Origin of the sequence: Actinomyces sp. B33 (assembly GCF_028437565.1) — a bacterium.
Classification (GTDB): domain Bacteria; phylum Actinomycetota; class Actinomycetes; order Actinomycetales; family Actinomycetaceae; genus Pauljensenia.
Genome location: NZ_JAMRYR010000002.1, coordinates 340,752 through 396,436, shown reverse-complemented (window position 1 = coordinate 396,436; position 55,685 = coordinate 340,752). Strand labels below are relative to the sequence as shown.

The following is a 55,685-nucleotide window of genomic DNA, read 5'->3' as shown; positions in this document are numbered from 1 at the left end:
CATCGTGTGAGAGCCTCCTGCCGGGCGCACAGGCGGACCGCCGGACGAGGGGCGAGCCTCGGGGTCCCGCGGCGCGGCGGCCTCAGGCCCCGGTCGCCAGGTACTGGGCGACCTGGAAGGCCATCTCCAACGACTGCTGGTGGTTGAGGCGCGGATCGACGAGCGTCTCGTACCGCGACCCGAGGGCCGCGTCGTCGAGGTTCTCCGATCCCCCGATGACCTCGGTGACGTCGTCACCGGTGAGTTCGACGTGGATGCCGCCGGGCACGGTCCCCGCGTCCTGATGGGCCTCGAAGAAGCCGCGGACCTCGTCCATGATCGTGTCGAAGCTGCGGGTCTTGTACCCCGTCGAGGAGGTGATCGTGTTGCCGTGCATCGGATCCGTCATCCACGTCACCGGGCGGCCGTCGGCCTTGGAGGCCTCGAGCAGACCCGGGAGCACCCGGCGGATCCTCTCGGCCCCCATCCTCGTGATGAAGGTCAGTCGGCCCGGATCCCCCTCGGGGTTGAGGCGGTCGATGATCCCGCGCATCTCGTCGGCGCTCGTCGTCGGCCCGAGCTTGACGCCGATGGGGTTGTGCACGCGGGCGAGCAGCTCGATGTGGGCGCCGTCGAGATCCCGCGTGCGCTCGCCGACCCACAGGAAGTGCCCCGAGCAGTCGTAGGCCAGGCCCGTGCGGGAGTCGATCCTCGTCATCGCCGACTCGTACTCGAGCAGGAGCGCCTCATGCGAGGAGTACAGGTCGACGTCGCGCAGGGAGTCGAAGTCGACGCCGGCGGCCTCGATGAACTTCACCGCCCGGTGGATCTCCTCGGCGAGGGACTCGTAGCGCGCGTACGCCGGGTTCGCCGTGAACCCGCGGTTCCAGTGGTGGACGAGGCGCAGGTCCGCGTATCCGCCCTTGGTGAAGGCCCGGATGAGGTTGAGCGTGGACGAGGCGTGGTGGTACGTGTCCATCAGCCTGGTCGGATCCGGGATTCGGGCCCGGGGCGTGAACTCGAAGGAGTTGACGGCGTCCCCGCGGTAGCTCGGCAGGGTCACGCCGTCGCGCGTCTCGACGTCGTTCGAGCGCGGCTTAGCGTATTGGCCGGCGATCCTGCCCATCTTGACGATCGGCAGGGACGCGCCGTAGGTGAGGACGACCGCCATCTGGAGGATCGTCTGGATCTTCAACCGCAGATGATCCGCGGTCGACTCGGCGAAGGTCTCCGCACAGTCCCCGCCAGTCAGGACGAAGGCCTCGCCGCGCGAGGCCGCGCCCATGAGGGCGCGCAGATCGTCGACCTCGCCGGCGAAGACGAGGGGCGGGCAGGAGCGCAGACGGGCGGTGACCTCGCGGAGGGCGGCGGGATCGGGGTAATCGGGCTGCTGCGCCGCCGGGCGCGAGCGCCACGTGTCCCACGGGGCCTCGCCCCCCGTCTCGGGGAAGTGCAGGCGCTCGGGGGCGCGGCGCCAGAGCTCGTGGTCGCCCTGCGCGCCGCGCCCCCGATGCGAAGAGGGGCTCACTTTGCGGGCCGCACTTCCTGGCCGATCTCGGCCATCATGTCGAGGAACCACTGCTGGGTGATGTCGAAGGGCTTGCCCCCGGCGATGCGCGGGAAGGCGATGGCCGACAGGCGATCGCCGTTCTCCTCGTCGTGGCCGATGACGCCGGACTCGCCCTTGAGGGCGCACTCGACGGCCAGGTCCGTCATCGACTTGATGAGGCGCAGGTCGTCGGCGTTCGCGCGCGAGGATCGCGAGAAGTATCCGGACTTCTGGACCATGACCTTCTCGGCGTCGATCTTCGAGGCGAACTGCTTGGCGAACCACTGGCCGGGGTTGATCGTGTCGAGCTTGACGTGCCCGAAGGGGTCGCGCTGGACTTCGACGCCCGCGGCCTCCATCTCGGCGATGATCTCGGGGACGCCGGCGCCCTCGGAGAGGAAGATGTTGACGTTGCCCTGCTCGTCCATGATCGTCTTGAGGCGCTCGGCCTCGGCGTCGATGTCGAGGGCCATCTCGGGCAGGAACACGGCGTGGATGTCCCAGCGCTCCTTCGACAGGCCGATCGAGGGGACCCATTCCTGGGTCTTGAGCCACTCGTGGTACTCCTTCGAGCCGGCGGCGGTCAGCCACCCGCAGTGGCGGCCCATGATCTCGTGGATGATGAGCATCCGGGGGTTCGAGCGGTGCTCGCCGATGACGTTCTGGGCGTACTCGGAGACCTCCTCGGCGGCGGTCCAGGCGCCGAGCGACTGGCGGATCGGGACGACGTCGTTGTCGATGGTCTTCGGCAGGCCGACGACCGTCAGGTGGTAGTCGTGCTCCTCGAGGTAGGCGGCCAGGTCGGCGGCCGTCGTGTTCGTGTCGTCGCCCCCGATGGTGTGGAGGACGTCGACGCCGTCCTTGCGCAGCTGCTCGGCGGCCTTCTCCAGGGGGTTCTCCCCCTCGGCGACGAGGCCGCGCTCGACGAGGTTCTTCGCGTTGGTCAGCTTGACGCGCGAGTTCCCGATGGGCGAGCCGCCGAAGCGGTGGAGGATCGCGGCCTTGCGGCGGGCCTCGTCGTCGACGACGACGAAGGTGCCCGTGAGGAGGCCGTGGTAGCCGTTCTGGTAGGCGATGATCTCGATCTCGGGGTCGATCTCGTTGTAGCGCTCGATGAGGCCTCCGACGGCGGAGGACAGACACGGGGCGAAACCGCCCGCGGTGAGCAGGGCGACGCGGCGAACCGACATGGGGAGCACCTTTCAGATGATGTCAACGGTCGAGCGGGCCGGGGCCCGCGCACAGCACTCGTCAGTCTAGCCTGCCGAACGGGGGCCTTCCGGGACCGGCCGTCCCGCGCAGGCCCCTACCGCACCGGGTCGAGCGGCTCCTCGGCGTCCGCCCCGGCGTCGTCCTCCTCGGGCGGGCCGGGTACCTCGACCTCGGGCGCGGTGCGTCCGCCGGGGGCGACGCGTCCGTTGTCGGGGACGGGGCCGTCGAAGCTGCCCTCGGCCGCGAGCCTGGCCTTGACGTCGGCGGCGTACAGGTCGACGTACTCCTGGCCCGACAGGAGCATGAGGTTGTACATGATCTCGTCGGTGATGGCGCGCAGGACGAAACGGTCCTTGTGCATCCCCTTGTAGCGGCTGAAATCGAGGGGCTCGCCGATGACCATGCCGATGTTCGTGCGCGAGGGGATCCTCTGGCCGATGGGCTGGGCGGCATGGGTCCCGATCATCGCCACGGGGATCACCGGCGCCCCCGACAGGAGGGCGAGGCGGGCCACCCCGGTCTTGCCCCGGTAGAGGCGCCCGTCGGGGCTGCGCGTCCCCTCGGGGTAGATGCCGAAGAGCTCCCCGCGCCCGAGCCTGTCGAGGCCGGCCTTGAGGGCCCCCTCCGAGGCGCGCCCCCCCGAGCGGTCGACCGGGATCGTCCCGACGGCCCTCATGAACTCCTTGGTGATCCGCCCCTTGAGCCCCGTTCCGGTGAAGTAGTCGGCCTTGCCCATGAAGACGACCTCCCGGTCGAGCATCATCGGCAGGAACACCGAATCCCATACGGCGTTGTGATTCGACGCGAGGATCGCCGGGCCGGTCGCCGGGATGTTCTCCTTGCCCCTGATCCAGGGCTTGTACGCCGCCTTGAGGACGGGACCGCCGGTCGCCTTGAGGGCCTGGTAGAACGCCACGTTCACTCCTCGGTCGAAGGGCCTGATGCAGCAATTATCATCAACTGTATGCCCCGAGCCGTCCGCCCGCCCTCCCCAAGCGCCGGATCCGGCGCGTCCGCGGACACTCGTGCGGCGATCGCTGCACAGGTGCGCATGCGCCTCGATTCCTCGCAGCCGCGGGGGCTGCAGGTCGGACTCGACGGATTGGGGACCCCCGTCGGCTCCCAGCGGTGGCTCGTCGTCGACGTCGAGACCACGGGATTGTCGTGGCGCGACTCCATCACCGAGATCGCCGCGGTCGTCTGCGACGGCCGTCGGATCGTCGACGAGTTCACGAGCCTCGTCCACCCCGGTCGCCCGATCCCCCGGCGCATCACCGAACTGACGGGCATCGACGACGGGACGGTCGCCGGAGCCGACCCGATCGGCCCCGTCCTCCGCGGGTTCCTCGCGTGGAGCGGATGGGGGGAGGAGCCCGCCGGCCCGGTCCTCGTCGCCCACAACGCCCGTTTCGATCTGGGGTTCCTCACGCGCGCGGCCCGCGCCTCGTCCCTGGCCTGGCCGCGTCCGCGAGTCGTCGACACCCTCGCCCTCTCGCGGCTCGTACTGCCGCGCCCCCTCGTCGCCGATCACCGTCTGGCGACCCTCGCCTCCCACTACGGCACCCCCGAGCCCCCGGATCACCGCGCCCTGTCCGACGCGAAGGCGACCGCCCTCGTCCTCATGGGACTCCTCGACGACCTGGGGGCTCTGGGAGTCGGCGATGCCGAGGACATCATCTCCCTGGCCCCGCCATTGCCCCGCCCATGACGAGCCCCGGGCGCCCACCGGGCGTCCGGGGCGGGGCGTCGCGCGTCAGCGGATCGACGCGAGGACCTCGGCGACCGTCTCCTGGAGCGCCAGGGGGTCGATCGGCGCGAGCACGGTGGCGGCCGCCCCGAACGAGGTCGCGAGCCACTCGTCCTGCTGGCGCGAGATCAGGAGGATGAACGGAGGCAGGTCCTCGATCGTGTTCTCCAGATCGCGGGCCACGGACATGCCGCCCTCCTTCGAGGCGTCCGCGTCGAGGATCATCAGGTCGTGGCGGCGCCCCTCGATGAGCTCGCGCACGCCGAAGGGGGTGGCCGCCTGGGTCCATTCGATCGAGGGGGAGTCCTTCGAGGCGCGGACGCCGACGCCGTCGATGACGGCCTGACGGGTATCGACGTCGTCGCTGAAGACGAGGACGCGCACTGACTGCTCGCTCACGGGTGAACTCCTCAGGGGTCGGGGCCGGATCGGCCCGTTCGTTTCCTCGCCCATTCTACGCACGAATGGGCGGCTCCCCCGAGGGAGACCGCCCATCGCGCGCCGGTCCGAGAGGGGTCAGCCCTCCGCCTTCATCACGCCGACGATGTCGATGACCCAGACGGACACCTGCGGTGCCGAGGCCCCCGACTGCGCCGGGTCGGAGGCAGGCGCCTGCGAGACCCGGGTGATGAGGATCCGGGAGCCGACGTTCTGACCGACGACTCCGCCCTGGTCGGCGGCGATGAAGAGGGGCTCGACGCCCCACGACGATTCCTGGGCGTCCTCGGCCCCGAAGGGAGAGACGACCGCCTTGTAGAGGATGTAGTCGCCCTCCTCGACGACCGGGCCCGTACCGGTGAGGATCGGGGTGACCGCGGGCTCGGCGGGCGCGATCGCACCCTCTGCGTAGGAGATCGAGGGCTCCTGCCCGGGCTCGCCGGTGACGGTGACGCCCTCGGGCAGCGCGGCTCCGGACTCGGTCGCATTCGCCGAGGCCCCCTCGTCGATCTCGACGGCGCTGGAGGTGTTGAGGATGTCGACGACGAAGACGAGCGTCGAGTTCGCGGGGATCGACCCCTGGGCGTTGGCCCCGTATCCCCACTGGGCCGGGACGACGAGCTCGACCCGGTCGCCGACGCGCTGACCGGCCAGGCCGGAGCGCCACCCCTCGATCACCTGGTTGAGGGAGAAGCCGACGGGGTTCCCGGGGGTGTCGAAGGAGGATTCGACGAGGGTGCCGTCCCACAGGGCCAGTTCGTAGTTGACGATGACGGTGTCCCCTTCGAGCACCTGCGCGCCAGAGCCCTCGTGGAGGGTCTTCGCCGCGATCTGGGTGAAGGAGTCCTTCCCTCCCGCGGCGATCTCGGGGTTCTCCCCGAATCCGCCGGTGACCTCGGGGAAGTCGCCCTTCCCGGACCGGTCGACGACGGGGGCGCCCGATTGGGCGCCGGACTGGGCGGAGGCGGTGTCGTCGGAGGAGCAGGAGCCCAATCCGACGACGAGGGACAATGCGGCGCCGATCGCGGCGACGCGGCTCAAAACAATGTTCATAGGCTCAGTGGAAGGATTCTCCGCAGGCGCACGTGTTCTGCGCGTTCGGGTTGTCGATGGTGAAGCCCTGGCGCTCGATGGTGTCGGCGAAGTCGATGCTGGCGCCGGTGAGGTAGGGCACGGACATGCGGTCGACGACGACCTCGACGCCGTCGAAGTCGCGCACCGCGTCGCCGTCGAGGAGACGGTCGTCGAAGTACAGCTGGTAGATCAGTCCGGAGCAGCCCCCCGGCTGGACGGCGATGCGCAACCGCAGGTCGTCGCGGCCCTCCTGCTCGAGCAAGCTCTTGACCTTGGCGGCCGCGGCGTCGGTGAGGAGGACCTCGTGCGCGGGCGCCGGAGCTGTGGTGTCGGACATGGCTACTCCTTAGTCCTGGTGCAGATGTACGCGTTCAGCCTACGACCCGTCAGGCCCGGGTGCCATGCGCGATCGCCCGCGACCCCGGTTGAGTGAGGAGAGCCTCAGTCGTCGGGGCCGCGTCGCGGCGAGGCGATCCAGGTCCGCGCGAGGCGCGCGCCGATGTCGAAGAGCGGCCTGGCGCCCTCGGTGGTCATCACGCCGTGGAGGCCCCATTCGGCTCGCTCGTGCGGGGACAGGGTGGAGGAGACGCCGACGGCGACGACGGGCAGTGCGCGGGCGGCGGCCGCTCCGGTCGCCGAGTCGAGGGCCGCCTCGGCAAGGTCGGGCGAGGTCAGACGGGGCTCGAGGACGATGACGAGGTCGGCCCCGTCGAGCTCGCGGGTCAGGCGCGTCTGGGAGGCGAGGAGGTCGCCTGTGGGGATGATCCGGCCGCCCAGGGCGCGGATCATCGCGGCCGCCCCTCCCCCGGCCCCGCTGCCGGGGATCCTCCCGGGGCCCGGATCTGAGGAGCCGATCACGCCCAGGGGGGCGCGCACCGGGGCGAGGCGGGAGAAGGCGCGGGTGAGGGCGGCGGTGAGCTCGCGGTCCTGGGCCGACCGGGGCCCCAGATCGACGCCGACGGCCATGACGGAGTCGAGTCCCAGGAGAGGGCGCCGGGTCGAGGCGGCGGCCACGAGGTCGCGTCCCGCGAGGACTCGTCGGCCCTCCTCGATGGCCTCGGTGAGGTCGGATTCGAGGCTCCTCCGGCGGATCTGCGCGCCGGAGAATTCCTCGAGGAATCCCAGCCCGGCGTCAACGTCGATCGAATGGCCGCCCTCGACGACCGGGGTCAGGCCGGCGTCGAGGGCGCGGCGCGCCCCCCGGGCGGCCTCGCGCGCATCGGTCGCGTGGATCGGGATGGTCAGGGGCGCCCACGGCCGGTCGGCCGCCGCGAGGGACTCGACGAAGGCGGGGCCGGGGCCGAGGGGGACGACGGCGGTCGTCGTCCCCGGTCGCGCCGCGACCGCCCCCGCGGCGACGCGCCCGAGGGCGGCCAGGGTCGACGGCTCCCGGGGGGATCCGTCGACCCAGTGGCCGGTGACGACGACGCGCGTCACAGGGAGGGCAGGCGCGTCAGGAGGAGCATCTCGGCGAGGATCGCGGCCTTGAGGTCGGGGATCGACTGGGATTCGTCCTCGGAGTGGGCGTTCGTCAGGGGGTCCTCGACGCCGGTCACGACGACTTGGGCGTCGGGGAAGAGCCTCTGGAAGTCGGAGATGAACGGGATGGATCCGCCGACGCCGATATTGACCGAGGGGGCTCCCCAGGCCTCGGTCAGAGCCTCGTGGAGGAGGGCGGTGACGGGGGAGTCGAGGTCCGCCTGATAGCCGGGGCCCGCCTCCTCGGGGGTGACCTCGACGCGGGCGCCGAAGGGGGCGTGCGCCTCGAGGTGCGCGACGAGGGCGTCCATGGCCTCTCGGGGATCCTTGCCGGGGACGGTGCGCATCGAGACCTGGAACCGGGTGTGCGGGGAGATCGTGTTCGAGGCCTCGTCGACGGGGCGGGCGTCGAATCCGATGACGCTGACCGAGGGCATCGTCCACATGCGGGCGGCCAGGTCCCCCGAGCCGACGAGCTCGACGGAGTCGAGCAGTCCCGCGGCGGCGCGAAACTCGTCCTCGGGCCAGTCGACGTCGGCGGTCGGGGTGCCCCCCAGCCCCTCGATGGCGATCCCTCCCCTGTCGTCGTACATCGAGCAGATGAGCATCGCCGCGCAGGTCACCGAGTCGAGCATCGGCCCGCCGAACATACCGGAGTGGACGGCGTGGTCGGCGACGGTGACGTCGACGGTGGCGACGCAGTTGCCGCGCAGGGAGGTGGTGACGGCGGGTTCGCCGACCTTCCAGTTGTCGGAGTCGGCGACGACAATGACGTCCGCCTTGAGCTTCTCCCCGTGCGTGGTGAGGAAGGTCGTGAACGAGGGGGAGCCAATCTCCTCCTCGCCCTCGATGAAGACGACGACGTTGACGGGCAGGTCGGCCCCCAGGGTGCGCAGGGCGCCGAGGTGGACGACGACGCCCGCGCCGTCGTCGGAGGCCCCGCGCCCGTACATGCGGTCGCCGCGGATGTCGGCGACGAAGGGGTCGGAGGACCAGCGGGACACGTCCCCGGTCGGCTGGACGTCGTGATGGGCGTACAGGAGCACGGTCGGCGCCCCTTCGACGCGCGGGGTGCGCGCGACGACGGCCGGCTTGCCCTCGACGCCCTCGGGGGTGGTGACGCGCAGGATCTCGGCCTCCAGCCCGGCCGCGGCGAAGCGGTCGCGCACGTGCTGGGCGCTGGCCTCGAGGTCGGCGGCGCGGGAGGGGTCGGAGGAGATCGACGGGAGGGCGACGAGAGCGGCGAGCTCGTCGAGGAGGGAGTCGAAGGACGCGTCGAGGCGCGCCCTCAGATCGTCGGCTGTCGGCTGGGTGGGGGTCTTTTCGCTCATGGGATCAGGGTAGTGGAAGCCGATGCGGTTATCAGGCGCGGATCGGCTAGCCTGAAGGCGTGTCGAGCACAAACAAGTCCCCCGATCAGACGGCGGCCCGAGGCAAGGGCCGACCGACCCCCACGCGCAAGCAAGCCGAGGCGCGGCGCTCCAAGCCCCTCGTGCCGGCCGATCGCAAGGAGGCCAAGCGGCTGGCGAAGGCCCGTCGCGACGAGCAGTTCCGTCGCGAGCAGGTCGCCCTGGAGACGGGCGACGAGCGTTATCTGCCGGCGCGGGACAAGGGCCGCGTGCGCCGGTTCATCCGCGACTGGGTGGACGCCCGCTGGTCCTTCAGCGAGTTCATCCTGCCGGTGATGGTCCTCTTCCTCGTCGTCATGATGGCGGTGTCCCTCGTCCCGAGCCTTCAGGGCGATGTGGCCGGCAGGGTGATGATCGTCGTGACGGGCGCCATGTACGGGCTCTTCGCGGTGTCGATCGTCGAGGGAGTCGTCGTGTGGCGGCGCCTGCGCCGCCGACTCGCCGAGCGCTACCCGGGCGACGCCATCGTGTCGGGCACCTGGTACTACTGCTTCTCGCGGATGATCATGGCGCGCCGGTGGCGCACGCCGCGCCCGCAGGTCTCCCGCGGGGAGTTCCCCGGGCGCGCCGGCGCCTGACCCTCCCGCTCCCGGCTCCTCGGCGCCCCCGGATCCGCTCCGGGGGCGCTCGTCCATCCCCAGGCGTCCGGGCGCCCCGCTCATCCACAGCCCGGGTTTCCCCGGTGGCCCCGTACCCGCGCGAACGGGATCCTCGTCGTACCCGATCTCGACGACGACGAGGAGGCATCATGACGGGAATCGCGCCCCGCCGGGCGCACGGACTGTACGGGGCCGAGGGCTGGCTGGAATCGACCGGGGTCCTCGGGCTTCTCGCCCCGCTGGTGTGCCCGGGACGCGGGTCGGACGACTACCTGAGATTCGAGGGGCTCGGGCCCCTGGAGGCCGCCGCCCTCCTCGAGGCCCTGCCCGCCGGGGCGCTCGCCGACAGGCAGAACCTCGCGCCCGACCTCGATTTCCTCCTGCGCACGACGATCGACCGGCCCGGGGTCCGCCTGTCCGGTTACCTCATCACGGCCCCGCGGCCCGACGAGAGGCTCAGCGTCGACGGGCTCTTCGCGTGCGACCCGGACGGGGACAGCGAACCGGGGGCGTACTCGGCCCCCGGCTGCGCGCAATGGGCGCAGGCCTGCGCGCTGCTCGGATGGGATCCCGCCGCCTTCTCGCCCGATGAGTTCTGGAGGCTGGGCTCCCCCGGGTCGATGGGCGCCGGCTGGTGGCTCTGGTGGGACTGACCCCCTAGGCTGGGACTCATGATCCGCAGCGCGTACACCTGGCTCTTCAACCGCCTGATCGTCCGCTCCGACCCCGAGCGCGCGCACGACCTCGGTGTGGGCGCCATCGCTGCGGCCGGCTCGTTCGCTCCGGCACGCCGGGCTCTGCGGGCGACCCTGGGCCACCTCGACGGATCCTGCGCGCCGCGCCGCGTCGTCGGCTCTCGCTCCACCCCCCTGATGATCGGTCCGCGCCGGCTGCGCGGCCGGCTCGGCCTGGCCGCCGGAATGGACAAGGACGCGGAGGCGGTCCTCGGCTTGGACGCCCTGGGCTTCGCCTTCGTCGAGGTCGGGACGATCACCCCGCGACCCCAACCGGGCAACGAGCGGCCGCGCCTGTGGCGCCTCGTCGACGAGCGGGGCATCCGCAACCGCATGGGCTTCAACAACGAGGGCGCCGGGGCCGCGGCCGTTCGCCTGCGCGATCTGCGCCGGACCCGGGCCGGTCGGGGCGCCGTCGTCGGAGCGAACATCGGGAAGAACAAGACGACCCCGGCGAACCGGGCTCCCGCCGACTACGAGTACTGCGCCCGCCTCCTGTCCCCCTGGGTGGACTTCGTCGTCGTCAACGTCTCCTCCCCCAACACCCCCGGTCTGCGCGACCTGCAGTCCGCCGACCTCCTGCGCCCGATCCTCCTGGCCGCCCGGCGGGGCTGCCTCGACGGCGCTCCCGACCGGGAGGTCCCCCTCTTCGTCAAGATCGCCCCCGACCTGTCCGACGAGGAGATCATCGAGGTCGTCGCCCTGACCCGCGAGCTCGGACTGGCCGGCGTCGTCGCCACCAACACGACCATCGATCACGATCTGGGCCCCGGCGGCGTATCGGGGGAGCCCCTGTTCGAGCGGGCACTCGAGGTCGTCCGCCTCGTCGCCCTTCACCTGGCCGACGAGCAGCTCCTCATCGGTACCGGGGGGATCTCGACGCCCCGGGATGCCCAGCGGATGCTCGACGCCGGCGCCGATCTCGTCGAGGGGTTCTCCGCCTTCATCTACCAGGGGCCCTCCTGGCCCGGAGAGGTCAATCGGGCGCTGGCCCGCCGCTGACAATGATCATCCACCTCGACTCCCCCGACCTGGCCGCCGACCCGCGCCTGAACGACTACACGCGCCTGAAAGACGTCGCCCTGCGCTCGCGCATCGAGCCCGAGCGCGGCCTCTACATGGCCGAATCGACGAATGTCATCATGCGCGCTCTGCAGGTCGGCCACGCCCCCCGGTCCTTCCTCATGTCCCCCAAGTGGCTCCCGGGCCTCGCCGGCCTCATCGCCGGGGCGACGGGGTCGCCCGACGGCGGCGACGTCCCGATCTTCATGGCCGATGAGCCGCTCCTCGAGCAGATCGCCGGATTCCACCTCCACCGCGGGGCCCTGGCCGCCATGGAGAGGCCCGAACTGCCGCCTGTCGGCGGACTCCTCGCGACCGCGCGCCATGGAGCCCCCGCCCGCAGGGTCGTCGTCCTCGAGGACCTCGTCGACCACACGAACGTCGGCGCCGCCTTCCGTTCGGCGGCGGCCCTGGGCGTCGACGCCGTCCTCGTCACCCCCCGGTGCGCCGATCCCCTGTACCGCCGATCCGTGCGGGTCTCGATGGGCACCGTCTTCCAGGTGCCGTGGACGCGCCTGAGCCGATGGCCCGCCATGGACGAGCTCCACGATGCGGGCTTCACGGTCGCCGCCCTCGCCCTCTCCGACGACTCGATCGGCCTCGACGACTTCGCCGCCTCGCCGGCGTGCACGGATCCGACGGGGCGCCTCGCCCTCGTCATGGGAACCGAGGGGGACGGCCTGGGGCGGCGCACCATCGCCTCCGCCGACGTCGTCGTGCGCATCCCCATGGCCGGCGGCGTCGACTCCCTCAACGTGGCGGCGGCATCGGCGGTCGCTTTCTGGGCGACGCGAGTCACCGAGGATTGAGCGCGGGGGCCCACCGAGGAATCGAGGGGACGAGTCGTCGCAGCCTCCGCCCCCGTCGTCAGGGGACGGGCGGCGCGTCCGGCCCCGTCGTCAGGGGACGGGCGGCGCGTCCGGCCCCGGATCCGCCGCCGGCTCCTCGTCGGAGGGGACGGGGAGCACACGCAGGAGGACCACCGACGCCACCAGTCCTCCCCACACGAGGAGGATCGTCACCGTCATCATCACGATCGCCATGGCGCTCATCGGTCGGCCTCCTCGGGGTCGGCGGCGGGAAGGGGACGGGCGCCGCCGTCCTCCTCGGAGTCGAGAAGATGGGAGAGGGTCTGGGCCGATACCGGCCGGTGTCTCCACGGGATCAGCGTCAGGACGAGCGCGGCCACCAGAGCGAAGGCAACCGCGCCCCACCCGAAGAGGCCGATGAACGTCGTCGGATACCCCCCGTATCCCTCGACGACGTAGCCGACGATCGCGGAGAACGCCATGACGGCGAGGACCAGCGGAATGGCCAGGCCGATGAGCCAGTCCCACACCGGCGGCACCTTCACCGACGACACCGAGTTCACATGGGCGCGCAGGCCCTTGAGCCTCGGTCCGGCGACCGCCGCCAGGATGGCCATCGAGATCGCCGATCCGACGACGCCGATGTTGTTGATGAACGTGTCGATGATGTCGAGGGTGTTGAGCCCCGACCTGGTGCCGAACAGGGCCACCGAGACCGCCGTCGCCGGGACGCCGAAGGCGAGGGCGGCCCGGGCCGGGGACATGCCGAACTTGTCCTGGAGGCCGCCGGAGACGACCTGGAGCAGCGACAGGAGCGACGTGACGCCGGCCAGGACGAGGGAGCCGAAGAAGAGGACGCCGAAGATCGCTCCTCCGGGCATCATCGAGATGATCTGCGGGAAGGTGACGAAGGACAGGATCGGACCGGTCAGGCCCTCGAGCTCGGAGAGCGCGACGTCCTGCTTGGCGGCCATGAACCCCAGGGCGGAGAAGACGCCGATACCGGCGAGGATCTCGAAGGACGAGTTCGCGAAGCCCGCGACGAGGGACGTGCCCGTCAGATTCGACTTCGGCTTGAGATAGGACGCGTAGGTCAGCATGATGCCGAATCCCACCGACAGCGAGAAGAAGATCTGCGCGAACGCCGAGAGCCACACGTGCGGGTCCGCCAACGACTCCCACTTGGGGGTGAAGAACTCGTTGAGGCCGTCGATCGCCCCGGGCAGGAAAAGGGCGCGGACCACCATGATGAGGAAGAGGACGACGAGGAGGGGCAGGAAGATCCGGTTCGCCGCCTCGACCCCCTTGCTCAGGCCCCGCCCGACGATCAGGAGGACGAACACCCACAGGAGGGCCAGGGGGACGGCGACGGCGGCCACGGGCTCCCAGGAGAACGTCTCGGAGTCGACGACCCGGAGGAACTCGCCGGTGAAGAAGCCGAGCGGGTCGTCGCCCCAGGCCTGGGTCACCGAGTAGATCGTGTACTGCGCGCCCCAGGCGACGACGGCGCCGTAGTAGACGAGGATGACGAAGCACACGAGCACCTGGAACCAGCCGATGAACTCCCCCTGGGCCCGCAGGCGGCGCAGGGCCCACGGCGGGGACCCCCGGAACTTGTGCCCCAGCGAGTAGTCGAGCCACAGCATCGGGATGCCGACCGCGACGAGGGCGACGAGATAGGGCACGAGGAAAGCGCCGCCGCCGTTGGCGTAGGCGACGCCGGGGAAGCGCCAGATGTTGCCCAGGCCGATGGCCGAGCCGATGGCCGCGAGGAGGAAGCCGGTCTGGCCGCTCCAGGTGTCTTTGCGCGCGGGCTGGAGCCCGGCGCCGGTCGGTGTCGTCGTCATAGGGGTGTTCTCCTCTGCAAGATTCCCGCTCAGGGTAGGCAAGCCGACGAGGGGTGGGACGACTCGTCTCATTCTTCGTGCATGCGAGGGAGGACCGCGTCGGGAGAACTCCTCAGGCGGCGCCCAGCGCGTGGAAGACGCCCGCGATGAGCACCGTCATCGGCAAGGAGGCCAGAGTCGTCACGAGGACCGTCCCCTGGGCGATCGACTCGCCCGTCCCGGCCCGCTGGGCGGCGATGAACGCGTTCTGAGCGGTCGGCAGCCCGGCCATGACCGTCACCGCCAGGAGGCCGCCGCCGCGCATCCCCAGGGTCCAGCCGATAGCGCACGCGATCATCGGCTGAACGACGAGCTTCGAGGCGCTCGCCCACGCGACCGGCCACGCCGTCAGCCTACGGGCGCGGCTCCGCCCCCGCCGCCCCGTCCGACTCCCGGGATCTCAGCGCCAGGAGGCGACGACCTCGTCGACCCGCGTCAGAGCCGAGGCGATCGCCATATGCATGTCGAGGTACTGGTAGGAGCCCAGGCGCCCCCCGAAGAGGACTCGGTCCTCCCCCGCGGCCAGGTCCCGGTAGCGGGCGAGCCTCGCCCGGTCGTCGGGGCCCGACACCGGGTAGTAGGGCTCGTCGTCCCCGGCGGCGAACCGTGAGTACTCGCGCATGATCACCGTGTTCGTCGCCCCCACGCGGTCGCGCTCGGGGTGAAGGTGCTGGAACTCGTGGATGCGCGTGTACGGCACGGACTCGTCGGAGTAGTTCATCACCGAGCATCCCTGGTAGTCCGGGGTGTCGACGACCTCCGTCTCGAAGTCGAGGGTCCGCCACTGCAGGCGCCCCTCGCAGTAGTCGAAATACCGGTCGACGGGACCGGTGTAGACGACCGGTACCTGCCCGACCGCCGCCCCCTTCGCATAGGGCTGGGAGTCGTCGAAGAAATCGACTCCGGTGAAGACGCTGATCCTGCGGTGGTCGACCATCCTGTCGATCCAGGCGCCGTAGCCGTCGACGGGCAGCCCCTCGTGGGTGTCGCGGAAGTAGCGGTTGTCGTAGGTCAGGCGCACCGGCAGGCGCGAGATGATCGCCGGGTCGAGGAGCGTCGGGTCGGTCTGCCACTGCTTGGCCGTGTAGCCCCGGATGAAGGCCTCGTACAGGGGGCGGCCGATGAGGCTGATCGCCTTCTCCTCGAGGTTCTCCGGTTCCTTGCCCCCCAGCTCCGCGGCCTGCTCGGCGACGAGGGCGCGCGCCTCGTCCGGCCCGTAGGCGGCCCGGAAGAACTGGTTGATCGTCCCCAGATTGATCGGCAGCGGGTAGACCTCCCCGCCTCGATTGGCGTACACGCGGTGCTCGTAGCGGTTGAACGAGGTGAAACGGGTGACGAAGTCCCACACGCGCTCGTTCGACGTGTGAAAGAGATGGGTCCCGTAGCGGTGGACCTCGACCCCGGTATCCGGGTCGATCGACGAGTAGGCGTTGCCGCCGATGTGGTCGCGCCTCTCGATGACGGCGACGTCCATCCCCAGGTCCTCCGCCGCCCTCCGGGCGACGGTGAGGCCGAAGAAACCCGAGCCGACGACGAGCAGATCCACGGGCTGTCCTTCCACGAACGGGATTGTCTCGAACAGCGTAGCCCACGCCCCGACGCCTCAACGGCCCACCGCGTCCGCGCACGACCCGCCTCGGGGCGCGCGAGTCGGCAGGCCGATAGACTCTGGAGGACGTCGATCAGCGGCCGGTCCCAGGAAAGGAGGACGGATGATCCGCATCGCGATCGTTGAGGACGAGCCGGTCAGCCGCAAGCTCCTCACGGACTACCTCGCCCGCTACGAGCGGGAGCACTGCGAGTCATTCGACGTCGCCGTCTTCGACGACGGGGCGACGATCACCCGCACCTACCGACCCCGGTACGACATCATCCTCATGGACATCCAGATGGAGCGCATGGACGGGATGACCGCCGCCAAGCACATCCGCTCGATCGACGACCAGGTTGTCCTCGTGTTCATCACCTCATCGCCCCAGTTCGCCATCAAGGGGTACGAGGTCAACGCGATCTCCTACCTGCTCAAACCCCTGCCGTGGTTCGCCTTCGAGCAGGAGCTCACCCGGTCGATCACGACCGTCCGCAAGCGACAGGGCGCCTCCCTCATGCTCCAGACCGGAGGGGAGGTCGTGCGACTGGGCGTCGAGGACGTCACCTACATCGAATCGATCAAGCACCGTCTCGAAGTCCACACCGTCGACCAGTCGTACTCGATCGTCGGCACCCTCAAAGACATGGAGGCCCAGCTCGAGGGGCGCGACTTCTTCCGGTCCAACTCGTGCTACCTCGTCAACCTCGCCCACGTCCAGGGCGTCCACGACCAGTCGTGCGTCGTCACCGGCGGCGACGAGCTGAGGATCTCTCGGCCCCGCAAGAAGCCGTTCATGGCCGCCCTCACCCAGTACGCCGGCGGCGTCCGCTGATGTTCGAGCCCCTGCCCGACATCCCCCGCCTCTACACGGCCCTGGCCGAGGCCGGGGCGTGCCTGACGTACATGTCCCTCCTGCGCCGCCAGGTGCCCGCGTGGCGCCTGGCCTCGGGGGCGCTCGTCGGCTTCCCGGTCCTCATCGTCTGCCAGCTCGTCGCCGGCGCCCTGCCCGTGTCCCTGTGGCTTGCGGGAATGGTGTCGGCCGTGGCCCTCATGGGGGCGACGATCCGTCTGGGCACCGGCATCTCCCTCGTCGAGGCCGCGCACCTGACCTTCAGGGCCTTCATTCTCGCCGAGCTCGCCGCCTCCCTCGTCTGGCAGCTCCTCGTCTACTTCTCCCCCGCTCCCCCGCGGATCAGCGCCGGCCCCCTCCTGGGCGTGTGCGTCCTCTACGCCGTGTTCTTCTGCCTGGCCCGGGCCCTCGAACGACGCAACATCCCCGCCGACGAGCCCCTCGTCCTCGACCACTCCGACCTGTGGCTGGGGGCGACGATCACCGTCATCACCTTCGCCATGTCGAACCTCAGCTTCGTGTCGACCTCGACCCCGTTCTCCGGGCGCCTCGGCCCGGAGATCTTCTACATCCGCACCCTCGTCGACCTGTGCGGCTACGCCGCCCTCTACGCCCAGCAGGAGCGCATCGTCCAGATCCGCACGGCCGCCGAGCTCGCCTCCATCGAGGCCCGCCTCGAATCCCAACACAGCCAGTACCTCCAATCGAAGACCGACATCGAGGCCATCGGACGCGCCCACCACGACCTCAAGCACCAGATCGCACTCCTGCGCTCCCAGATCGACCCGCAGGCGCGGGAGGCCGGATTCGACGAGATCGACCGGCAGATGGCGGCTTTGGGGCAGCGCTACCACAGCGGCAACCCCGTCCTCGACGTCCTCCTGACCTCGAAGGGGAGGATCTGCGCGGCCGAGGGGATCGACTTCACCGTCATCGCCGACGGCTCGCTCCTGTCGGGGATGACGTCGATGGACATCGCCACGCTCTTCGGCAACGCCCTCGATAACGCGATCGAGGCGAGCCGCCGCGTCGCCGACACCTCCCACCGGATCATCAAGGTCATGCTGACCGGCCGCGGCCAGATGGCCGTGATCCGCATCGAGAACTGGTTCGTCGGCGACCTCGACGCCTCCCCCGACGGAACGCTCCGGACGATGAAGTCCGACCGCGATCACCACGGGTACGGCGTCAAATCGATCCGCTGGACGGCCCGCAAGTACGGGGGCGAGGCGACGACCTCCGCCGAGGGCAACTGGTTCGCCCTGACGGTGCTCCTGCCGCGAGCCCCGCAGGAGGCCGTCCCCGACGCGATCAGTTGAAGCCCAGCACGGCCCGGGCGACCGCGTACCCCGAGCGGATCACCCCCGGCCTCGCGCGACGCGTGATCCGCGCCAGGACGCCGGACTCGACATCCGCCGCGACCCTGGGCGCCGTCGCCTCGGCGTCGCGCCAAATGCGGTTCTTCAGGGCCAGGTGCTCGTCCGTGCCCGACAACTGGGCCATGACCGCGGTGACGACGAAGTTGATCCGCAGGTAGTGGACCATGTAGCGGTACAGGTTCGCGGGGACCTCCCCCCGGTTCGGCATGGCCGCGACCATCCCCTTGTTGACGCGCTCGAGCTGGTCGAGCCGGGTGATCATCACCTTCTCGTTGACGGACTGGTCGTCGCGCCCGATGAAATAGCGGTACAGATCGACGTCGAGATAGCGGATCGTGCGCACCAGGGGGATCGGCGCGAACGAGTAGAGGTAGTCGACGTAGAACGTGTGCTCGGGCAGGACCAGTCCCGAGGCCCGCACGAGCTCGGTGCGCATCGTCAGCGCGTGCATCATCAGGTACTGGTCGACTCGGCACCGGCGCATCTCGTCCCACCCGACGGTCCGGCCCTGCGGGAGGACGTTGCGGTAGCGGATGACGGCCTTGTGGGCCTTGCCCTGCTTCTCGTAGACGTAGTTCGTCACGAGCAGGTCGAGGTCCCGGCCGGCGTCCCGCTCGGAGCGCAAGAGGTCGAGGACCCGGGTCATAGCGGCCCGGTCGACCCAGTCGTCGGAGTCGACGACCCGGATGTGGGTGCCGGAGGCCGCCGCGATCCCGGCGTTGACCGCGCCCCCGTGCCCCTTGTTCTCCTGGTGGATCGCGCGCACGCACGTCGGGTGGCGATCCGCCCAGTCGTCGGCGACGGCGGCGGTGGCGTCCGTCGACCCGTCGTCGACGATGACGACCTCGACCTCGTCGCCGTATCCGACGAGGGTCGCCATCGCCCGGTCGAGATAGGCCTCGGAGTTGTAGGAGGGGACGACGACGGTCAGGAGCGGCGATTGCTCGGGCATGGGTTCCTCGTTCGTGGAGCGCAATGAATCACCCCTATGGTGCCCCATCGGGGTCCGCGGGGGTGGGAGGCGCGCAAAGGCGCCGGTTGCGTCGGCCCTCGGCGAGGGTCCAGCCGGGGACTCACGCCGCCGGCGCCGCCTCGGGGACCTGCTTGAAGATCACCTTGAAGATCGGGAAGAACACCCAGAAGGAGATCGCGGCGTTGATGATCATCGTGACGACATCGGCGACGGCCTCGCCGGTCCCGGCCCCCAGCGCCCCCTTGCACCACGCGTAGATCGGCTCCTTGTAGAGGACCTGCAGGGCCGCGGCGACGACGGTGATGACGACGTAGGCGAGCGCGTACCAGAAGGCGGCCCGCCCGATCGACGAGTTCGACTTGAAGGTGATGGTGCGCTGGGCGAAGAAGTTGATGACCTGGGCGATGAGGAGGGTGATCTGGACGGCGAGGAAGTAGGCCAGGCCCCCGCCCGACCCGTCGGGCGAGATCGCGCCGGCCGCGTAGTCGAAGAGGTAGACGGTCTCCCCGTTGGACGAGCCGATCGGGAGGAACTGGAACGCGGCGTCCTGGAGCGACGTGAAGGAGAAGACCCACCGGAACACGGGCATGAGGACGAGCTGCAGGAGCGTCACGCCGTTCGACAGGACGAAGAAGACGATGAATTGCGAGGTCGTCTCGTGCTTACGGGAGAACGTCCCCCACCAGTTCCTCATCGCGTCCATCGTCGTCCCTCTCTTGTTCGTGATGTCGTGTCCGTGCGGGTGGCCGCGCGACTCATCGGCTCTCGCCGTCGAGCGCGCGCCGGGTCGCCCTGTCGGCGGCCCGATTGCGGAAGAACCCGCCGATCGTGGTCCTCAGGCCCCGCAGGTGGTGCCCGTTGACGATGTCGACGACCCCGTCGACCATGTCGGTCGACACCATGCCCCGCGTCATCTTCGCCATCGCCCGGAACGGCATGTTCGTGACGAAGAGGATGTTGAGGTCCGGCCGGCCCGTGGCGTCGGCCCTCTCCCGCCGTTTGGCGAGGTTCGCCGCGACCATACGGGCCAGGCGGCTGCGGGCCCTGCTCATCGACGATAAGGGGTCGGTCGCGCCCAGGGCGCCGGTCGAGGGGGGGACCGGGATCGGCCGCCCCAGGAGGGCCTCGAACTCGGCGTCGGTGGCCTCGGCGACGTCACCGGTCAGGTAGTGGCCGAGGCGCTCGTCGACGGGGGCCGGAGTGGTCCCCTCGACGAGGAGCGCCCCCTCGAGGACGATGTCGCGGGCGTTGCGGCCGATGAGGATCGTCCACTCCCCCGCCTCGGTGGCCCACCGGGATTCGGCGGACTCCCAGTGGCGGAACGTGTAGGCGTCGAAGGGGATCTCGACGTCGAGGCTCGAGCGCGCGGGGACGCGGGCCTTGACGAATCCCTTGAGCTCGCGGTCCGGGCCGAAGACGCCGCCGGGAGCGCGCACGTAGAGCTGGACGACCTCGGCCCCGTCGACGTCGGAGGCGTTCGTCAGCGTCACTCGGGCGCCGTCGGCTCCGACGCGCAGGTCGGAGTACTCGATGTCGCAGTAGGACAGGCCGAATCCGAAGGGGTAGGCGACGTCGATGCCCGTCGACGCGTAGTACCGGTAGCCGACGTAGGGGCCTTCGCGGTAGAGCGACAGGGGGCCCTCGGCCGGGTACCAGCCGGCGGTCGGCGTGTCCTCGTAGCGCAGGGGGTAGGTCTCGGCCAGGCGCCCGGAGGGGTTGACGTCCCCGGTGAGGACCCGCAGGGCGGCGGAGGCCCCGGCCTGGCCGGACAGGCCGGTGTGGATCACCGCGCGCGCGTGCTCGACCCAGTAGGTCTCGACGGCCGATCCGGTCGACAAGACGACGACGACATTGCGGTTGATCTCGGCGAGCCGCTCGACGAGGGAGGTCTGGACGCGGGGCAGGCGCATGTGGGAGCGGTCGAGCCCCTCGGACTCGGAGAGTTCGTCGAGTCCGATGCAGGCCAAGACGACGTCGCAGCGGCCGGCCAGATCGAGGGCCTCGGCGGCGAGGGCCTCGTTCTCGGCGCCTTGGCGGTCGTAACCCTGGGCGTAGCCGACGAGGTCGAGGTCGGTGGCGCCGATCGCGTCGAGGATCGTCTCCAGTCGGGTCGGGTTGACCTGGGAGGAGCCGGACCCCTGGTAGCGCGGGGTCTTCGCCATGTCCCCGACGACGCCCACGCGGGTGCCGGGGGCGAGTGGGAGGATCGAGTCCTCGTTGCGCATGAGGACGATGGACTCCGCGGCGATCCTCCGGGCGAGGGCGTGGTGGGCGTCGGCGTCGAGGACGGGGCGGGGATCGCGAGAGGCGGCGGCCGCTCGGGCCATCGTCAGGACCTCCGCGGCGCGTTCGCGCACGTGGGACTCCGCGAGGTCGCCGCGTTCGACGGCCGCGACGATCTCGCGGGCGCTGTGCAGGCCGGGGGCGGGCATCTCCAGCGAGCCGCCGGCGCGGGCGGCGGCGACCGCCGAGTTCGATCCCCCCCAGTCGGATACGACCATGCCGTCGAAGCCCCATTCCTCCCTGAGGATGTCCGTCAGCAGGTGGGGGTTCTCGTGGGCGTAGGTGCCGTTGACGAGGTTGTAGGAGCTCATCAGGGCGCGCGGCCCGGACTCGCGGACGACGATCTCGAAGGCCGTCAGGTAGATCTCGCGCATCGTGCGCTCGTCGACGACCGAGTCGGAGGCCATGCGGCGCAGTTCCTGGGAGTTGACCGCGAAGTGCTTGGGGCAGGCCGACACCCCGGTCGATTGAATGCCGCGGACGAGTCCGGCCGCCATCCGCCCGGCGAGGAGGGGGTCCTCCGAGTAGTACTCGAAGTTGCGACCGCACAGCGGGGACCGCTTGATGTTGAGGCCTGGGCCGAGGACGACGTCGACCCCCAGGGCGAGCGCCTCGTCGCCGAGGGCCCGTCCCATGTCCTCGGCGAGGCCGGGGTCCCAGGAGGTGGCGACGGCGGCGGCCGTCGGGAAGCACGTGGCGGGCTCGGACTGGGCGATCCCCAGGTGGTCGCCGGAGCCGAGCTGACGGCGGATCCCGTGGGGGCCATCGGACATGACGAAGGAGGGGACGCCTTTGGCCGGCAGGGGCCGGGAGTCCCATTCGGACGAACCTGATAGGAGGGACGCGGCTTCCAGCAGCGTCAGTTCGGGCTCAATCGTCGAGGCCACGTCGTCGTTCCCTTCTCGTGCTCGCCGCGCGCCGTCATCGTCGGGGGTTGGCCCCAGTGAATCGGGGCTCCGGCGGTGCCGGCGGGCCGGGGTGCATGATCTGTCGTTGTGAATCGGTATTCTGTCGGGCCCGATGGGCGGAGGCGATGGGCCCGGGCCCATCGCCTCCGCCTCCGGCGGATCACTCGCGTCGGGCGTCCTTCACCCGGATCTGCGAGTCGCCGGCGTGCTTGGCGACGCGCCGGTAGACGGCGACGGCTCCGGCGAGGATCCCCAGGGACAGCACCGCCGTGCCGATCCACTGACCGTACTTCCACATCGGGGGCTCGTAGGAGACGGTCGCTCCGGGGGCGAGACCGTTCATCGCGTTCGAGTTGGCGACCGCGTACAGGATGTTCTTCGTCGCCTTGCGGATGTTGGCCACCCCCAGTGCCGACGAGTCGTCCTTGTAGGACTTGGACGGGGCGAAGGACAAGGTGAGGTCGGTTCCCGCGTCGATCGCCTGGTCGGGGCTCATGTAGTTGTAGAGGTTGAAGTCCGTGATGGCGAACCCGGTGAATCCCCACTCGTCGCGCAGGACGTTCGTCATCAGCGCTTTCGAGCCGCCCGCCCAGGTGGCGCCGATGCGGTTGAAGGAGCTCATCACCGCGAGGGAGCCGATCTGGGCGGTGGCGGTGGTCCCCTGCTCGTCGGCGATGTAGTCGACCTGGGAGGTCACGCCCTTGACTGCGATCTCGAAGGGCTTGAGGTAGAGCTCGCGGATCGTCTGCTCATTGGCCCACGAGGCGATCCCGTTGTTCACACGGTTGGTCTCCTGGTCGTTGAGCGCGAAGTGCTTGAGCGTCGTGTACAGGCCCTTGTCGAGGGCCCCCTGCGAGACGGCGGCGGCCATCTCGCCCGACAGGATCGGGTCCTCCGAGTAGTACTCGAAGTTGCGCCCCGCGAAGGGGCTGCGGTGGAGGTTCATCGCCGGGGCGTACCAGCCGGAGACCTTCTTCAGGAGGGACTCGTTGCCGACCATGGCCCCCATGGCCTCGCCCAGGTCGACGTTCCACGTCTGGGCGATGGTGAACTCGGACGGGTAGGCGGGGCCGTTGACCGAGGCGTTGATGAACGAGGAGAACCCGGCGGGACCGTCGAGGTCCGTGACCGCGGGCTTGGCGATCGACGGCAGGGCCGCGGAGTTGTAGGCGCCGTTGAGGAGCATGTTCGTCATGTCCGAGACCTCGAGGGAGTCGAGGAGTTCATCCCATCGGGGGTCGTCGTAGGCGGCTCCTCGCAGGTCGACGAGGGTGAGGTCGGTGTCCGCTCCCGTTGTCGGCGTCTCCCCCTCGAACGCCTCGGCGGCGGCCCGGGCGTCGTACTCGGCGAACCCGGCGCGCGCGGCCTCGGAGGCCTTCATGAGCTCGGTGCCGAGGGGGGAGCGGGGGAAGGTCCCGGCGAAGTCGGCGCGCGACATGTTGAGGATCTTCCCGGTCTGGGAGGGGTCGTCCGTGAAGTCCCCGGAGACGTCGTCGAACTGGTTGACGGCGGCCGTCTCGTCGGTCGAGCGGGGATTCGACTCGCCGTAGACGACGGTCTCGTCGACGGTGTAGGTCATCGGGGACGCCCCGTCGACCGGGGTGTGGGAATCGGATCGGAGGGTGATCTCGTAGTCCCCGGCCTCGAGGACGTAGGCGCGAGCCTGCTCGTAGTCGTAGGACGCCATGTCCTCGACGGCGAAGGAGACGGTGAGGGTCTGCGAGGCGCCGGGGGCGAGTTCGTCGGTCTTGGCGAAGCCGCCGAGGACGACGGCGGGCTTCTCGATGCCCCCGCGCGTGTAGGGAGCCGAGTAGTAGACCTGGACGACGTCCTTGCCGGGGGCCGAACCGGTGTTCGTCACCTCGACGTCGACGCTGATCTGGCCGTCGACGCCGCCGAAGTCCTGGCCGACGACCGTCTGCGAGAAGTCGGTGTAGCTCAGGCCGTATCCGAAGGGGTAGACGACGGCCCGGTCGTAGTCGATGAATCCCTCGACGGCGGCCGTCTCGTAGTAGCGGTAGCCGATGTAGATGCCCTCCTGGTAGTTGACGAAGGGGGCGTCCTCGGTGACGGTCGCGTTTGACGCGGCGCTCGACAGGGCCGACGACGAGTAGGAGGCGGCGAGGTCCTCGTAGGTGAAGTCCCCGAAGTTGACGAAGGTCGGGTCCTGTGTGAAGTCGGAGGCCCACGTGTCGGTCGTGCGGCCCGAAGGGGGGATCTGCCCGGCGATGACCTTGCCGACGGCGTTGAAGCCGGACAGGCCGGGCGAGCCGATGAGGAGGACGGAGTCGATGCCGGGGTCCGCTTGGATGTCCCCCATTTCGAGGGTGGTGGAGGCGTTGACGACGACGACAACCGTGTCGAAGTTCGACTTGGCGAACTCCAAGAGGTCCTTCTCGTCCTTGTTGAGTTCGAGCTGGTGCTGGCCGTCGACGTAGTTGTCGTCCCATCCCTGCATCGACTGGGCGAGGTCCCCGCCCTCGCCGCCGCCCCGTCCGATGTAGACGATCGCCGCGTCCTGGTAGTCGGCGATCGAGTCGGCGTGCGCCTCGTATTCGGACACGGGCATTTCGCCGATGACGTAGGTGGAGATCTCGGGCTTGTCCATCTCGATGACGGCGCGGTCGTTGGCCTGCGCGTAGGCGTCGATCGCCTGGTACATGGCGTCGTTGACGCTCATCCCGGCGTTCTCGAGGCCCTGGCGGGCGTTGACGGCGGTGGTGACGTCGACCGAGCCGGATCCTGAGCCCCCGTAGACGGGGTCGGCGGCGGTGCGCCCGAGCATCGTCACGGCGGAGCCGGCGGGCAGGGGGAGGGCCCGGGCGTCGTTCTTCGCCAGGACGATGCCCTCGCCCTCGATCTCCTCGATGAGGGTCGCGGCGGCGGCGTTCATCTCCTCGACGGTGTCGTAGTCGGCGTCGTAGTAGTCGGTGTCCCAGCCCTGAGCGGATTCGGGATTCGTCACCGTGTACTCGCCGGCGCCCAGCGCGCCGCCGATCCAGCTGTTGAAAATGCCGATCGCGACATTCGCGACGATGACGAGGACGGCGAGGACCGCGAGGATGGGGATCCAGATCGCCAGGAATCTCTTGTTCGTCATCGGAGCCTTGTTTGCCTTGGTAGCCACTGCCCAAGCCCCTTCGTTGATGGTGTCGGCCCGGCCGCCGCTGGCGCCGGGTGCGTCGCCGGTCATCGGGCGACGGTCGGGGGCGGTCCCCCGGTGGGGCGGGGCCCGAGGCGTCCCCCCGGGTCCCGCTCGGGTCAGCCCCTGCTGGGGCCGCGGGTCATTTGGCCTCGACCTCGGAGATCGTGCCGTCCTGGTCGATCTGGTAGGTCTTCTGCGACTGGGCCGCGAGCGCGCCGATGACGAAGTTTGTGCCGCCCTCGATCTTGACGATGGAGGTCGTCAGCTTCTCGGTGTCGTCCGACCAGTCGTAGGGGACGACGAGCATGCCGTACTTCTCGGTGGGCTTGTCGACGTCGTTGGCCAGGTAGATCTGGGTCAAGGACGGGTTGGACTCGAGGGTGTCGAGGATCGTCTGGCGCGCGCGGACGAGGTCGTCCTTGGTCGCCGCGTCCTCGCCCTCGACGGCGGCGGATTGGCCGGCCGCGGCCGGCGCGTCGGAGGAGCCGGAGCAGGCGGCGAGGCCCGCGGTGCCGGTCATGGCGATGGCGGCGGCCAGGCCGATGCGCAGGAGCGAGTTCTTCATGGTCAGTGGTCCCTTCCACTTCGACTGTCTTCGGGTCGTGCGTCAGCGCATGATCCGCGGTCGTCTCCGGGGCGGGGCGACTGCGTCGGGCGGCCGCTCCGGGGTTCGTCGGGCTGGTCGATCATCGTTGACGTGCGTGTGCCGCCGTCTCCGTCTCCTCGCCGTCATGCGGGCGTCGGAGGGGATCGGGCCTGGGGCGATCCTATGGATCGTCGGGAACGCGGATGAAGCGGGGGCGCACAATCTGTCGGCCGGGCCGCACAATCTGCGTTTCCGTTATCCGTTCGTTATTGGTGGCCGCTGGGGCGGGCCCTCCCCCGCTGGGAGGGCCCGCCCGGAGGCGTCCGCGTCGATCGGGTCAGTCGGTGATGACCGATCCGTCGATATGCAGGCCGAAGCCGTAGTCGTAGACGTTGCCCGCCGAATCGGTGTAGGGCGTGACGTCCTTGGCGACGTCCTCCTTGTTGGCCTCGACCGTGTCCATGTCCTGGGGGAACTGGATCGGCAGGCGGCCGTTGGCCTCGTGCTTGCCCAGGGCGATCTCGATGAGGGCCTCCTGAGCGGTGCCGAATCCGACGACGATGGCGTCCGACTGGGCTTCGAACTCGGCGGGGATCACCGGGTTGTTCGCCTTGAGCACGGCGATGACGGGGATGTCCTTGCCGGAGGCGTCGACGGCTTCGCGGGCGCGCAGGAGGGCGTCGAGATCGGCTTCGTTCGTCAGTCGCGAGGTCTGACCGTAGTAGGAGCGGTTCTCCTTGGTCCCGTCGGGCAGGATGTCGCCCGAGATCGAGGTCTGGCGGACGTTGGGCCCGTCAGCGGTGTAGGGGCGGTACTGGAGGGAGAGCGGGTAGTACGTTCCGGTCTCGGCGTCCAGTCCCGAGTTGGCGAACACCGCTCCCGAGTTCGGCGACTTCATGCCGACCAGGACGACGTCCACGTCGGTCAGGTCGGGGGCCGTGTAGGAGAAGGTCCCGTCCCCGTTGTCGACGACCGTGTCGGTGACGACCGTCCCGAAGTACTTCGAGAGGAGCTCCTCGTCGAGGGAGATCCCCTCGGTCACCTCGGGTTCGGGGGAGAACAGCGAGGCGCGGCCCGTGTCGTAGGTGTGCGGCACGTACACGGTCTTGTCGGAGTAGTCCGCGTTCTCATCGAGGGTGATGGCCCCGTCGTTCTTCAGCAGGACGATGGAGTTGAGCTGGGCCTGACGGCCCGCCTCGACCTTGTCGTCGGAGCCGACGGCGGCCGAGGAGGCGTCGAGGTCGAGGAAGGGGTTGTCGAAGGCGTCGGCGTTGAAGATCATCGTCAGGACGCGCTGAGCGGACTGGGCCCAGCGGGTCTGGGCGTCGATGTCGTTCGTGCCGGCCTCGTAGTCTGCCTGCCACATGTCGTACGCGGCGAGGACCGGCGCGGCGTCGTTGTTGCCGCCGAACATGTCGGTGCCGTTCTTGATGATCGCGTAGTGGCGCTCCTCCTTCGTCAGGGAGTCGGAGCCCCATCCGGTCGCGATGAACGCGTCGGGGTCGGACAGCGCGTTGGTGACGCCCCAGTCGGTGCACACGACGCCGTCGAAGCCGTTGTCGTCGCGCAGCGCCGAGAGCTTACCCGCGTCGTAGGAGGACCCCATGCGGTCGGTGTACTCGGGGTCACCGTTCGCGTCGAGGGTGATCGAGTAGGAGGTCATCACCGAGGCGGCGTCGAGGGCCTGCTGGAAGACGGAGATGTGCTCGGCGGAGTTGCCGCCGACCATGACCTCGTACTGGCCGGCCGACGTGTGGGACTCGCGCCCTCCCTCGCCCGCGCCGTCGCCGGGCCAGTGCTTGATCATCGCGTTGACGGACTGATCGCCCCAGCCGGTGTTCTCGCCGCCCTCGGAGAAGGTCCCCTGGAAGCCGTCGACGTAGGACTTCGCCATGGCTCCGGCCATCTGGGCGTCCTCGCCGAAGGTCCCGGACACGCGCAGCCAGCGGGGCTCGGTCGCCAGGTCGATCTGCGGGGACAGCGCGGTCGCGATGCCCAGGGCCTTGTACTCCTGGGAGGCCATCTTGCCGAATTCGAGAACCGTGTCGGGGTCGAAGGTCGCGGCCAGCCCCAGGGAGCTCGGCCACTTCGAGATCTCGCCGGCCTCGGAGAAGGAGGCCGCCTGCGAGGCGTCGGAGCGCGGATCCGACGAGTAGTTCACGGGGATGTACGGGAGCTCGGCGCTGCCGAGGGTCTCGACGTAGGCCTGCATCTCGTTGACCCACTGGACGTTCATCTTGACGTCGGAGGGGCCGGCGTTGAGGACGTTGCGCAGGTAGGACTGCGACAGGTACGTCTTCTGGTCCTCGGTGAGGCCGTCGCCGGGGGCGCGCTCGTGGGAGGAGAAGAGCATGAGGCCGCTCATCTGCTCCTTCGTCAGGCCCTTGACGTAGGCGGCCGCGCGCTCCTTGGCGTCGAGGCGCCAGTCCTCGGCCGGGTCGAGCTCCCCGTTGCCGTTGATGTCCTTGAAGGCGTAGGTGTAGTCGCCGTCCTTCGCCTCGACGACCTTCATGGCACCGCCGGTGGCGAACGAGAGGACCTGCCCGCCGTTCGGGTTCTTCACCTGCGTGAACTCTGTTTTGCCGTCGGTCATCTCGGTGGTGACGTAGGTGGTGCCGGTGTTCTCAGCGGTCCCCGATTGGGACTGCGGTGCGCCGGTCGAGCAACCCGCCAAAGCGAAAGCTGCAGCGCCGACCACCGCGACCGCGCTCGTCGAACGAGAGATCCTCATTGAATTCCCCTCACAACGTGGTAGTTCTTCATCGAGCTGGAAATGGTGATGCTTCTCCGCCGAGTCGCGCGTCGACGGGGACGTCCGCTCGGCATCAGTGCACGGCCAGGCTAGGGACGGGGATGAGACTCGCACCCCCGGCGATGCACAATCTGTCATTGCAGAGGCACAATCTGCCCCGCCGTGACATTCCCGTGACTCGACCGGGCGAGTCACCGTGGTCGAGGCGCCGCGCGAGCCCTCCTCGGACTGCCCCGGTCCGCCGGCCGCCGACCCGATAGGCTCGCACTGTGATTGCGCACCGGACCCGCCTCGTCTTCGTCGACCTCGACGGCACCCTCTTCGACCGCACCCAGCGACCCCCGGAATCGGCCGTCCGCGCCTGCCGGGACGCCGTCGGCGCCGGCCATACGCTGATGCTGTGCACGGGGCGCTCCGTCCCCGAGATCTACCCGTGGGTGTGGGACCTGGGATTCGCCGGCATCATCGGGGCGGCGGGCGCCTACGTGCGCGTCGGCGAGGACGTCCTCCTCGACAGGAGGATCGGGGCGCAGGACATTCGCCGCATCACCACGGTCTGGGACGATGTCGACGGGATGTGGATCTGGCAGGGTCCCGACGCCATGCACCCCAAGCCCGGGTACATGTCGGCCTTCCTGGCGACGGCGGGGGAATCGGACGGGGATTGGGCGGACTACGCGGACTCCGTCGGGCCGTTCGTGCGCACGGGCCTGCCGGAGTCGTCGAGCAAGTGCACCGTCTACATCCCGTCCGATCGAGCCGACCTGGAGGCGCTCAGACCCCGGATGCCCGAGGGCTTCCAGGTCATCGGCGGCTCGGTGGGGGCCGGCGACGCGCTGGCCGTCGAGTTGATGCCCGATGACATCTCCAAGGGCACCGGCATCCGGCTCGTATGCGAGCGCCTGGAGGTCGACGTCGCCGAGACGATCGCCATCGGGGACTCGACGAACGACATCGACGCCCTGCGCACCGCGGGCACGGGGGTCGCGATGGGGGGATCGGCCGACGAGGTCCTCTCCGTCGCCGATCTCGTCGCCCCGCGGATCGACGAGGACGGCTTCGCCTGGGCATTCGCCGAGCTCGACCTGATCTGAGGCGGAGGCCATGGGATCCCTCCCAGACGGTTCGACTTCCTCCGGGCGCGAATCGACGCCCGAGCCCGAGCCCCTGAACTCCAATTCCGCCTTCCTCCACCTGTGGGCGGGCGAGACCGCCAGCCAGATCGGGTTCCAGGTGGCCGCGCTGGCCACGAGCGCCATGGCGATCACGATCCTGCACGCCTCGACCGACGAGGTCGGGCTCCTCAACGCCCTGCAGACGATCGCCTTCCTCCTCATCGGCCTGCCGGCCGGCGCGTGGGTCGATCGGTGGAGGAAGCGCCGAACGATGATCGCGGCCGACCTCGTGCGCGTCGCGGCCCTGGCCTCCGTGCCGATCGCCGACATGCTCGGCGGGCTGACCCTCGCGCACCTCATGGTCGTCGCGGCCGTCATGGGCCTGGCCACCGTCTTCTTCGACGTCGCCTACCAGTCGTACGTCCCCGTCATCGTCGGCCCCACTCAGGTCGGCGACGCGAACGGCCGCCTCGAGGCCTCCTTCCAGATCGCGAGGATCGGCGGGCCCGGCCTGGGCGGGTGGCTGAGCGCCGTGGCCTCGGCCCCCCTGGCCTATGCGGCGACGGCCGGGGCCTACGGGTTCTCGGCGCTGGCGGTGTGGAGGATCTCCGAGCCGGAGGCGCGCCCCGTTCCCCTCGCCGGCACCGGTCTGTGGCGCCAGATCCGCGAGGGCCTGGACTACGTCCGGTCCGAGCCGCTCCTCGCTCCCCTGTTCGCCTGCATCTCGATGGCCTCGTTCTTCATGCAGGCCCAGGTGGTCCTCGTTCCGGTCCTCGTCCTGCGCACCCTGGGGATGTCGGCGTCGACCCTCGGCGGCCTGCTGTCCCTGGGGGCCGTCGGGGGATTGATCGGGGCGATCGCCCGGCCCCGGATCGTCCGTCGTCTCGGCGAGGGCCGGTCGATCTACCTGTGCAATGTCATCGGGGTCGTCGCGTCGCTGGGGCTGCCGCTGTCGGCGAGGGCCGGCTCCCTGGCGGCCGCGGTGATCGTCGCCGCGAGCGTCGTCGGCTCTTTCTTCCTGACGATCTACAACGTCACCCAGATGAGTCTGCGCCAGCGACTGTGCCCTCCGGAGCTCCTCGGCAGGTTGAACGCGACCTTCCGTTTCGCCGTGTGGGGGATGATGCCACTGGGGTCGTTGGCCTGCGGCGCCCTCGCCGAGCGGATGGGAGTGGAGGCGGCGATGTACGTCTTCACGGCGGGGGCTCTCGTCGCCGGGGGGCTCATGGCCCTGACCCCCGCCGCCCGGCTCGGCGGAGACGGGGACGGGGCGCGCGCCCGTGCGCTACCCTGAATGTGATTCGCACCTCATCGGGTGCCTGTGAGTGAGAAGGGGGCTTTCCATGAGCCAGGCGCAGCAGATCCTCGACGCCCTCGGGGGCTGGACGAACATTTCGAGCCTCGAGGCCTGCATCACCCGGATCCGGCTCGACGTCGTCGACGACTCGGCGGTCGACTCCGAGGCTCTGCGCGCGGCGGGCGCATTCGACGTCATCACCGTCGGCGACTCCGTCCAAGTCGTCATGGGCCCGCAGACCGAGGATCTCGTCCTTCAGATCGAAGCCCTGCGGTGAGCCTCCAGGTCGCCTCCCCCGTCGCCGGGGAGGCGGTCGCGCTCGCCAATGTCCCCGACCCCGTCTTCGCCCAGGAGATCGTCGGCACCGGGCTGGCCGTCCAGCCCGCGGTGTCGGCCCGGATCCGCGTCGTCTCCCCGTTCTCCGGCACGGTGGTCGCGCTCCACCCGCACGCTTTCGTCGTGCGCGCTGATTCCGGCCAGGCGGTGCTCGTCCACGTCGGGATCGACACCGTCGAGCTCGGCGGGCGCGGCTTCGAGGTCCTCGTCGGCAAGGGGGATCGCGTGGAATCCGGCGAGCCCGTGATCTTCTGGGACCCGTCGGCCGCGGCGGAAACGGGGCTGTCCACCGTCGTCCCCGTGATCGTCCTCGAACCGGCCGGGGCGTCGGTGTCGCCGTCGGTGGGCCCCGGGACGCCGGTGGTCGCCGGAGCGCCCCTGCTGAGGATCGACTGACCGCGATCGCAGCGGATCGTCAGCCCAGCGCGGACTGGAGCAGGGCGAACAGGGATGTCAGTCGCTCATTCGACGCCAGGTCCTCGACCGGCACCTCGACTCCTGCCGCGTCGCACAGGGGGATCCGCCAATTCGGGTATTCGAGATGGGTCCCGGGCATGTTCTGGGGACGGTGGTCCCCCACCGCGTCGACGAGCGAGGCGACGACGAGACGGGCCGGCGTCGCCGCCACATAGGCGTAGAGGGCCTCGACGAGGTCCTTCTCGGAGGGTTCGGCCGCGCGGATCAGGTCGTATTCGCGCAGGCGGGCGACGACCTTCTCCAATTCCAGGCGGTCCCGGTCTCGCACGTCCTCGACGTCCTCGACGAGGAGGCCCAATTCGTCGCGCAGCGTCGTCTGCACGCCCGCGAGGTAGCCGCCGGTGGGCGGCAGGTCGTGGATGTTGACGGCGGCGAGGCACTCGCGACGATAGTCGCCCGGGTGCAGGGGCCATCCCGCCGAGTCCTTCTCGAACCAGACGACGGCGGTGCCGAGGACCCCCCGATCGCGCAGGTAGTCGCGGACCCAGGGTTCGACGACCCCCAGGTCCTCGCCGATGACGAGGGCGCCGGCCCGCGTCGCCTCGAGGAGGACGACCCCGACCATCGCCTCGTGATCGTAGTAGACGTAGGTCCCCCGGTCGGCCGGCCCGCCCTCGGGGATCCACCACAGGCGGAAGAGGCCGAGGATGTGGTCGATCCTCACGGCCCCGGCGTTGGCCAGGGCGGCGCGCACCATGTCCCGCAGCGGCGCGTACCCGGCGTCGGCCAGGGCGCGCGGCGACCACGGGTGCTGCGACCAGTTCTGCCCCTGCTGGGAGTACATGTCGGGCGGCGCCCCCACCGACATCCCCGAGGCGAAGAACTCCGGGCTCGCCCAGGGCTCCGAGCCCGACGGGTGGACGCCGACGGCGAGGTCGGCCATGAGCCCGACTCGCATCCCCAGGTCGAGGCCGACCCGGTGGGCGTCGGCCAGCTGCTCGGCGACGACCCATTGGCACCACTGCCAGAACTCGACGCGATCGGCCATGTCGAATCTCATCCGGTCGACGGTCGTCGACGAGACCTTCGCCAGGTCGCCGGGCAGGTGCATGGACCCGGAATCCTCGACCATCGCGCACCACAGGGCGAAGTTCGCCAAGTCGGGCCCGCCGTCGGCGATGAATCTGCGGAACAGGGAGTCCCTGTGTCCGGCGCGCCCGGCGGAGAAGATCACGTCGAGGGCCTTGCGCTTGGCCTCCCATGAGCGGTCCCGGTCGATGAGGTCGGATCCCGTGTTCCATTGCGACGTCTCCAGGCGCAGTTCCTCGACCGCGCGCCGGGAGGCGTCGGGCAGGAGCGCGTACTCGGGGATCGCCTCGGGCCGGATGTACAGGGGGTTGATCCACCGGCGCGAGACCGGCAGGTACGGGGAGTCCTCGACGGGGAGGATCGGCTGGGAGGCGTGGACGGGGTTGATGAGGAGGAAGTCGGCGCCCCGGTCCGCGCACACGGCGACGAGGTCGCTGAGGTCGGCGGCGTCCCCCACCCCCCAGGAGGAGGCGGATCTGGTCGAGTACATCTGCGCGCTGACCCCCCACGCGCGCTGGTCCTGCGACAGGAGGGGGTGCTCGAGGGCGTCGGGGACGACGATCAGCGTGGAGGAGTCGACGAGGCCCCCCTCGACGGTCGCGACGAGCCGGTGGTATCCGAGCGGCAGGTCGTCGGGCAGGAGGAATGTGGCCCGTCCGATCAGCTGACCGTCGACCTCGTGGGGCTCGACCCATCGATCGACCTGGGCGCATTCCCCGCTGGCGCCGTCCTCGCACACCCACGTCAGGGTGACCCATGATCCGTGGGGGACGTTGACGGGGATCTCCGGGCCATTGCCGCGACGGACGACGACGGTCGGTGCGAGCACCCGGGTCCACGGGGCGTCCTCGGCGGCGCGCAGCGCCGATCGGATGTCCTCGTCGTCGCTGGTCCCGTCGACAGGGGCGCCAAGCGCGCCGAGAACCGCCAGGAGGGACTGCGCCTCGACGTCGACGCGGCGCCCGTGGAAGTCCCAGTAGCCGGTGGCGACCCCGTGCAGGTCGGCCAGTCGCCGCAGGGCGTCGATGTCGATGGCGGCGGGGTCAGTGGTCATGTGTGCTCGCGTTCGTCGTCATCGGCCAGGATTCACGGCTCATCGTAGGCGTCGGCGCTGTCGACGAGGGAGGCCCCGGCTGTGCGTTCCGCCACGAGGAGGTCGCGCATGGAATCGGCGAGGGGCTCGGAGTCGAGCCCGGCGATGATCTGGACGAAGGATCCGGATCGGACGACGCCGAGGACTCCGGGGATCCGCAGGCCGGGCTCCCGGACGTCGGCTTGGCTGTCGACTTCGACGCGGATCCGCATGGCGCAGGGCTCGACGTCGAGGATGTTGGCGGAGCCCCCCAGTGCCGCGATGAGCTCACGCGCAGCGTCCATTCCGGTCTCAGACTCCTCGATCGATCATCCGCACCCGTTCCCACGCCCGTGCGATGCGCATCACATGGTAGTGCCCATCGCGGCTGAGCGGCAACCGGGATGCGCCCGGCCTGATCGGGGGGACAATGGGGGCATGACCCTCCCTTGTGAGATCCCCCTGACGTCCGACGAGCCCGTGGCCTCGGTCCTGCGGATCCTGCGCCTCGACGGGGGCGAGGGGGACGCGTTCACGGCCCGTTCGCTCCCGCAGGTCCGCCGGGTGTACGGCGGCCAGGTCATCGCCCAGGCGCTCCTGGCCTGCGCGGCCACGGTCGACGACGAGCAGCGGCTCCCCCATTCGTTCCACGCGTACTTCCTGCGCGGGGGCGACCCCTCCTCCCCCTTCTCATTGGAGGTCGAGCGGCTGCGCGATGGGCGGTCGTTCTCGAGCCGACGGGCCTCGTGCCTCCAGGACGGCGCGGAGATCCTCTCGTTCCTCGCGTCCTTCGAGGGCCCGGAGGAGGGGCTGATCCACGCCTGGCGCAAACCGGACGTCGCCGAGCCGGAGTCGTTGACGAGCGCGTTGGAGATCTTCCGGGCGATGGAGCACCCGGTAGGGCGCTTCCTCGGGAAGACGAGCGCCTTCGATGTGCGCCACGTGGGTCGTTCTCTGTACACGGCGGCCGACGAGTCCCGGTCGCCGCGCCAGTGCCTGTGGATGCGGCCGCGCTCGACGGTGCCGGAGTCGGCGTCCCAGGTGGTCCACCGCGCCCTCCTGGCGTACGTCATCGATCAGGTGATGTTCGAGCCGGCGATGAGGGTCCTCGGATTGTCGTGGATGACGCCGGGGATGTCGGCGGCCTCCCTCGATCATGCGATGTGGTTCCATCGGGACGTGGACGTCAACGAGTGGCTGCTCTTCGAGGGGGAGTGCTCGAATGTCAATAACGGCCGGACCCTGTGCCGGACCCGGGTCTTCACGCGCGCGGGCGCGCTCGTGGCCGAGGCCGAGCAGCAGGGGATGTTGCGCGTGCCCGACGGGGCGTCGCGGGGGTCGGGGCGCTGGGGCTTCGGCGTCGACCCGGCGACGGGGGCGGTGCGCGTCGGCGCCGCTTAGCCGCATCCGTTCGGGGCGCCGGCAGCGGAGGGGCTGCCGGAACGGGGCCGACGGCGATGCGGGGCGGCGATGGTGCTCGCAGGGGCCGCCGCCCGCCGCCCCGTCGCAGGAGACGACGAGCCGTGCGGCGGGCGCGGATGCGTCGAAGCCGGCGCGGGCCTGACTGAAGCCGTCCTCGTCTCGATGAGGCGCGGTCAGTCGCGCGTGAGCTTGCGGTGGGTGACCCGGTGCGGCGTGGCGGCCTCCAGCCCCAGGCGCTGGATCTTGTTCTTCTCGTAGGACTCGAAGTTGCCCTCGTACCAGTACCACTGAGCGGGGTTCTCCTCGGTCCCCTCCCATGCGAGGATGTGCGTGGCGACGCGGTCGAGGAACCACCGGTCGTGGGTGACGACGACGGCGCATCCGGGGAACTGCAGGAGGGCGTTCTCCAGCGATCCGAGGGTCTCGACGTCGAGGTCGTTCGTCGGCTCGTCGAGGAGGAGCAGGTTGCCGCCCTGCTTGAGGGTCAGGGCGAGATTGAGCCGGTTGCGCTCGCCGCCGGACAGGACGCCGGCGGGTTTCTGCTGATCGGGGCCCTTGAAGCCGAAGGCCGACACGTAGGCGCGCGACGGCATCTCGACATTGCCGACTTGGATGTAGTCGAGGCCGTCGGAGACGACCTCCCACAGGGTCTTGTCGGGGTCGATGCCGGCGCGGGTCTGGTCGACGTAGCTGATTGCGACGGTCTCGCCGATGGTGAGCTCGCCCCCGTCGAGGGGCTCGAGGCCGACGATCGTCTTGAAGAGCGTCGTCTTGCCGACGCCGTTGGGGCCGATGACGCCGACGATGCCGTTGCGCGGCAGGGAGAACGACAGGCCGTCGATGAGCGTGCGATCGCCGAAGCCCTTCTTCAGGTCCTTCGCCTCGATGACGACGGAGCCCAGTCGGGGGCCCGGCGGGATCTGGATCTCCTCGAAGTCGAGCTTGCGGGTGCGCTCGGCCTCGGCCGCCATCTCCTCGTAGCGCTCCAGACGGGCCTTCGACTTGGCCTGACGGCCCTTGGGGTTGGAGCGGACCCACTCCAGCTCCTCCTTGAGGCGCTTGGCGAGCTTGGCGTCCTTCTGCCCCTGGACCTGAAGGCGCTTCTCCTTCGTCTCGAGATAGGTCGAGTAGTTGCCCTCGTAGGGGTAGAGGTGGCCGCGGTCGACTTCGGCGATCCATCCGGCGACGTGGTCGAGGAAGTAGCGGTCGTGGGTGACGGCGATGACGGCTCCCGGGTAGGAGGCCAGATGCTTCTCCAGCCATTCAACGGACTCGGCGTCGAGGTGGTTCGTCGGCTCGTCGAGGAGGAGCAGGTCGGGGGCCTCGATGAGGAGGCGGCACAGGGCGACACGACGGCGCTCGCCCCCCGACAGGACCGACACCTCCTGGTCGGCGGGCGGGCAGCGCAGGGCGTCCATGGCCTGTTCCAGTTGGGAGTCGATGTCCCAGGCCCCCAGCGCGTCGATCTCGGTCTGGAGCTTGCCCATCTCGTCCATGAGGGCGTCGAAGTCCGCATCGGGATCGGCCATCTGCTCGGAGATCTCGTTGAATCGGGCGAGCTTGGCGAAGGTGTCGGCCGCCCCCAGGCGCACGTTCTCGATGACGGTCTTCGTGTCGTCGAGCTGGGGCTCTTGCATGAGGATCCCGACGCTGTACCCGGGCGAGAGCCGCGCCTCCCCGTTGCTCGGCTCGTCGAGGCCCGCCATGATCTTGAGGATCGAGGACTTGCCGGCGCCGTTGGGGCCGACCATGCCGATCTTCGCGCCGGGGTAGAAGGCCATGGTGACATCGTCGAGGATCACCTTGTCGCCGATGGCCTTGCGGGCCTTGATCATTTGGTAGATGAACTCCGCCACTGTTCTCCGTCCAGGGTACGTAGGGGGCGCACGGGCGCCGGATCGCCTCCCATGGTAGGACACGGCGCCCGGGCGGGGCCCCTTCGGGGGGCGGGGCGGGTGAGGCGCCAATCACCCGCTCCCCGCTCCCGCGACCGACTCCCCCGTCCCGGCCCCCGATCACGCGCAGGCCTCGAGAACGCGAGTGCCTCCGAGGCCGGCGCCCTCTTCCTCCCCGTCGTTCGGCTCCCCGCATCCGCCTCCCCCCTGGTCGGCCGGGATGGTCGCCGCAGTCGCGCAGAATCGATCCGGATCCTGCGCGATCGGATGGTCGTTGCTCGGGGCCGGCCTCCCGACGGGCGCCGCCTCGGGCTCGTCGCCCTCGTGGGATTCGGCGTTGAGGAGCCGATCGTCGTCGGGGGTCCGCGCCGACCCGGGAACCTGGGGCTTCGAGAACGATCCGACGCCGCGTGCCAGGTCGTGGCCCACGGACTGGGCGGTGATGATGAGCTCGCCGCGCGCCTCGCCGTTCTTGTCGATGTAGGCGTTCGTCCCGGGGCGCCCGACGACGATGACGGGCTCTCCCTTGCGGACCGAGCGCAGGACGTTCTCGGCGAGGCTGTCCCATACGCGGATCGTGTACCAGGTCGTCCGCTCGTCGGCGAGGGCCCCGGCGTCGTTGACCCGCCATCGGCTGACCGCCAGGCGGAATCGGGCGTGGATGTGCCCGCCTGATGTCGTGAAGGTGCGCAGGTCGGTGCCGACCCGGCCGCGCAGGGTCATCGTCGTCTCGTTCATCATGGTCTCCTTGAGCGTCCCGGCGTGTTCCGGTGCCCTCAGAATCCTGCGGAAGGCGCCATCTGGACCAGTGGCGTCGACGCGCCTGGGGATGAGCGCGGGTCCCCGTCGCCTGTGGATAGACGAAGGCCGGCGCCGAGGCGCCGGCCTTCGTGCGGGATCCGATCGGTCAGGAGGAGGCCCCGGTGATGCCCAGGGCGACGACCTCGGCGGCGACGGCCCGGGCGTCGTCCGCTCGCACCGGCTCCTTGGGGAAGAGGACTCGTCGGTAGTACTCGAGTTCCTGGATGGACTCGAGGATGTCGGCGAGGGCCCGGTGCCCGCCGTGCTTGTCCGGGGATTCGGTGAACGCCGCCCGATACCAGCGCTTAGCGAGCTCTTTGATCGAGGAGACGTCGACGAGGCGGTAGTGGAGGTGGTCGATGACCTCGGGCATGTTGGCCTCGAGGAATGCCTTGTCGGTTCCGACGGAGTTGCCGGCGAGCAGGGCCTTGCCCGGCGCGGGCACGAACCTCTTGATGTAGTCGAGAACCTGGGCCGTGGCCTCCTCCATGGTCAGGCCGTCCTTGAGGTCGTCGAGGAGGCCGGAGGAGGTGTGCATCTGGCGGACGAAGTCGTTCATCGAGTCGAGGGCCGCCTGCGGAGGGGCGATGAGCACATCGATGCCGGGGTCGACGATGGTCAGGTCCGCATCGGTGATGACGACGGCCACTTCGATGAGGGCGTCGGAGTCCACGTCGAGGCCGGTCATTTCGCAATCGATCCACACGAGGGGATCCTTGATCTGTGTACTCACGGGCCCATCTTAGGCGCGCCCCGGCGACCGGCCTGTGCCCTCGGTCCCAGCGCCGACGACGGCGCCGCCCCGCCCAGCCGTGGGCCGTGCGGGACGGCGGCTCGTCAACAGCAGCGGGCCTGGACCCCGGTCTCGGCCTCGCGCCGGCGCTGCTCCCAGAACTCCTTCTCCCCCATCGGCTCGTGGCCGTCGTGGTCGATCCGGTGGCGCTCGACGTAGCGCTCGTAGGCGGATTCCCCGGTGAAGTCGCGCCACAGGGATCGGGCCAGGGCCAGCCGGCCCCTCAATCCCGGCGCCCCGCCGGCCGATGCTCCGCCCACGTCAGTGACCTCCGTGGGAGGAGCGCACGAGCGCCGGGTCGCCGACTGCGGCGAACTCCGCGGCCGCTTTCTTGGCCAGCGCCGAGGCGATCATCGTGTCGGGGGCGAAGAGCCGGGACTCCTGGTACGGGTCCTCCGAGGTCCACGTGTCCTTCGCGCGGATCGTGCGGACGATGCGCACGGCGGCGCACACCATGACGAAGGCGACGGCGACGAGGAAGACGACCGACAGGGTGCCCTGGATCATCGTGTTGCGCACGATGGCCTGCTGGACGCCGATCTGCTCGGGATCGGTCAGGGTCGGCAGGAGCGCTCGGGCGTCCCGCCACTGCTGGAAGTAGCCGACGCGCGGATCCGTGGAGAAGATCTTCTCCCAGGAGGCGGCGAAGGTGACGATCGTGTCCCAGGCGAGGGGGACCGCGGGGATCCACACGTACTTGACGTAGCCCTTGCGCACGGTCATCACGGTGACGAGGAGGAGGGCGACGGCCGCGATCAGCTGGTTGGCGATGCCGAACAGCGGGTAGAGCGTTTGGATGCCCCCGCGCGGGTCGGTCACCCCCATGAGCAGCAGCGAGCCCCAGGCGGCGACGACGACGCCGGTGGTCGCCCAGGCGCCGACGTGCCACGAGGGGTCGCGGAACTTGGGCCAGATGTTGCCCAGGGCCTCGCCCAGCTGGAAGCGGGCGACTCGGGTGACGGCGTCGACCGCCGAGAGGATGAACAGGGCCTCGAACATGATGGCGAAGTGGTACCAGAAGCCCATCATCGCCCGGCCCCCGCCGATCTGGTGGAGGATGTGCGCCATGCCGACCGACAGGGTCGGCGCGCCGCCGGTGCGCGAGACGATCGAGGGCTCGCCGACGTCGGCGGCGACCTGGCGCAGCGCGTCGGCGCCGGTGTAGGTCGTCGGGGCGCCGTTCTCGTCCCAGGATTCCCAGACCGGTTCGAGGCGCTCGCCGTGGATGTCGGTGACGACGAGGTTCTCGACGGCGACGTCGGCGACGGCCTCGCGGTCGGGGGCGGCGGCGACGGCCTCGGGTCCGGCGAGGCGGTCCATCGTCGCGGCGGAGGTGTTCATCGAGAAGTAGACGCCCGGGCTGAGCGACACGGCGGCGGCCAGGGCCATGATCGCGACGAAGGACTCCATGAGCATGCCGGCGTAGCCGATCATCCTCACGTGGGATTCCTTCTGGATCATCTTCGGGCTCGTCCCGGCTGAGACCGTCGCGTGCATGCCGGACAGGGCGCCGCAGGCGATGGTGATGAACAGGAAGGGGAAGATCGATCCGGCGAAGACGGGGCCGTCGGTATTAAGGGCGAAATCGGAGACGGCGGCCATCTCGACGAGGGGGCGCACGAGGACGATGCCGACGGCGAGGATGACGATCGTCCCGACCTTCATGAAGGTCGACAGGTAGTCGCGGGGCGTCAGGAGGACCCACACGGGCAGGACGGCGGCGAAGAACCCGTAGACGACCATCGCCCAGACGAGGGTCGTCGGGGACAGGTGGAGGAAGCGGCCGAAATCGGATTCGGCGACCCAGCGCCCGCCGATGATGACGGCGATGAGGATCGCGAAGCCGGCGACCGAGACCTGGGTGATCCTGCCGGGCTGGACGTAGCGCAGCCACAGTCCCATGCCGATGGCGATGGGGATCGTCATGCCGACGGAGAAGACGCCCCAGGGCGATTCGGCCAGGGCGTTGACGCAGACCATGGCCAGGACCGCCAGGACGATCATCAGCATGACGAAGATGATGACGGTGGCGACGACGCCGCCGATCCGGCCGATCTCGTCGGTGGCCATCTGCCCGAGAGAGCGCCCTCCTCGGCGCATTGAGAAGTGGAGGACGAGCATGTCCTGGACGGCTCCGGCGACGACGACGCCGAGGATGATCCACAGGGTGCCGGGCAGGTAGCCCATCTGGGCCGCCAGGACGGGGCCGACGAGGGGGCCTGCCCCGGCGATGGCGGCGAAGTGGTGGCCGAAGAGGACGACGCGGTGCGTGGGGTCGTAGTCGCGGCCGTTGTTGATGCGCTCGGCGGGTGTGGCGTTGGAGTCGTCGGGGCGCATGATCTTGCGCTGGATGTAGAGCGCGTAGAACCGGTAGGCGATGACGTAGGTGCTGATCGCGGTGATGACGAACCAGATCGTGTTGACCTGCTCGCCTCGGGAGACGGCGAGCATCCACCATCCGGCGACGCCCAGGGCGGTGATGAGAGCCCACACCGCGATCCTGGTGGGGGTCATCCTCGTCTCGGGGCGGATGCCGACGGGGATTCCGTCCTTGTTGCGGATGATCCGCTCGTCCTCCTCGGGGGTGTAGGTCGGAAGCGGTGTTTCCTCCATTGTCCTCATGGGGCTGTTCCTCACGTATAGGGATGGATGGCGAGCGGGGCCCTGTGGGGCCGAGGCTCGTCAAAATCTTCAAGCACACCGGAGCCATTAGGCAAGGTTGGCCTTATCGGCGCGTCCTCGCGATCGCCCTCCCACTCGCCTGGTGAGCACCGCGCAAGAGACGCAGGTCCCCGTCGTTACACTGCACATCGATCCTCCGCTCGGACGGGGCGCCCGTCATCCCGTTCCGTCGGCCCGAGGACGCCCACACAGCGCGAAGGAGAGTCCCATGAGCGAAGGCGCGCGCCCCGCGGCCACCCCCTCTGACATCGAGGCCGCGGCCGACGCCCTGCGAGGGGTCGTCCACCGCACTCCCCTATCCCCCTCGGAGCGTCTGAGCTCCGCCCTGGGGATCCCCGTCCTGCTCAAGCGGGAGGACCAGCAGCGCTGCCGGTCCTTCAAGGTCCGCGGCGCCTACGCGCTGATGTCGCGGATGTCCGGGCCCGAGCGCGAGCGCGGCGTCGTCTGCGCGTCGGCCGGCAATCACGCCCAGGGAGTGGCCTACGCCTGCGCCCACCTGCGGGTGCGCGGCACGATCTACCTGCCGTCGAACACCCCGCGTCAGAAGCGCTCGCGGATCGCCTCCTTCGGCGGCGAGTGGGTCGAGCAGGTGATCGTCGACGGCCCCTTCGACAAGGCGAACGCCTTGGCCCGGGAGGCGGCGCGCGTCTCCGGCCGCCTCCTCGTCCACCCCTACGACGACCCCAGGACGATCGCCGGGCAGGGGACGATCGGCGTCGAGCTCGTCGATCAGATGCCCGATGACACGGCGGCGGTCCTCGTCCCCGTCGGGGGCGGCGGACTCCTGGCGGGGATCGCGACGTGGCTGCACGAGGCGGCCCCGGGCGTGCGGATCATCGGCGTGGAGCCGGCCGGCGCGGCCTCGATGCGGGCGGCCATGGACGCCGGCCGCCCCGTCCCCCTCGACGGAGTCGACCCCTTCGTCGACGGCACGGCGGTCGGCCTGGCGGGGGCCGTCCCCTTCGAGGCGGTCATGCGCCACGTCGACGACGTGCTCGTGGTCCCCGAGGGGGCGGTGTGCACGGAGATGATCGACCTGTACCAGTCCGACGGGGTCATCGCCGAGCCCGCCGGCGCCCTGGCATCGGCGGCGGCCCGCATGCACCTGGGGACCGCCGAGGACCGCGCGCGCCTCCTGGGCCGGGCGGACGGCGCCGTCGTCTGCCTGGTGTCCGGGGGGAACAACGACTTGACGCGCTACGCCGAGATCATGGAGCGGTCGCTGCGCCATGAGGGGCTGCGCCACTACTTCCTCGTCACCTTCCCGCAGCAGCCGGGGGCCCTGCGGATGTTCCTGGAGGACGTGCTATCGCCGACCGACGACATCGTCCACTTCGAGTACACGAAGAAGAACAACCGCGAGTCGGGTCCGGCGCTGGTCGGCATCGACATCGCCTCGCGGGAGGACATCGAGGGGCTGCGCCGCAGGATGGAGTCCTCGCCCCTGCACGTCGAGGAGCTGGAGCCCGATTCGGAGATCTTCCGGATGCTCGTGTGAGGGCCGCGTCCCTCCGCTCATCCGTCGGTCCGCGGCGCGCGGTCGGCAGGAGCGGGAGCCGGCGCAGGCGATCCGGTCCGGACCGTCAGGCGGCGAGCGCGTGGGCGCGGGAGAGGCGGACGAGGACGCCGGGCGCCGAGTTGAACCGGTAGCCTCGTCCCCGCACGGTCGAGATCGCGTCGGGGAGGGTCGAGAGCTTGGCGCGCAGGCGCCGGATGTGCGCGTCGACGGTGCGCGAATCCGCGCCCAGGCCGGAGCCGGCCCACACGGTGGCGAAGAGCTCCTCGCGGGAGACGATCCGATCGGCGTTGGCCGCGAGGTGGGCGAGGAGCTGGTACTCCTTGCCGCGCAGCTGCGCGTCCCTCCCGGCGATGGTGACGGTTTGACGGTCGATGTCGATCTCGAGGCGGTTGGCGGTGAGCGTCAGGCCCGCGAGGACGTCGAGGAAGTCGTCGTAGGAGGTGGGGGCGTCGGCATCGGTCGCGGCGGCGGGGGTGTAGACGAGGGCCATGGTGGTATCCGATTCTTCGGTGCCGCACGCCCACGCGTCATGGTGGGCCGTTGGATCACTGCGGCAGTGATTGACAGGGGTCGAGGCGTCAATCACATACACATTCGCGCACGCATGTCGCAGCCCCGGGGGCTGCGCATCAGGTCCGCGAAAGCACTCATGGCTGAGAGTTTGGCCGATTCGCGGCGCCGCGTCAATTCGGCTCTCCCCGCGTCCGCATGATGGGCGAATGTGACACGCGGGCCCGTCCCACCTGATGAAGCCCTCGGCACCGAACCGGGACTCTCACACGGCCCGACGACCGCCCAGGAAATAAACGAAGTCCCGGGACACCCGTTAACGATGTCCCGGGACTTCACAGGGCGCCCCCGACAGGACTCGAACCTGCAACCATCGGATTAGAAGGCCGGTGCTCTATCCATTGAGCTACGGAGGCATGGCGCGCGCCCGGCTCCAGGGTAGCGGCTCGCTCCCCCGCCATCCAAAGCCTCCGCCCGCCTCTTCTCCCCGTCCTTTCTCCGTCGACCCCTCCGCCGTCTGTCCGAGGCGCGCGGAAGTCAGGGTTCATCGGCTGTTCCCGGGACCCCGCAGTGGGTGAACGAAAAGGCCCGGCGCTCTCGCACCGGGCCCCCGCCAGGATCGAGGTCAGGCCTCGATATCCAGCAGGCCGTTCTTGTACGCCTTCGCCAGGCGGCGGGGCACGCGGATCTCACGGCCGGCAACCTTGACGGTGTTCAGCTCGGTGAGATCGGCCTTCCATGCAGACCGGCGAGTGCGGGTATTGGCTCGCGACATCTTGCGCTTGGGAACCGCCATGTCCTCGCTCCTCTTCTCAATCGGATGATTGTCTTCACCGGGAGAAACCCCTCGGGGCGCCTCGCATTCCGGCAACCCGGACAGACTAGCACGGCGCTCGCGCGTCGACGAAGCCGGCCCGGCCCGGCCCGGTGCGATCCTCGTCTCAGCCCTGACGGGCCTTGAGACGGGGGTTCTTCTTGTTGATGACGTACAGGTGGCCCCTGCGCCGGACGACGACGGAGCCGGGCTGCTTGGCCAGGGACCTCAGGGATGCGCGGACCTTCACTTGCCCTCCCCCTTCTTCGAGCCGCCGGCGTAGCGGTCCCCGTAACGGGCGCGGAACTTCTCGACTCGGCCGGCGGTGTCGACGAGGCGGGACTTGCCGGTCCAGAAGGGGTGGGAGGCCGAGGAGATCTCGACGTCGACGACCGGATAGGTGTTGCCGTCCTCCCATTCGATCGTCTTGTCGGTGACGATCGTCGAGCGCGTGAGGAAGGCGAAATCGGCCGCGCGATCGCGGAAGACGACCGGATGGTAGTCGGGGTGGATTCCCGGTTTCATGAGGATTCTTCTTTCTGTGCTCGGCCCGGGCTCACCAGGAGGACTTGGTGACGCCGGGGAGCTCCCCGCGCAGGGCCATCTGTCGGAATTGGACGCGGGACAGGCCGAATCGGCGCAGGTACCCGCGGGGGCGCCCGTCGCTGGCGCCGCGGCCGCGCAGCCGGGTCGGCGAGGCGTCACGCGGCAGGGCATGAAGGGCGCGCATCGCCTCCTCGCGCTCGTTCGGGGCCAGATGGGGGTCGACGCTCGCCTTCTTGAGGGCGGCGCGCCGCTCGGCGTATTTGGCGACGACGGCCTCGCGCTGGAGGTTGCGGGCGATCTTGGACTTCTTGGCCATGTCAGCGGGTCTCCACGAATTCGACGTGCTTGCGGACGACCGGGTCGTACTTGCGGATGCGCATCCGGTCGGGGGTGTTGCGGCGGTTCTTGCGGGTGACGTAGCGGTAGCCCGTTCCCGCGCTCGATTCCAGGGTGATGACGGGACGGACGTCGGCGGTCTTCGAGGCCATGTCAGAACTTCTCCCCTCGCGCCCGCATGTCGGCGACGACGGCCTCGATACCGAGCTTGTCGATGGTCTTGATGCCGCGTGCGCTGACCCGCAGCGTGATGTTCCTGCCGAGGGAGGGCACCCAGTAGTGCTTCGTCTGGACGTTGGGGTCCCAGCGGCGCGACGTGCGCTTGTGGGAGTGGGAGACGCTCTTGCCGAAGCTCGGCGCGGTTCCCAGGACTTGGCAGTGCCTGCTCATGTGGTGCCTTCCGGACGCGGGCCGGCTTGGTCGCCGGACGATGCCCCAGTTATAGTATTGATAATCGTTCTCATGCAAGTTGAAAGGGACCGACTCCACGTGAAGATCGCCGCATTGACCACCTCCTCCGCCATGCTCCGATCCGCCGCGCTCCTGGCCCTCGCCGATACGGCCCCGATCCTCGTCACCGACATCGACGAGGAGGGCGTCTCCATGCGTCTCGTCGACGGATGGGACCGGCTCCTCGACACCCGCGTCCCCCTCGCCCACGCCTGCATCACCTGCTCCCTGCGCGAGGGGATCCTCCCCCTCCTCGCCGACCTGGCCGACGACGGCCTCGACCGCCTGATCCTCGCCCTTCCCGTCGGCGCCGAGGCGATGACCTGCCTGCCCTCCCTCGCCGCCCTCACCGAGCCGGACGAGGCCCTGCGGCACTGCTCCCTGACGACGAACCTCCACCTCGTCGACGCCGACACCGCCGCGCGCGACCTCTTCGAGCACATCCCCCTCGCCGACCTCGGATCGGCCCTCTTCGATGGCGACGACCGATGCACCGGGGAAGCGCTGATGAACGGCACCGGGTACGCCGACGTCGTGTGCGCCCTGGGCTCCGACCCGACCGGCCTCGACCTCATCGAGCACCTGCGCCCCCTCGACACCCTCCTCGTCCACCACCTCGAGCAGATCGACGGCCCCCTCCTCTTCGACTCCCGCCACGACCCCGATCAGGCGATCGCCAGGATCCACCCGGCGATGACCGAGGCGTGGGGAGGGCCCGCCGACCACGGGGTGTGGACCCTCGACCTGCATTCGGAGCGCCCCCTGCACCCCCGCCGTCTGCGGGATGAGGCCGCGTCCCTCGCACCCGAGGGCGTCTGCGCGCGAGGATGCTTCTGGCTCCCCTCCCGCCCGACGATGATCGGCACGTGGGAGGTCGCCGGCGGCGGCGCGTCGGTCGGATCGGCCGGCTACTGGGACGACGGCGCCTACACGCACCTCATCGTCACCGGGACCGGCGGTGAGTCCCAGCGCGAAGCGGTCCGCGCGGCCTTCGAGCGCCTCCTGATGACCCCCGAGGAGATGGAGCAGGCCCTCGACTGGGTCGGCGTCGACGACGGCCTGGGCGTCTGGTTCGACGAGTAGCCCGACGGCTCCTCGGATCCGCGAGTCCTAGACTGGTGCCCACCCCGTCCCCTGGAGGATCCCATGAGCACGATCGAACGAGCAGCCGGCGCGACGCCCCGCACCGCAGGCGCCTGAGGCCGGGCCATGGGACGGGGCATCGACACCCTCGCGTCGGGGACGCGCCTGACCCACGAGATCGAGATCAAGCGGTCGCGCTTCATCACGACCCTGGCCCGCACCGACTCCAGCGAGGAGGCCCGGGCCCTCATCGCCGCCGTGAGGTCAGCGCACCCGCAGGCCCGCCACCACTGCTCCGCCTACCTCATCGACGCCGACGGCCTCAATCCCCAGCAGCACTCGAGCGACGACGGGGAGCCGTCGGGCACCGCGGGAACGCCGATGCTCGAGGCCCTGCGCGCCGAGGGCGTATGGAATGCGACCGCCGTCGTCACCCGCTATTTCGGCGGAGTCCTCCTGGGCGGCGGCGGGCTCGTGCGCGCCTACTCCTCATCGGTCGCCCAGGCCCTCGCCCTGGCCCCGCGCGCCCGGCTCGAGCGGCGTCTCGTCCTCGAGGCCTCGTTCGCCGCCGGCGAAGCGGGGAGGATCGAGGCCGAGGTCCGCACTGCCGGAGCCCACGTCCTCGCCGTCGACTGGGGCACGCGGACCCTGGTGCGCCTGGCCGTCGACGAGGCCGACGCCGCCGCCATCGGGGAGATCGCTCTTCGGGCGACCGGCGGTGTCACACGATTCCACGAGGCGGGCACCACGGTCGTTGAAGTGGCGGGTCCGGGGCCCCGGCCCTAACCTGAAGCGGTGCTCACGCAGACCTCAGACCTCGCGCCCCTCGGCCCCCAGACGGGCTCCTACGCGCGCCGCGAGCCCTGTCCGTCGGGCGAATGACCCAGCCGTGCGCCGATCCGCGCCGTCGTTCGCCCGCCCTCCCCTCCCCCGTTTTTCCTCCCCTCCCGTCGTCGCGCGCCGTGCGCGTCGGCCCCTCCCCTGAGTTTGGAGTCACCATGACCCGTATCGCTTCCACCGTCGCCGACCTCATCGGCAACACCCCCCTCGTGCGCATCAACCGCGTCGCCGGCGACGGCGTCGACGTCGTCGCCAAAGTCGAGGCATTCAACCCCGGTTCCTCCGTCAAGGACCGCATCGCCCGTTCGATCATCGACGCCGCCGAGGCCTCCGGCGATCTCGCCCCCGGCGGGACCATCATCGAGGCGACCTCCGGCAACACCGGTCTGGCCCTGGCGATGGTCGGCGTCGCCCGCGGCTACCGGGTCGTCATCGTCATGCCCGCGTCAATGAGCGTCGAGCGCCGGATCATCGTCCGGGCCTTCGGCGCCGAGCTCGTCCTCACCGACCCCAAGGGCGGCGTCGCCGCGGCGGTCGCCGAAGCCGAGCGCATCCGCGACGAGAGGCCCGGGTCGATCATCGCCTCGCAGTTCACCAACCCGGCGAACCCCGCGATCCACGAGGCGACGACCGCCGAGGAGATCTGGGCGGACACCGATGGGCAGATCGACGTGTTCGTCGCCGGCGTCGGCACCGGCGGCACCATCTCCGGCGTCGCCAAGGTCCTCAAGGAGCGCAAGCCGGACCTTCGGGTCATCGCCGTCCAGCCCGCCGAGTCCCCGCTCCTGACCGGCGGGGACGCCGCGCCCCACGGGATCCAGGGCCTCATGCCCAACTTCCTCCCCGACACCTACAACGCCTCCCTCGTCGACGAGGTCGTCTCGGTCGAGTCCTCGACCGCGCTCGACTACGCCCGCCGGGCCGCCGCCGAGGAGGGCCTCCTCGTCGGGATCTCCTCCGGCGCCGCCCTGGCCGGCACCGCCGAGATCGCCGCCCGTCCCGAGTTCGCCGGCAAGAGGATCGTCACCGTCCTGCCCGACACGGGCGAGCGTTACCTGTCGACGGCCCTCTTCGAGTCCCTGAGGGACTGAGCCGCCGCGCCGCCGATCGGTTCGGCCCCGGGGAGGGACTCCGGGGCCGAACCGCCCCCCGACACGATCGAGACATCGAGGACTCATGCCCCTGCTGCCCCGCACCGCCCTGCGTCTCTTCCGCGAAGACCTGCGCACAGCCCGCAGGCGCGATCCCGCGGCGACGAGCACCCTCGAAGTGGCCCTCGCCTACCCGGGGGTCCACGCCCTGTGGGCCCACCGGGTGTCCCACGCCCTGTGGAACCGAGGGGCCCGCACTCCGGCCCGGGTCCTGTCCTCCCTCGCCAGGACGGTCACCGGCGTCGACATCCACCCCGGCGCCACCATCGGCCGCCGCGTCTTCATCGACCACGCGACCGGTGTCGTCATCGGGGAGACCGCCGAGGTCGGCGAGGACGTCCTGATCTTCCACGGCGTCACCCTCGGCGGCGTCTCGATGCACCCGGGCAAGCGCCACCCGACGATCCGCGACCACGCGATGATCGGGGCGGGGGCGAAGATCCTCGGCCCGATCACCATCGGCAGCGGCGTCAAGGTCGGCGCGAACGCCGTCGTCACCAAGGACGTCCCCTGCGGGAAGGTCGCGATCGGCGTGCCCGCCCGACTGCGGCCGGTCCCCGAGGCGTCGAGATCCGACGAGAGCGTCGACGTCAACTACTTCTTCGACGAGCCCGAGCTGTACATCTGATCGTCTCATCGCGCCCGCTCCGGACCGCGGACGCGGATCGGATCGGCCCTGACCACCAGACATAGTGACGCCCGTCACCTATGCTGGGCTCATGGAGCAGCGAACACTACAGGCCCAGTTGGACGCGTTGGCCGATGCCGCCCGCCCCGCGGGCATCGAGATCGCCACGCTCACGCCCTACGACATCCCCACCCTCGCGATCCTCACCCTCGAGGCCTACGGGGAGCCCGTCACCGCCGAATCCGTCCTCGAGGCCTCCGAGGAGATCCGCCTGAGCTTTGACGGCGCCTTCGGCCCCATCACCGAGGACTCCTTCATCGGAGCCTGGGACGGCGGCGCCCTCGTCGGCGCGATCCTCGTCGTGCGCGGCTCCCCCTGGGACGAGCCGACCGACGACCCCGTCGTCATGGACCTCGTCGTCGACCCCGAGTACCGGCGCCGCGGCATCGCCACCGCCCTCGTCAACGAGGCGGCGAGCAGATGCCGCGACTGGGGCTTCGACTCCCTGTCCCTGCGCCTCGACTCGCGCCACTCCGGCGCCCACGAGCTCTACAGCGTCCTCGGATTCGACGAGATCGGGGCCTGAACCGGCGTCTTCCCGGACACCGGACGCGCACGACTTCGACGACCGCGCTAACACCCTCAACCGCGCTGGCCTGCGAGATGCCGCATACGCGCGTCCTCCCGCTCCTCGTCCTTCGGGACGGAAGGGCCTCGTCTTGCCTCCGCCCACCCGAAGCCCGGGCCCGACCCGACGACGCGTTCCGCGCGCGCCGGGCGCTCGCCCAAGGCCGGGCGGACGACGCGGCCCGCATGGCCTGATCGGATCGAAGAGGTTCTGTGCGCGCCCGCCCGCCGACGGCGTCAGTGGATCCTGAGCCTCCCTGAGGAGGACGACGATCAGATCTCTTCCAAGGACGACCCCTTCGTCTCGCGGGCGAGGAGGTAGACGAGCCCGCCGACGAACAGCAGCGCCGAGAAGAACAGGAACGCCGGGAACACCGCGTGGAGGGTGACCTCCTGCTTGACGGCGCTCCCCCCGATCATCGCCCCCATGATGAGTGGGCCGAAGATCTTCGCGGTGGCGCCGATCCCGTAGCCGAGGCCGAGCCCGGTCCCACGAGCCTCATTGGGGAACTGCTCGGCCCCGAAGGCGTTGAGGATCCCGAAGGCCCCGTCGCCGAAAGCCATCGCGATGAGGATCCCGATGAAGAAGACCATCCACGATCCGCTCTCCCCCGCCCGGGCGGAGAACGCGACGATGAGGGAGCCGACCGCGCCGACGGACCCGAAGAGGAACATGGTCCATCGCCGCCCCAGGTGATCGGCCAGCCATGCCGAGCCGAGGCGCCCGAGGAGGTCCGCCAAGGAGACGAGCATGAAGAGGGAGGCCACCGTCGTCGCCTCGATGCCGTACCCCTCGTGGAGGAGCGTCTGGCCCCACGATTGGATCGTGAAGGACCCGAGGATGAAGCTGAAGGATCCGAGAGTGACGATCAGGAGCGGCTTCCCGTACTTCGTGAAGACCGTCGAGTAGGACGCGTTCTCGGGGGCCTCGGCCTTGGGCAGGTCGCCGATCTCATCGGCGGGCATCTCGAGCGCCCAGGCGAGGGCCTCACGCGCCTCCCGCTCGCGTCCCTTGGACAGGAGGAAGCGGGGGGACTCGGGAACGACCCGGATCCAGAACAGCAGGAGGATGGGGATGGCTCCGAGGGCGATGAGGGCCCGCCAGTTGTCGTGCAGGGCCCTTTGCGCGAGCGCGCCGAGGAACAGGCCGAGCGGGATGAAGACGGAGCCCAGGCCCGCGAGCAGGCCGCGCTGCTTGGAGGGCACGAACTCCTGGACGTAGGGGATCGACACGATGTTGAGGCCCCCGACGCCGACGCCGACGAGGACGCGCAGGACCGCCAGCATGATCCAGCCGCGCTCGGGGGTGAATACGGAGACGATTGTGAAGAGCGTGAAGATCAGGACGCACCAGGAGAAAGCGCTCCTGCGGCCGATTTTGTCGGCGAGGCGCCCCCATGCGATGGCGCCGATGACGGTGCCGAGTCCCGAGCAGGCCAGGACGATCCCCGTCTCCGTGCCGGACAGATTCCAGGGCTTCGTCAGCAGGGAGATGACGAAGCCGATGAGGAACATGTCGAAGAACTCCGAGATGTTCCCGATGACGACCAGGCCGATCAGGCTCTTCTGGTGCCGGGTCAACGGACGCGAGTCGATGTGGTCGAGGGCGGACGCCCCATGCGCTTTCATCACGATGATTCTCTTTCCCGTGCGCTGCGAGGCGGCGCCTCAGCGCACGATGTCAGTGGTCGTGGGGATGTCCAGCTCAGCGGCCGACACGCGGGTCAGATCGCCGTGATGGGTGAGCGCGTAGGCGCTGGTGCGCTGACCGTAGTGGATGCCGGTCAGGACGTCCCCGTTGAGGAAGCCGTGGAGGACTCCCGCGACGAAGGAGTCGCCGGCGCCGGGGCGGTCGACGACGGGGACCGGGGTCACGGGGAAGGTCATCTCGCCGTGCTCGCGGTCGGAGTAGTAGACGCCCGCGACCTGATCGGTCGAGACGACCGTCTCGACGCCGAACCTCTCGCGCAGGGCCTTGCAGACGTCGGCGCCCTGCTCCTCCAGGCCGAAGACGACCTGACCGTCGGTGCGCGAGCAGAAGACGATGGTCGATTTGCGGGCGATCGGTTCGAGGACGAGCCGCGCCTGCTCCGGGGCCCACAGCAGGGACCGGTAGTTGACGTCCAGGGCGATGTCGATCCCGCGTTCGTGGGCCTCGTCGACGAAGTGCCTGACGACCTTCGCGGTGTCGGGCGTCAACGCGGCGGTGATGCCGGTGACGAACACGAGGCGCGTGTCGAGCATCTTCTCCCAGTCGAAGTCCTCGATCCGGATGCTGCGGAACGGGGTGTACTCGCGGTCGTAGGAGACTTTGGCGGGCATGGGGTACTCCCCCGGCTCCATGAAGTACAGGGCCGTCCTCCCCTTCTCGACGAGGACGACGTTCGAGACGTCGACTCCCACGGAGCGGTATTCGCGGACGATCTTGGTGGTCAGCTCCCCCTGGGGCAGTCTCGAGGTCCACAGGGCGCTGCGGCCCAGTTGGGACAGCAGCCCGGCGACGTTGGCCTCGGAGCAGGCCGCCGACATGCGCAGCTGATTGGCGTTGGAGAGGCGTTCGCCCTTGAAGCAGGTCAGGCGGATCTGCCCCTCGCCGATGGTCGAGATGTCGTAGGTCATGCGTGGACTCCCCTCGAGGCCGCAGCGGTCGCGTATCTGTTGACGTACCTGTCGTGATTGATGTCGATGTCTTCTTGGGGAAGCTCTTCGATCGGGCCGACGATCATCGCGAAGGTGATGGTCCGTGCGACGTCCTCCACCATCACTGCCGATTTGAGGGCCGCGTCAATGGATTCGCCGATCGTGAAGACGCCGTGCTGCTTGAGGAGGATCGCCGGCGAGTCGCCGATGTGCTCGACGATCTGCGCACCGATCTCCTCGGTGCCGATCGTGGCGTAGCCGCCGCAGGGGATCGGTCCGCCGAATTCATCGGCGACCGCGGTCAGGCAGCAGGGGATGGGCCGGCCCGTCGCGGCCCACGCCGTCGCGAACGTCGAGTGCGTATGAATCACGCTGCGCACATGCGGCATGTTCGCGTAGACGTAGAGGTGGGACGCCGTGTCGGTCGAGGGGCCGCGGGCCCCCTCGACGACGTTGCCGTCGAGGTCGACGACGACCATGTCGTCCGGGGTCATGTCCTCGTAGGGCATCCCCGACGGCTTGATGACGACGAGCCCCGTCTGGGGGTCGATCGCCGAGAGGTTGCCCCCGGTCCAGATCACGAGGCCGTGGCGGGGTAATTCGAGATTGCCCGCGCAGACCTCTTCCTTGAGTGCTTCGAGCATGTGTTCGTTCCTCCTTGTCGGACGGGAATGGGGTGGATGAGGGGGTGTCCTTCTTGTTCCCCGGTGCGCCGCGGGTCGACGGCGCGGGGAAGTCAGGAGACGATGGACAGGCCCGCGGCGCTCGCGCGGGCCGCGATGAACTCGCGGGCCCGGATCGATTTCTCGTTCGAGTCGGGGGCGTCGTCGTTCCACATCTCGATCATGAGCCGCCCCGCCCACGACTGGTCCTTGAGGACGCGGAAGCTCGTGTCCCAATCGACGATCCCGGTTCCCATGTCGACGCGGCGGGGCTCGCCGCGTCGGACGTCCTTGGCATGGATCGCGACCATGTGCCCGCGTCCCGCGGCCAGTTCCGTCACTGGATCGCAGCCCTGCTCGGCGATGTTCCCGAGGTCGGGATAGACCTGGAGCCAGGGCGAGTCGATCCGGTCGACGAACCGCATCGCCTCGCGGATCGATGTGACGTCCGTTCCGTCGACGTTCTCGATGCCCATGACGACGCCGAGCCGGGCGGCCATCGGCACCGCGTCGGCGAGCATCTGCCCGTACCACCGTTCGGCGTCGGCGGTCGGGTCCTCGTAGTAGCAGTAGTAGCCCGCGACCTGGACGAGACCGACCCCCAGGTCGTGGCACACCCGCAGTCCATCGGCCATGGCCGCCCTCGCCCGTTCCCGCGTCCGCGGGTCCGAGCTGCCCGGTCCGAGCTGGCGGTGGATCGACAGGCAGACCGCGCCGATCATCGCGTCCTCGGCGTCCGCCGCCCGTCGGACCATTCGGCACGTCGCCGCGTCCCAGTCCAGGCGCGTTCGGCGCTGGGGCGACTCGTCGATCGACAGGTCGACGAAGGAGAATCCCGCGCGTCGGACCTGCGAGAAGTACCTGCGCCAGTCGTCGTCCGTTCGACAGGGGGTGGAGATCAGGGCCTTCTCGTAGACGCCCAGCCGGATCCCGTCTTCGAGGGTCGTCATCGCCACACCTCGTCGAGGGTCTCCCGCAATGTCCTCGCGGCGGCTTCGGGGTCCTCGGCCGCGGTGATCGAGCGCCCGGCGATGACGATCCCCACCTCGCGCCCGGCGAAGCACGGGAGGTCCTCCGGGACGATCCCCCCGGTGATGGTCACGGTGAATCCCATCTGCGCGAGCTCGTCGATGCGATCCATGTCCTCGGGCCCCCACGACAGGTCCCCCTCCGCCTCGCGATCGCGGGAGCGCTTGACGATGGCGTGGCGGGCTCCCGCCTCGTACCAGGCCCGGGCCCGGTCTGGGTCGTACCACTCGTCCGAGAGCTCGACTTGCACCTGGCCCGAGAACTCCTCGGCCGTGGCGCAGACCTGGCGGATGGTCGTCAGCGATGCTCCCGCGACGCAGGAGACGAGGTCGGCGCCCGCCTCGAACGCCAGGCGCGAGATCTTCGCCCCGGCCTCGGCGATGCGCACATCGGCGAGGATCGCCTTGTCGGGGAAGAGGGAGCGGATGATCCGCACGGCGCGATACCCCTCGCACAGGACCAGGATCGTTCCGCATTCGATGACGTCGATGTGCCTGGACGCCCTCTGGAGGGGGGCGAGCGCGCTGGGCAGGTCCACGGTGTCGAGCGCCATCTGGAGCATGGGCGATGCCGTCATCGGTCAGTCTCCTATCGGGTTCCAGGCGAAGAAGACGGCGGCGTTGCCGATGAGGAGGTCCTCGACATAGGAGCGGTCGACGCCCTCGTCCTCGATGAGGCGCGGCGCGAAGACCGCGGGGTCGAAGTCGACGCCGGTCACCGACCCGTAGGCCTTCTGGTAGGAGGCCTTGCCCGAATCGGTGCCGAGCAGGACCTGCTTGCCGTACCCCTTCTCCCCGAGGGCCTTGATGAGGGCGACTCGGGCGTGATCGGGAACGTATTTGATCCGGTTCGTCCCGTCGAGCTCGACGTAGCATCCGAGCGCGCAGATCTGCTCGAGGACCCATGGATCCCAGTTGCGCTGGATGTGCCCGATGGCGATCTTCGAGGGCTCGACGCCCTCCTCGACGAGGAAACGGGCCTGCTCGGGTCCGCAGGTCCCGGCGGTGACGTGGGTGTTCACCGGGCATCCCGTCTCCTTCGCGGCGATCGCGACGGCGCGTCCGGTCTTGACCTCCCACGGGGTGATCCTGCCGTACGCCGTCGCCCACTTGATGACCCCGGCGCGCACGTCGGTGCGCTCGACGATGGGCCCCATGTAGTCGTAGCGGTCGACGCCCTCGACGATGTCGGCGATGAGCAGGTCGGCGATCTGGGCGACCGAGTACTGGTTCGCCCAGGACTGGCGCCATTCGAGGTAGACCTTCTGCTGGTGGAAGCCCGTGGCCTGGACGACGTGCAGATCGGGGACGCGGGAGGCGACCTCGCGCAGTTTGAGGACGTCGCGGCCCGAGGAGGCCGGGCACATGTCGACGATGGTCCCGCCCCGGGCCCACTTCTTCGAGGCCCGGACGTAGTAGGTCGCCTCCTCGACCGCCTTGTCGACGTCGTCGAGGAGGTGGTCGGGATCGATGTAGACCTCCCCCGCG

General features: G+C 69.8%; 57 protein-coding genes and 1 tRNA gene (2 of these 58 cut by a window edge). 19 read left to right on the top strand and 39 right to left on the bottom strand.

What is annotated here, in order from left to right:
• Positions 1–10 carry the 3' portion of a Stk1 family PASTA domain-containing Ser/Thr kinase gene (gene pknB / locus M3T53_RS04315; RefSeq protein WP_272433310.1) on the top strand. Its footprint begins 1,937 nt before the window's first position, so 10 of the gene's 1,947 nt are visible here — the last part of the coding sequence; its start codon lies beyond the left edge, outside the window; the stop codon is at positions 8–10.
• A gap of 72 nt (positions 11–82) precedes the next feature.
• Here the strand turns inward: pknB and M3T53_RS04310 are convergent, their stop codons facing one another.
• From M3T53_RS04310 to M3T53_RS04300, 3 genes are all read right to left on the bottom strand, one after another.
• Entirely contained in the window at positions 83–1,507 is a 1,425-nt protein-coding gene (locus tag M3T53_RS04310; RefSeq protein ID WP_272433221.1) for a class II 3-deoxy-7-phosphoheptulonate synthase, read from the bottom strand.
• Positions 1,504–2,718, bottom strand: coding sequence for a pyrophosphate--fructose-6-phosphate 1-phosphotransferase (locus tag M3T53_RS04305; RefSeq protein ID WP_272433220.1), 1,215 nt, complete (start codon positions 2,716–2,718; stop codon positions 1,504–1,506). The genes M3T53_RS04310 and M3T53_RS04305 overlap by 4 nt, the downstream gene beginning before the upstream one ends.
• A gap of 116 nt (positions 2,719–2,834) precedes the next feature.
• The gene (locus M3T53_RS04300) at positions 2,835–3,656 is read right to left on the bottom strand and encodes a lysophospholipid acyltransferase family protein (protein ID WP_272433219.1); all 822 of its coding nucleotides are present in this window, start codon (positions 3,654–3,656) and stop codon (positions 2,835–2,837) included.
• Positions 3,657–3,791: 135 nt separating this feature from the next.
• Between M3T53_RS04300 and M3T53_RS04295 the strand changes: the two genes are divergently transcribed.
• Positions 3,792–4,448: a 3'-5' exonuclease gene (locus tag M3T53_RS04295; protein ID WP_272433218.1), complete on the top strand. Its 657-nt coding sequence runs from the start codon at positions 3,792–3,794 to the stop codon at positions 4,446–4,448.
• 45 nt (positions 4,449–4,493) lie between these two features.
• On the opposite strand, the gene M3T53_RS04290 is transcribed toward M3T53_RS04295, so the two are convergent.
• The 5 genes from M3T53_RS04290 to M3T53_RS04270 form a co-directional block, all read right to left on the bottom strand.
• Positions 4,494–4,886 carry a hypothetical protein gene (locus tag M3T53_RS04290; protein ID WP_272433217.1) on the bottom strand — a complete coding sequence of 131 codons (393 nt, stop codon included), beginning with the start codon at positions 4,884–4,886 and terminating at the stop codon, positions 4,494–4,496.
• A gap of 117 nt (positions 4,887–5,003) precedes the next feature.
• Entirely contained in the window at positions 5,004–5,978 is a 975-nt protein-coding gene (locus tag M3T53_RS04285) for an FKBP-type peptidyl-prolyl cis-trans isomerase (RefSeq protein ID WP_272433216.1), read from the bottom strand.
• A gap of 4 nt (positions 5,979–5,982) precedes the next feature.
• Positions 5,983–6,336 (bottom strand): iron-sulfur cluster insertion protein ErpA, encoded by a 354-nt coding sequence (gene erpA / locus M3T53_RS04280; protein WP_272433215.1) that lies wholly within the window; start codon positions 6,334–6,336, stop codon positions 5,983–5,985.
• Positions 6,337–6,440: 104 nt separating this feature from the next.
• A complete protein-coding gene (locus M3T53_RS04275; protein ID WP_272433214.1) occupies positions 6,441–7,436 on the bottom strand; it encodes a glycerate kinase in 996 nt (331 codons plus the stop codon).
• Positions 7,433–8,809, bottom strand: a complete 1,377-nt coding sequence (locus M3T53_RS04270) for a dipeptidase (RefSeq protein WP_272433213.1) — start codon at positions 8,807–8,809, stop codon at positions 7,433–7,435. The genes M3T53_RS04275 and M3T53_RS04270 overlap by 4 nt, the downstream gene beginning before the upstream one ends.
• Positions 8,810–8,868: 59 nt before the next feature.
• Here M3T53_RS04270 and M3T53_RS04265 point away from each other — a divergent pair, with 59 nt between their 5' ends.
• From M3T53_RS04265 to M3T53_RS04250, 4 genes are all read left to right on the top strand, one after another.
• On the top strand, positions 8,869–9,465 hold the full coding sequence (locus tag M3T53_RS04265; RefSeq protein WP_272433212.1) for a DUF3043 domain-containing protein: 597 nt from the start codon (positions 8,869–8,871) through the stop codon (positions 9,463–9,465).
• A gap of 170 nt (positions 9,466–9,635) precedes the next feature.
• A complete protein-coding gene (locus M3T53_RS04260) occupies positions 9,636–10,139 on the top strand; it encodes a hypothetical protein (protein WP_272433211.1) in 504 nt (167 codons plus the stop codon).
• 18 nt (positions 10,140–10,157) lie between these two features.
• On the top strand, positions 10,158–11,222 hold the full coding sequence (locus M3T53_RS04255) for a quinone-dependent dihydroorotate dehydrogenase (protein ID WP_272433210.1): 1,065 nt from the start codon (positions 10,158–10,160) through the stop codon (positions 11,220–11,222).
• A 2-nt stretch (positions 11,223–11,224) separates the two neighbouring features.
• The gene (locus M3T53_RS04250; protein WP_272433209.1) at positions 11,225–12,091 is read left to right on the top strand and encodes a TrmH family RNA methyltransferase; all 867 of its coding nucleotides are present in this window, start codon (positions 11,225–11,227) and stop codon (positions 12,089–12,091) included.
• Between the two features lie 90 nt (positions 12,092–12,181).
• Here the strand turns inward: M3T53_RS04250 and M3T53_RS04245 are convergent, their stop codons facing one another.
• From M3T53_RS04245 to glf, 4 genes are all read right to left on the bottom strand, one after another.
• The gene (locus M3T53_RS04245; RefSeq protein WP_272433208.1) at positions 12,182–12,334 is read right to left on the bottom strand and encodes a methionine/alanine import family NSS transporter small subunit; all 153 of its coding nucleotides are present in this window, start codon (positions 12,332–12,334) and stop codon (positions 12,182–12,184) included.
• Positions 12,331–13,938 (bottom strand): sodium-dependent transporter, encoded by a 1,608-nt coding sequence (locus M3T53_RS04240; RefSeq protein WP_272433207.1) that lies wholly within the window; start codon positions 13,936–13,938, stop codon positions 12,331–12,333. Before M3T53_RS04240 ends, M3T53_RS04245 begins: the two co-directional genes overlap by 4 nt.
• Positions 13,939–14,050: 112 nt before the next feature.
• Positions 14,051–14,329: an AEC family transporter gene (locus tag M3T53_RS04235; protein WP_272433309.1), complete on the bottom strand. Its 279-nt coding sequence runs from the start codon at positions 14,327–14,329 to the stop codon at positions 14,051–14,053.
• A 48-nt stretch (positions 14,330–14,377) separates the two neighbouring features.
• Positions 14,378–15,523, bottom strand: coding sequence for a UDP-galactopyranose mutase (gene glf, locus M3T53_RS04230; RefSeq protein WP_272433307.1), 1,146 nt, complete (start codon positions 15,521–15,523; stop codon positions 14,378–14,380).
• A 166-nt stretch (positions 15,524–15,689) separates the two neighbouring features.
• Here glf and M3T53_RS04225 point away from each other — a divergent pair, with 166 nt between their 5' ends.
• Together M3T53_RS04225 and M3T53_RS04220 are read left to right on the top strand one after the other, a co-directional pair.
• Complete coding sequence (locus M3T53_RS04225) at positions 15,690–16,400, top strand: LytR/AlgR family response regulator transcription factor (RefSeq protein WP_272433206.1); 711 nt, start codon at positions 15,690–15,692, stop codon at positions 16,398–16,400.
• The gene (locus M3T53_RS04220) at positions 16,400–17,737 is read left to right on the top strand and encodes an ATP-binding protein (RefSeq protein ID WP_272433205.1); all 1,338 of its coding nucleotides are present in this window, start codon (positions 16,400–16,402) and stop codon (positions 17,735–17,737) included. Before M3T53_RS04225 ends, M3T53_RS04220 begins: the two co-directional genes overlap by 1 nt.
• On the opposite strand, the gene M3T53_RS04215 is transcribed toward M3T53_RS04220, so the two are convergent.
• From M3T53_RS04215 to M3T53_RS04190, 6 genes are all read right to left on the bottom strand, one after another.
• Complete coding sequence (locus tag M3T53_RS04215) at positions 17,730–18,749, bottom strand: glycosyltransferase family 2 protein (protein ID WP_272433204.1); 1,020 nt, start codon at positions 18,747–18,749, stop codon at positions 17,730–17,732. The two genes, M3T53_RS04220 and M3T53_RS04215, sit on opposite strands and share 8 nt — an antisense overlap.
• A gap of 121 nt (positions 18,750–18,870) precedes the next feature.
• Positions 18,871–19,464, bottom strand: coding sequence for a hypothetical protein (locus tag M3T53_RS04210; protein ID WP_272433203.1), 594 nt, complete (start codon positions 19,462–19,464; stop codon positions 18,871–18,873).
• 61 nt (positions 19,465–19,525) lie between these two features.
• A complete protein-coding gene (locus M3T53_RS04205; protein ID WP_272433202.1) occupies positions 19,526–21,940 on the bottom strand; it encodes a glycoside hydrolase family 3 protein in 2,415 nt (804 codons plus the stop codon).
• A 181-nt stretch (positions 21,941–22,121) separates the two neighbouring features.
• Positions 22,122–25,088 (bottom strand): glycoside hydrolase family 3 protein, encoded by a 2,967-nt coding sequence (locus M3T53_RS04200; RefSeq protein ID WP_272433201.1) that lies wholly within the window; start codon positions 25,086–25,088, stop codon positions 22,122–22,124.
• Positions 25,089–25,245: 157 nt separating this feature from the next.
• Positions 25,246–25,671, bottom strand: a complete 426-nt coding sequence (locus M3T53_RS04195; RefSeq protein ID WP_272433200.1) for a hypothetical protein — start codon at positions 25,669–25,671, stop codon at positions 25,246–25,248.
• A gap of 358 nt (positions 25,672–26,029) precedes the next feature.
• Complete coding sequence (locus M3T53_RS04190) at positions 26,030–28,423, bottom strand: glycoside hydrolase family 3 protein (protein ID WP_272433199.1); 2,394 nt, start codon at positions 28,421–28,423, stop codon at positions 26,030–26,032.
• Between the two features lie 290 nt (positions 28,424–28,713).
• On the opposite strand from M3T53_RS04190, the gene M3T53_RS04185 reads away from it, so the two are divergent.
• From M3T53_RS04185 to M3T53_RS04170, 4 genes are read left to right on the top strand one after another with little or no spacing between them, the layout of a single operon-like run.
• Positions 28,714–29,538, top strand: a complete 825-nt coding sequence (locus M3T53_RS04185; RefSeq protein WP_272433198.1) for an HAD hydrolase family protein — start codon at positions 28,714–28,716, stop codon at positions 29,536–29,538.
• Positions 29,539–29,548: 10 nt separating this feature from the next.
• Entirely contained in the window at positions 29,549–30,853 is a 1,305-nt protein-coding gene (locus M3T53_RS04180; protein WP_272433197.1) for an MFS transporter, read from the top strand.
• Between the two features lie 49 nt (positions 30,854–30,902).
• The gene (locus tag M3T53_RS04175) at positions 30,903–31,133 is read left to right on the top strand and encodes a PTS glucose/sucrose transporter subunit IIB (RefSeq protein ID WP_272433196.1); all 231 of its coding nucleotides are present in this window, start codon (positions 30,903–30,905) and stop codon (positions 31,131–31,133) included.
• Positions 31,130–31,588 carry a PTS sugar transporter subunit IIA gene (locus M3T53_RS04170; protein ID WP_272433195.1) on the top strand — a complete coding sequence of 153 codons (459 nt, stop codon included), beginning with the start codon at positions 31,130–31,132 and terminating at the stop codon, positions 31,586–31,588. Before M3T53_RS04175 ends, M3T53_RS04170 begins: the two co-directional genes overlap by 4 nt.
• Positions 31,589–31,607: 19 nt before the next feature.
• Here M3T53_RS04170 and malQ read toward each other — a convergent pair whose 3' ends face one another.
• Together malQ and M3T53_RS04160 are read right to left on the bottom strand one after the other, a co-directional pair.
• Positions 31,608–33,752, bottom strand: coding sequence for a 4-alpha-glucanotransferase (gene malQ / locus M3T53_RS04165; protein ID WP_272433194.1), 2,145 nt, complete (start codon positions 33,750–33,752; stop codon positions 31,608–31,610).
• 32 nt (positions 33,753–33,784) lie between these two features.
• Positions 33,785–34,075: a PTS transporter subunit EIIB gene (locus tag M3T53_RS04160; protein ID WP_272433193.1), complete on the bottom strand. Its 291-nt coding sequence runs from the start codon at positions 34,073–34,075 to the stop codon at positions 33,785–33,787.
• A 133-nt stretch (positions 34,076–34,208) separates the two neighbouring features.
• On the opposite strand from M3T53_RS04160, the gene M3T53_RS04155 reads away from it, so the two are divergent.
• Positions 34,209–35,171 (top strand): acyl-CoA thioesterase, encoded by a 963-nt coding sequence (locus M3T53_RS04155; protein WP_272433192.1) that lies wholly within the window; start codon positions 34,209–34,211, stop codon positions 35,169–35,171.
• Positions 35,172–35,365: 194 nt separating this feature from the next.
• Here the strand turns inward: M3T53_RS04155 and ettA are convergent, their stop codons facing one another.
• From ettA to M3T53_RS04130, 5 genes are all read right to left on the bottom strand, one after another.
• Positions 35,366–37,048 (bottom strand): energy-dependent translational throttle protein EttA, encoded by a 1,683-nt coding sequence (ettA, locus tag M3T53_RS04150; RefSeq protein ID WP_272433191.1) that lies wholly within the window; start codon positions 37,046–37,048, stop codon positions 35,366–35,368.
• A gap of 159 nt (positions 37,049–37,207) precedes the next feature.
• Positions 37,208–37,828 (bottom strand): single-stranded DNA-binding protein, encoded by a 621-nt coding sequence (locus tag M3T53_RS04145; RefSeq protein WP_272433190.1) that lies wholly within the window; start codon positions 37,826–37,828, stop codon positions 37,208–37,210.
• Positions 37,829–37,994: 166 nt separating this feature from the next.
• Positions 37,995–38,621: an oligoribonuclease gene (gene orn, locus M3T53_RS04140; RefSeq protein ID WP_272433189.1), complete on the bottom strand. Its 627-nt coding sequence runs from the start codon at positions 38,619–38,621 to the stop codon at positions 37,995–37,997.
• 104 nt (positions 38,622–38,725) lie between these two features.
• The gene (locus M3T53_RS04135) at positions 38,726–38,941 is read right to left on the bottom strand and encodes a YbdD/YjiX family protein (protein ID WP_272433188.1); all 216 of its coding nucleotides are present in this window, start codon (positions 38,939–38,941) and stop codon (positions 38,726–38,728) included.
• 1 nt (position 38,942) lies between these two features.
• Positions 38,943–41,303 carry a carbon starvation CstA family protein gene (locus M3T53_RS04130; protein ID WP_272433187.1) on the bottom strand — a complete coding sequence of 787 codons (2,361 nt, stop codon included), beginning with the start codon at positions 41,301–41,303 and terminating at the stop codon, positions 38,943–38,945.
• 268 nt (positions 41,304–41,571) lie between these two features.
• On the opposite strand from M3T53_RS04130, the gene ilvA reads away from it, so the two are divergent.
• Positions 41,572–42,861 carry a threonine ammonia-lyase IlvA gene (ilvA, locus tag M3T53_RS04125; RefSeq protein WP_272433186.1) on the top strand — a complete coding sequence of 430 codons (1,290 nt, stop codon included), beginning with the start codon at positions 41,572–41,574 and terminating at the stop codon, positions 42,859–42,861.
• Positions 42,862–42,946: 85 nt separating this feature from the next.
• Here ilvA and M3T53_RS04120 read toward each other — a convergent pair whose 3' ends face one another.
• The 8 genes from M3T53_RS04120 to rpmB form a co-directional block, all read right to left on the bottom strand.
• Entirely contained in the window at positions 42,947–43,372 is a 426-nt protein-coding gene (locus M3T53_RS04120) for a winged helix-turn-helix domain-containing protein (RefSeq protein ID WP_272433185.1), read from the bottom strand.
• Positions 43,373–43,735: 363 nt separating this feature from the next.
• Positions 43,736–43,808, bottom strand: a tRNA-Arg gene (locus M3T53_RS04115).
• A 209-nt stretch (positions 43,809–44,017) separates the two neighbouring features.
• On the bottom strand, positions 44,018–44,188 hold the full coding sequence (rpmF, locus tag M3T53_RS04110; RefSeq protein ID WP_272433184.1) for a 50S ribosomal protein L32: 171 nt from the start codon (positions 44,186–44,188) through the stop codon (positions 44,018–44,020).
• A gap of 145 nt (positions 44,189–44,333) precedes the next feature.
• Entirely contained in the window at positions 44,334–44,456 is a 123-nt protein-coding gene (gene ykgO / locus M3T53_RS04105; RefSeq protein ID WP_154477337.1) for a type B 50S ribosomal protein L36, read from the bottom strand.
• Entirely contained in the window at positions 44,453–44,731 is a 279-nt protein-coding gene (locus tag M3T53_RS04100; RefSeq protein WP_272433182.1) for a type B 50S ribosomal protein L31, read from the bottom strand. Before M3T53_RS04100 ends, ykgO begins: the two co-directional genes overlap by 4 nt.
• 31 nt (positions 44,732–44,762) lie before the next feature.
• Positions 44,763–45,068, bottom strand: a complete 306-nt coding sequence (gene rpsN, locus M3T53_RS04095; protein WP_272433181.1) for a 30S ribosomal protein S14 — start codon at positions 45,066–45,068, stop codon at positions 44,763–44,765.
• Between the two features lies 1 nt (position 45,069).
• A complete protein-coding gene (gene rpmG, locus M3T53_RS04090) occupies positions 45,070–45,240 on the bottom strand; it encodes a 50S ribosomal protein L33 (protein WP_272433180.1) in 171 nt (56 codons plus the stop codon).
• A 1-nt stretch (position 45,241) separates the two neighbouring features.
• Positions 45,242–45,478: a 50S ribosomal protein L28 gene (rpmB, locus tag M3T53_RS04085; RefSeq protein ID WP_272433179.1), complete on the bottom strand. Its 237-nt coding sequence runs from the start codon at positions 45,476–45,478 to the stop codon at positions 45,242–45,244.
• 72 nt (positions 45,479–45,550) lie between these two features.
• Between rpmB and M3T53_RS04080 the strand changes: the two genes are divergently transcribed.
• The 5 genes from M3T53_RS04080 (at position 45,551) to M3T53_RS04060 (ending at position 49,826) form a co-directional block, all read left to right on the top strand.
• Positions 45,551–46,621: a GTP-binding protein gene (locus M3T53_RS04080; RefSeq protein ID WP_272433178.1), complete on the top strand. Its 1,071-nt coding sequence runs from the start codon at positions 45,551–45,553 to the stop codon at positions 46,619–46,621.
• A gap of 126 nt (positions 46,622–46,747) precedes the next feature.
• Entirely contained in the window at positions 46,748–47,407 is a 660-nt protein-coding gene (locus M3T53_RS04075; protein WP_272433177.1) for an IMPACT family protein, read from the top strand.
• A gap of 212 nt (positions 47,408–47,619) precedes the next feature.
• Positions 47,620–48,552 carry a cysteine synthase A gene (gene cysK, locus M3T53_RS04070; RefSeq protein ID WP_272433176.1) on the top strand — a complete coding sequence of 311 codons (933 nt, stop codon included), beginning with the start codon at positions 47,620–47,622 and terminating at the stop codon, positions 48,550–48,552.
• A gap of 85 nt (positions 48,553–48,637) precedes the next feature.
• Positions 48,638–49,240: a serine O-acetyltransferase gene (gene cysE / locus M3T53_RS04065; protein WP_272433175.1), complete on the top strand. Its 603-nt coding sequence runs from the start codon at positions 48,638–48,640 to the stop codon at positions 49,238–49,240.
• Between the two features lie 91 nt (positions 49,241–49,331).
• Positions 49,332–49,826, top strand: coding sequence for a GNAT family N-acetyltransferase (locus tag M3T53_RS04060; RefSeq protein WP_272433174.1), 495 nt, complete (start codon positions 49,332–49,334; stop codon positions 49,824–49,826).
• A 314-nt stretch (positions 49,827–50,140) separates the two neighbouring features.
• Here M3T53_RS04060 and M3T53_RS04055 read toward each other — a convergent pair whose 3' ends face one another.
• The 6 genes from M3T53_RS04055 to M3T53_RS04030 form a co-directional block, all read right to left on the bottom strand.
• Positions 50,141–51,496: an MFS transporter gene (locus M3T53_RS04055; RefSeq protein WP_272433306.1), complete on the bottom strand. Its 1,356-nt coding sequence runs from the start codon at positions 51,494–51,496 to the stop codon at positions 50,141–50,143.
• Between the two features lie 39 nt (positions 51,497–51,535).
• On the bottom strand, positions 51,536–52,486 hold the full coding sequence (locus M3T53_RS04050) for a sugar kinase (protein ID WP_272433173.1): 951 nt from the start codon (positions 52,484–52,486) through the stop codon (positions 51,536–51,538).
• Positions 52,483–53,151 carry an L-ribulose-5-phosphate 4-epimerase gene (locus tag M3T53_RS04045; RefSeq protein WP_272433172.1) on the bottom strand — a complete coding sequence of 223 codons (669 nt, stop codon included), beginning with the start codon at positions 53,149–53,151 and terminating at the stop codon, positions 52,483–52,485. Before M3T53_RS04045 ends, M3T53_RS04050 begins: the two co-directional genes overlap by 4 nt.
• 92 nt (positions 53,152–53,243) lie before the next feature.
• On the bottom strand, positions 53,244–54,119 hold the full coding sequence (locus tag M3T53_RS04040) for an L-ribulose-5-phosphate 3-epimerase (protein WP_272433171.1): 876 nt from the start codon (positions 54,117–54,119) through the stop codon (positions 53,244–53,246).
• Positions 54,116–54,775, bottom strand: a complete 660-nt coding sequence (locus tag M3T53_RS04035) for an orotidine 5'-phosphate decarboxylase / HUMPS family protein (RefSeq protein ID WP_272433170.1) — start codon at positions 54,773–54,775, stop codon at positions 54,116–54,118. The genes M3T53_RS04040 and M3T53_RS04035 overlap by 4 nt, the downstream gene beginning before the upstream one ends.
• A gap of 3 nt (positions 54,776–54,778) precedes the next feature.
• Positions 54,779–55,685, bottom strand: partial view of a phosphotriesterase family protein gene (locus tag M3T53_RS04030; RefSeq protein WP_272433169.1) — the 3' portion only. The gene runs 86 nt beyond the window's last position; the window shows 907 of its 993 coding nt (coding positions 87–993); the start codon falls outside the window, past its right edge; it ends in the stop codon at positions 54,779–54,781.

Coding starts and splice junctions, on each gene's coding strand:
- M3T53_RS04305 (WP_272433220.1), bottom strand. CDS start 2,718: ATGTCGGTTCGCCGCGTCGCCCTGCTCACCGCGGGCGGTTTCGCCCCG.
- M3T53_RS04295 (WP_272433218.1), top strand. CDS start 3,792: ATGCGCCTCGATTCCTCGCAGCCGCGGGGGCTGCAGGTCGGACTCGAC.
- M3T53_RS04285 (WP_272433216.1), bottom strand. CDS start 5,978: ATGAACATTGTTTTGAGCCGCGTCGCCGCGATCGGCGCCGCATTGTCC.
- erpA (WP_272433215.1), bottom strand. CDS start 6,336: ATGTCCGACACCACAGCTCCGGCGCCCGCGCACGAGGTCCTCCTCACC.
- M3T53_RS04270 (WP_272433213.1), bottom strand. CDS start 8,809: ATGAGCGAAAAGACCCCCACCCAGCCGACAGCCGACGATCTGAGGGCG.
- M3T53_RS04260 (WP_272433211.1), top strand. CDS start 9,636: ATGACGGGAATCGCGCCCCGCCGGGCGCACGGACTGTACGGGGCCGAG.
- M3T53_RS04255 (WP_272433210.1), top strand. CDS start 10,158: ATGATCCGCAGCGCGTACACCTGGCTCTTCAACCGCCTGATCGTCCGC.
- M3T53_RS04250 (WP_272433209.1), top strand. CDS start 11,225: ATGATCATCCACCTCGACTCCCCCGACCTGGCCGCCGACCCGCGCCTG.
- M3T53_RS04245 (WP_272433208.1), bottom strand. CDS start 12,334: ATGAGCGCCATGGCGATCGTGATGATGACGGTGACGATCCTCCTCGTG.
- M3T53_RS04240 (WP_272433207.1), bottom strand. CDS start 13,938: ATGACGACGACACCGACCGGCGCCGGGCTCCAGCCCGCGCGCAAAGAC.
- M3T53_RS04225 (WP_272433206.1), top strand. CDS start 15,690: ATGATCCGCATCGCGATCGTTGAGGACGAGCCGGTCAGCCGCAAGCTC.
- M3T53_RS04220 (WP_272433205.1), top strand. CDS start 16,400: ATGTTCGAGCCCCTGCCCGACATCCCCCGCCTCTACACGGCCCTGGCC.
- M3T53_RS04215 (WP_272433204.1), bottom strand. CDS start 18,749: ATGCCCGAGCAATCGCCGCTCCTGACCGTCGTCGTCCCCTCCTACAAC.
- M3T53_RS04210 (WP_272433203.1), bottom strand. CDS start 19,464: ATGAGGAACTGGTGGGGGACGTTCTCCCGTAAGCACGAGACGACCTCG.
- M3T53_RS04195 (WP_272433200.1), bottom strand. CDS start 25,671: ATGAAGAACTCGCTCCTGCGCATCGGCCTGGCCGCCGCCATCGCCATG.
- M3T53_RS04190 (WP_272433199.1), bottom strand. CDS start 28,423: ATGAGGATCTCTCGTTCGACGAGCGCGGTCGCGGTGGTCGGCGCTGCA.
- M3T53_RS04180 (WP_272433197.1), top strand. CDS start 29,549: ATGGGATCCCTCCCAGACGGTTCGACTTCCTCCGGGCGCGAATCGACG.
- M3T53_RS04175 (WP_272433196.1), top strand. CDS start 30,903: ATGAGCCAGGCGCAGCAGATCCTCGACGCCCTCGGGGGCTGGACGAAC.
- malQ (WP_272433194.1), bottom strand. CDS start 33,752: ATGACCACTGACCCCGCCGCCATCGACATCGACGCCCTGCGGCGACTG.
- M3T53_RS04160 (WP_272433193.1), bottom strand. CDS start 34,075: ATGGACGCTGCGCGTGAGCTCATCGCGGCACTGGGGGGCTCCGCCAAC.
- M3T53_RS04155 (WP_272433192.1), top strand. CDS start 34,209: ATGACCCTCCCTTGTGAGATCCCCCTGACGTCCGACGAGCCCGTGGCC.
- M3T53_RS04145 (WP_272433190.1), bottom strand. CDS start 37,828: ATGATGAACGAGACGACGATGACCCTGCGCGGCCGGGTCGGCACCGAC.
- M3T53_RS04130 (WP_272433187.1), bottom strand. CDS start 41,303: ATGAGGACAATGGAGGAAACACCGCTTCCGACCTACACCCCCGAGGAG.
- ilvA (WP_272433186.1), top strand. CDS start 41,572: ATGAGCGAAGGCGCGCGCCCCGCGGCCACCCCCTCTGACATCGAGGCC.
- M3T53_RS04120 (WP_272433185.1), bottom strand. CDS start 43,372: ATGGCCCTCGTCTACACCCCCGCCGCCGCGACCGATGCCGACGCCCCC.
- rpmF (WP_272433184.1), bottom strand. CDS start 44,188: ATGGCGGTTCCCAAGCGCAAGATGTCGCGAGCCAATACCCGCACTCGC.
- M3T53_RS04100 (WP_272433182.1), bottom strand. CDS start 44,731: ATGAAACCGGGAATCCACCCCGACTACCATCCGGTCGTCTTCCGCGAT.
- rpsN (WP_272433181.1), bottom strand. CDS start 45,068: ATGGCCAAGAAGTCCAAGATCGCCCGCAACCTCCAGCGCGAGGCCGTC.
- rpmG (WP_272433180.1), bottom strand. CDS start 45,240: ATGGCCTCGAAGACCGCCGACGTCCGTCCCGTCATCACCCTGGAATCG.
- rpmB (WP_272433179.1), bottom strand. CDS start 45,478: ATGAGCAGGCACTGCCAAGTCCTGGGAACCGCGCCGAGCTTCGGCAAG.
- M3T53_RS04080 (WP_272433178.1), top strand. CDS start 45,551: ATGCAAGTTGAAAGGGACCGACTCCACGTGAAGATCGCCGCATTGACC.
- M3T53_RS04075 (WP_272433177.1), top strand. CDS start 46,748: ATGGGACGGGGCATCGACACCCTCGCGTCGGGGACGCGCCTGACCCAC.
- cysK (WP_272433176.1), top strand. CDS start 47,620: ATGACCCGTATCGCTTCCACCGTCGCCGACCTCATCGGCAACACCCCC.
- cysE (WP_272433175.1), top strand. CDS start 48,638: ATGCCCCTGCTGCCCCGCACCGCCCTGCGTCTCTTCCGCGAAGACCTG.
- M3T53_RS04060 (WP_272433174.1), top strand. CDS start 49,332: ATGGAGCAGCGAACACTACAGGCCCAGTTGGACGCGTTGGCCGATGCC.
- M3T53_RS04055 (WP_272433306.1), bottom strand. CDS start 51,496: ATGAAAGCGCATGGGGCGTCCGCCCTCGACCACATCGACTCGCGTCCG.
- M3T53_RS04050 (WP_272433173.1), bottom strand. CDS start 52,486: ATGACCTACGACATCTCGACCATCGGCGAGGGGCAGATCCGCCTGACC.
- M3T53_RS04045 (WP_272433172.1), bottom strand. CDS start 53,151: ATGCTCGAAGCACTCAAGGAAGAGGTCTGCGCGGGCAATCTCGAATTA.
- M3T53_RS04040 (WP_272433171.1), bottom strand. CDS start 54,119: ATGACGACCCTCGAAGACGGGATCCGGCTGGGCGTCTACGAGAAGGCC.
- M3T53_RS04035 (WP_272433170.1), bottom strand. CDS start 54,775: ATGACGGCATCGCCCATGCTCCAGATGGCGCTCGACACCGTGGACCTG.